At 50.1% G+C, this 57,315-nt stretch carries 55 protein-coding genes and 2 pseudogenes (2 of these 57 only partly in view); 14 read left to right on the top strand and 43 right to left on the bottom strand.

The window, feature by feature from the left end; all coding sequences use genetic code 11:
- The 8 genes in view from B5G04_RS14960 to B5G04_RS14925 are tightly spaced (at most 30 nt apart) and all read right to left on the bottom strand, a layout consistent with a single transcriptional unit that may run on beyond the window.
- Positions 1-374: the 5' portion of a hypothetical protein gene (locus B5G04_RS14960; RefSeq protein WP_072544715.1), read on the bottom strand. It extends 295 nt beyond the left edge of the window; the window shows 374 of its 669 coding nt (coding positions 1-374); the start codon lies at positions 372-374; its stop codon lies beyond the left edge, outside the window.
- Between the two features lie 15 nt (positions 375-389).
- Positions 390-1,064 (bottom strand): hypothetical protein, encoded by a 675-nt coding sequence (locus B5G04_RS14955; RefSeq protein WP_087397970.1) that lies wholly within the window; start codon positions 1,062-1,064, stop codon positions 390-392.
- Between the two features lie 28 nt (positions 1,065-1,092).
- Complete coding sequence (locus tag B5G04_RS14950) at positions 1,093-1,788, bottom strand: hypothetical protein (RefSeq protein WP_087397925.1); 696 nt, start codon at positions 1,786-1,788, stop codon at positions 1,093-1,095.
- Entirely contained in the window at positions 1,769-2,266 is a 498-nt protein-coding gene (locus tag B5G04_RS14945; protein ID WP_072544712.1) for a PH domain-containing protein, read from the bottom strand. Before B5G04_RS14945 ends, B5G04_RS14950 begins: the two co-directional genes overlap by 20 nt.
- A complete protein-coding gene (locus tag B5G04_RS14940) occupies positions 2,263-3,651 on the bottom strand; it encodes a toprim domain-containing protein (protein ID WP_072544711.1) in 1,389 nt (462 codons plus the stop codon). Before B5G04_RS14940 ends, B5G04_RS14945 begins: the two co-directional genes overlap by 4 nt.
- A 4-nt stretch (positions 3,652-3,655) precedes the next feature.
- Positions 3,656-5,221, bottom strand: coding sequence for a hypothetical protein (locus tag B5G04_RS14935; RefSeq protein ID WP_087397923.1), 1,566 nt, complete (start codon positions 5,219-5,221; stop codon positions 3,656-3,658).
- Positions 5,222-5,251: 30 nt separating this feature from the next.
- Positions 5,252-5,476: a hypothetical protein gene (locus B5G04_RS14930; RefSeq protein ID WP_072544709.1), complete on the bottom strand. Its 225-nt coding sequence runs from the start codon at positions 5,474-5,476 to the stop codon at positions 5,252-5,254.
- A 20-nt stretch (positions 5,477-5,496) separates the two neighbouring features.
- Positions 5,497-6,255 (bottom strand): DUF4099 domain-containing protein, encoded by a 759-nt coding sequence (locus B5G04_RS14925; RefSeq protein ID WP_013616478.1) that lies wholly within the window; start codon positions 6,253-6,255, stop codon positions 5,497-5,499.
- A 220-nt stretch (positions 6,256-6,475) separates the two neighbouring features.
- Here B5G04_RS14925 and B5G04_RS14920 point away from each other — a divergent pair, with 220 nt between their 5' ends.
- Positions 6,476-7,150, top strand: a complete 675-nt coding sequence (locus B5G04_RS14920) for a M23 family metallopeptidase (RefSeq protein ID WP_052306014.1) — start codon at positions 6,476-6,478, stop codon at positions 7,148-7,150.
- Between the two features lie 3 nt (positions 7,151-7,153).
- Here the strand turns inward: B5G04_RS14920 and B5G04_RS14915 are convergent, their stop codons facing one another.
- Together B5G04_RS14915 and B5G04_RS14910 are read right to left on the bottom strand one after the other, a co-directional pair.
- Positions 7,154-7,984, bottom strand: coding sequence for a phosphoribosyltransferase family protein (locus B5G04_RS14915; RefSeq protein WP_013616480.1), 831 nt, complete (start codon positions 7,982-7,984; stop codon positions 7,154-7,156).
- Complete coding sequence (locus B5G04_RS14910) at positions 7,984-9,240, bottom strand: ATP-binding protein (RefSeq protein ID WP_013616481.1); 1,257 nt, start codon at positions 9,238-9,240, stop codon at positions 7,984-7,986. The genes B5G04_RS14915 and B5G04_RS14910 overlap by 1 nt, the downstream gene beginning before the upstream one ends.
- Positions 9,241-9,666: 426 nt before the next feature.
- Here B5G04_RS14910 and B5G04_RS14905 point away from each other — a divergent pair, with 426 nt between their 5' ends.
- From B5G04_RS14905 to B5G04_RS14895, 3 genes are all read left to right on the top strand, one after another.
- Positions 9,667-9,891: a hypothetical protein gene (locus tag B5G04_RS14905; protein ID WP_087340858.1), complete on the top strand. Its 225-nt coding sequence runs from the start codon at positions 9,667-9,669 to the stop codon at positions 9,889-9,891.
- Positions 9,892-9,946: 55 nt separating this feature from the next.
- The gene (locus B5G04_RS14900; RefSeq protein WP_072544706.1) at positions 9,947-10,576 is read left to right on the top strand and encodes a hypothetical protein; all 630 of its coding nucleotides are present in this window, start codon (positions 9,947-9,949) and stop codon (positions 10,574-10,576) included.
- A gap of 392 nt (positions 10,577-10,968) precedes the next feature.
- Positions 10,969-15,942 (top strand): N-6 DNA methylase, encoded by a 4,974-nt coding sequence (locus B5G04_RS14895; protein ID WP_087397922.1) that lies wholly within the window; start codon positions 10,969-10,971, stop codon positions 15,940-15,942.
- A 964-nt stretch (positions 15,943-16,906) separates the two neighbouring features.
- Here B5G04_RS14895 and B5G04_RS14890 read toward each other — a convergent pair.
- Together B5G04_RS14890 and B5G04_RS20570 are read right to left on the bottom strand one after the other, a co-directional pair.
- Positions 16,907-17,425: a GNAT family protein gene (locus B5G04_RS14890; RefSeq protein ID WP_013616485.1), complete on the bottom strand. Its 519-nt coding sequence runs from the start codon at positions 17,423-17,425 to the stop codon at positions 16,907-16,909.
- A gap of 297 nt (positions 17,426-17,722) precedes the next feature.
- A pseudogene (locus B5G04_RS20570) lies at positions 17,723-18,000 on the bottom strand (hypothetical protein); the annotation flags it as partial.
- Positions 18,001-18,364: 364 nt separating this feature from the next.
- Between B5G04_RS20570 and B5G04_RS14880 the strand changes: the two are divergent.
- The 8 genes and pseudogenes from B5G04_RS14880 to B5G04_RS14835 all read left to right on the top strand — a co-directional run bounded on the left by B5G04_RS14880 (position 18,365) and on the right by B5G04_RS14835 (position 24,156).
- Positions 18,365-18,775, top strand: coding sequence for a DUF4313 domain-containing protein (locus tag B5G04_RS14880; protein WP_013616486.1), 411 nt, complete (start codon positions 18,365-18,367; stop codon positions 18,773-18,775).
- Positions 18,776-19,593: 818 nt separating this feature from the next.
- Complete coding sequence (locus B5G04_RS14870; RefSeq protein ID WP_087397919.1) at positions 19,594-20,007, top strand: single-stranded DNA-binding protein; 414 nt, start codon at positions 19,594-19,596, stop codon at positions 20,005-20,007.
- Between the two features lie 147 nt (positions 20,008-20,154).
- Positions 20,155-20,337, top strand: a pseudogene (locus tag B5G04_RS14865) (hypothetical protein); the annotation flags it as partial.
- A 463-nt stretch (positions 20,338-20,800) separates the two neighbouring features.
- Entirely contained in the window at positions 20,801-22,531 is a 1,731-nt protein-coding gene (locus B5G04_RS14855; protein WP_087397915.1) for a ParB/RepB/Spo0J family partition protein, read from the top strand.
- A 457-nt stretch (positions 22,532-22,988) separates the two neighbouring features.
- Complete coding sequence (locus B5G04_RS14850) at positions 22,989-23,186, top strand: hypothetical protein (protein WP_013616490.1); 198 nt, start codon at positions 22,989-22,991, stop codon at positions 23,184-23,186.
- Positions 23,187-23,197: 11 nt separating this feature from the next.
- Positions 23,198-23,476 carry a hypothetical protein gene (locus tag B5G04_RS14845; RefSeq protein WP_072544701.1) on the top strand — a complete coding sequence of 93 codons (279 nt, stop codon included), beginning with the start codon at positions 23,198-23,200 and terminating at the stop codon, positions 23,474-23,476.
- 7 nt (positions 23,477-23,483) lie between these two features.
- Positions 23,484-23,756 carry a hypothetical protein gene (locus B5G04_RS14840; RefSeq protein WP_087397913.1) on the top strand — a complete coding sequence of 91 codons (273 nt, stop codon included), beginning with the start codon at positions 23,484-23,486 and terminating at the stop codon, positions 23,754-23,756.
- Between the two features lie 31 nt (positions 23,757-23,787).
- Complete coding sequence (locus B5G04_RS14835; protein ID WP_013616493.1) at positions 23,788-24,156, top strand: hypothetical protein; 369 nt, start codon at positions 23,788-23,790, stop codon at positions 24,154-24,156.
- Positions 24,157-24,270: 114 nt separating this feature from the next.
- Here B5G04_RS14835 and B5G04_RS14830 read toward each other — a convergent pair whose 3' ends face one another.
- The 19 genes from B5G04_RS14830 to B5G04_RS14740 form a co-directional block, all read right to left on the bottom strand.
- Positions 24,271-28,422 (bottom strand): Imm5 family immunity protein, encoded by a 4,152-nt coding sequence (locus B5G04_RS14830; protein WP_087397911.1) that lies wholly within the window; start codon positions 28,420-28,422, stop codon positions 24,271-24,273.
- Complete coding sequence (locus B5G04_RS14825) at positions 28,419-29,834, bottom strand: DUF6138 family protein (protein WP_052306015.1); 1,416 nt, start codon at positions 29,832-29,834, stop codon at positions 28,419-28,421. Before B5G04_RS14825 ends, B5G04_RS14830 begins: the two co-directional genes overlap by 4 nt.
- 326 nt (positions 29,835-30,160) lie before the next feature.
- Positions 30,161-30,673 (bottom strand): transcription initiation factor IID, encoded by a 513-nt coding sequence (locus B5G04_RS14820; protein WP_087397909.1) that lies wholly within the window; start codon positions 30,671-30,673, stop codon positions 30,161-30,163.
- Positions 30,670-33,561 carry a rhomboid family intramembrane serine protease gene (locus B5G04_RS14815; protein WP_087397907.1) on the bottom strand — a complete coding sequence of 964 codons (2,892 nt, stop codon included), beginning with the start codon at positions 33,559-33,561 and terminating at the stop codon, positions 30,670-30,672. Before B5G04_RS14815 ends, B5G04_RS14820 begins: the two co-directional genes overlap by 4 nt.
- Positions 33,562-33,717: 156 nt before the next feature.
- On the bottom strand, positions 33,718-34,305 hold the full coding sequence (locus B5G04_RS14810; RefSeq protein ID WP_083535625.1) for a hypothetical protein: 588 nt from the start codon (positions 34,303-34,305) through the stop codon (positions 33,718-33,720).
- A gap of 14 nt (positions 34,306-34,319) precedes the next feature.
- A complete protein-coding gene (locus tag B5G04_RS14805; protein WP_087397906.1) occupies positions 34,320-35,363 on the bottom strand; it encodes a DUF1266 domain-containing protein in 1,044 nt (347 codons plus the stop codon).
- Positions 35,364-35,392: 29 nt separating this feature from the next.
- Positions 35,393-36,367, bottom strand: a complete 975-nt coding sequence (locus B5G04_RS14800; RefSeq protein ID WP_087397903.1) for an ankyrin repeat domain-containing protein — start codon at positions 36,365-36,367, stop codon at positions 35,393-35,395.
- 4 nt (positions 36,368-36,371) lie between these two features.
- Positions 36,372-37,946 carry an ankyrin repeat domain-containing protein gene (locus B5G04_RS14795; protein ID WP_087397901.1) on the bottom strand — a complete coding sequence of 525 codons (1,575 nt, stop codon included), beginning with the start codon at positions 37,944-37,946 and terminating at the stop codon, positions 36,372-36,374.
- The gene (locus tag B5G04_RS14790; protein WP_087397899.1) at positions 37,933-38,421 is read right to left on the bottom strand and encodes a hypothetical protein; all 489 of its coding nucleotides are present in this window, start codon (positions 38,419-38,421) and stop codon (positions 37,933-37,935) included. Before B5G04_RS14790 ends, B5G04_RS14795 begins: the two co-directional genes overlap by 14 nt.
- Positions 38,422-38,492: 71 nt before the next feature.
- A complete protein-coding gene (locus B5G04_RS14785; RefSeq protein ID WP_087397897.1) occupies positions 38,493-38,960 on the bottom strand; it encodes a hypothetical protein in 468 nt (155 codons plus the stop codon).
- A gap of 64 nt (positions 38,961-39,024) precedes the next feature.
- Positions 39,025-39,447 (bottom strand): hypothetical protein, encoded by a 423-nt coding sequence (locus tag B5G04_RS14780; RefSeq protein WP_087397895.1) that lies wholly within the window; start codon positions 39,445-39,447, stop codon positions 39,025-39,027.
- Between the two features lie 65 nt (positions 39,448-39,512).
- On the bottom strand, positions 39,513-40,943 hold the full coding sequence (locus B5G04_RS14775; protein ID WP_087397893.1) for a tetratricopeptide repeat protein: 1,431 nt from the start codon (positions 40,941-40,943) through the stop codon (positions 39,513-39,515).
- A 54-nt stretch (positions 40,944-40,997) separates the two neighbouring features.
- Positions 40,998-41,456, bottom strand: coding sequence for a DUF4375 domain-containing protein (locus B5G04_RS14770; protein ID WP_087397891.1), 459 nt, complete (start codon positions 41,454-41,456; stop codon positions 40,998-41,000).
- Positions 41,457-41,546: 90 nt separating this feature from the next.
- On the bottom strand, positions 41,547-42,044 hold the full coding sequence (locus B5G04_RS14765; RefSeq protein WP_087397889.1) for a hypothetical protein: 498 nt from the start codon (positions 42,042-42,044) through the stop codon (positions 41,547-41,549).
- Between the two features lie 72 nt (positions 42,045-42,116).
- Positions 42,117-42,686: a DUF4274 domain-containing protein gene (locus B5G04_RS14760; protein WP_087397667.1), complete on the bottom strand. Its 570-nt coding sequence runs from the start codon at positions 42,684-42,686 to the stop codon at positions 42,117-42,119.
- A gap of 77 nt (positions 42,687-42,763) precedes the next feature.
- Complete coding sequence (locus B5G04_RS14755; RefSeq protein WP_005650150.1) at positions 42,764-43,198, bottom strand: hypothetical protein; 435 nt, start codon at positions 43,196-43,198, stop codon at positions 42,764-42,766.
- A gap of 288 nt (positions 43,199-43,486) precedes the next feature.
- Positions 43,487-44,707, bottom strand: coding sequence for a transposase (locus B5G04_RS14750; RefSeq protein ID WP_087397887.1), 1,221 nt, complete (start codon positions 44,705-44,707; stop codon positions 43,487-43,489).
- Between the two features lie 162 nt (positions 44,708-44,869).
- Entirely contained in the window at positions 44,870-45,976 is a 1,107-nt protein-coding gene (locus B5G04_RS14745) for a site-specific integrase (protein WP_087397885.1), read from the bottom strand.
- A 131-nt stretch (positions 45,977-46,107) separates the two neighbouring features.
- Entirely contained in the window at positions 46,108-46,719 is a 612-nt protein-coding gene (locus tag B5G04_RS14740) for a TetR/AcrR family transcriptional regulator (RefSeq protein ID WP_087397883.1), read from the bottom strand.
- Positions 46,720-47,264: 545 nt separating this feature from the next.
- Between B5G04_RS14740 and B5G04_RS20260 the strand changes: the two genes are divergently transcribed.
- Both B5G04_RS20260 and B5G04_RS14735 read left to right on the top strand, forming a co-directional pair.
- Positions 47,265-47,432: a hypothetical protein gene (locus tag B5G04_RS20260; protein ID WP_013616539.1), complete on the top strand. Its 168-nt coding sequence runs from the start codon at positions 47,265-47,267 to the stop codon at positions 47,430-47,432.
- Between the two features lie 2 nt (positions 47,433-47,434).
- Positions 47,435-48,034 carry a GNAT family N-acetyltransferase gene (locus tag B5G04_RS14735; protein WP_087397881.1) on the top strand — a complete coding sequence of 200 codons (600 nt, stop codon included), beginning with the start codon at positions 47,435-47,437 and terminating at the stop codon, positions 48,032-48,034.
- A gap of 59 nt (positions 48,035-48,093) precedes the next feature.
- Here B5G04_RS14735 and B5G04_RS14730 read toward each other — a convergent pair whose 3' ends face one another.
- The 12 genes in view from B5G04_RS14730 to B5G04_RS14675 are tightly spaced (at most 50 nt apart) and all read right to left on the bottom strand, a layout consistent with a single transcriptional unit that may run on beyond the window.
- Positions 48,094-48,630, bottom strand: a complete 537-nt coding sequence (locus B5G04_RS14730) for a glycoside hydrolase (protein WP_072545029.1) — start codon at positions 48,628-48,630, stop codon at positions 48,094-48,096.
- A complete protein-coding gene (locus B5G04_RS14725; protein ID WP_013616542.1) occupies positions 48,627-50,813 on the bottom strand; it encodes a type IV secretory system conjugative DNA transfer family protein in 2,187 nt (728 codons plus the stop codon). Before B5G04_RS14725 ends, B5G04_RS14730 begins: the two co-directional genes overlap by 4 nt.
- Before the next feature lie 15 nt (positions 50,814-50,828).
- Complete coding sequence (locus B5G04_RS14720) at positions 50,829-51,560, bottom strand: DNA-directed RNA polymerase subunit alpha C-terminal domain-containing protein (protein ID WP_087397879.1); 732 nt, start codon at positions 51,558-51,560, stop codon at positions 50,829-50,831.
- A 13-nt stretch (positions 51,561-51,573) separates the two neighbouring features.
- Positions 51,574-52,236, bottom strand: a complete 663-nt coding sequence (locus B5G04_RS14715) for a DUF1566 domain-containing protein (protein WP_013616544.1) — start codon at positions 52,234-52,236, stop codon at positions 51,574-51,576.
- Positions 52,237-52,270: 34 nt separating this feature from the next.
- Positions 52,271-52,813: a hypothetical protein gene (locus tag B5G04_RS14710; RefSeq protein ID WP_235847305.1), complete on the bottom strand. Its 543-nt coding sequence runs from the start codon at positions 52,811-52,813 to the stop codon at positions 52,271-52,273.
- Between the two features lie 40 nt (positions 52,814-52,853).
- On the bottom strand, positions 52,854-53,705 hold the full coding sequence (traN, locus tag B5G04_RS14705; RefSeq protein ID WP_072545032.1) for a conjugative transposon protein TraN: 852 nt from the start codon (positions 53,703-53,705) through the stop codon (positions 52,854-52,856).
- Between the two features lie 12 nt (positions 53,706-53,717).
- Entirely contained in the window at positions 53,718-54,506 is a 789-nt protein-coding gene (locus tag B5G04_RS14700; RefSeq protein ID WP_072545033.1) for a site-specific DNA-methyltransferase, read from the bottom strand.
- 11 nt (positions 54,507-54,517) lie between these two features.
- Complete coding sequence (traM, locus tag B5G04_RS14695) at positions 54,518-55,663, bottom strand: conjugative transposon protein TraM (protein WP_072545035.1); 1,146 nt, start codon at positions 55,661-55,663, stop codon at positions 54,518-54,520.
- Between the two features lie 2 nt (positions 55,664-55,665).
- The gene (locus B5G04_RS14690) at positions 55,666-56,022 is read right to left on the bottom strand and encodes a hypothetical protein (RefSeq protein ID WP_072545037.1); all 357 of its coding nucleotides are present in this window, start codon (positions 56,020-56,022) and stop codon (positions 55,666-55,668) included.
- 13 nt (positions 56,023-56,035) lie between these two features.
- Positions 56,036-56,650, bottom strand: coding sequence for a conjugative transposon protein TraK (traK, locus tag B5G04_RS14685; RefSeq protein WP_013616550.1), 615 nt, complete (start codon positions 56,648-56,650; stop codon positions 56,036-56,038).
- A complete protein-coding gene (locus B5G04_RS14680; RefSeq protein WP_013616551.1) occupies positions 56,641-57,051 on the bottom strand; it encodes a hypothetical protein in 411 nt (136 codons plus the stop codon). Before B5G04_RS14680 ends, traK begins: the two co-directional genes overlap by 10 nt.
- 50 nt (positions 57,052-57,101) lie before the next feature.
- Positions 57,102-57,315: the 3' end of a hypothetical protein gene (locus B5G04_RS14675; RefSeq protein ID WP_087397877.1), read on the bottom strand. The gene runs 920 nt beyond the window's last position; 214 of the gene's 1,134 nt are visible here — the last part of the coding sequence; the start codon falls outside the window, past its right edge — the gene reads right to left on this strand; it ends in the stop codon at positions 57,102-57,104.

Below are 57,315 nucleotides of genomic sequence, written 5' to 3'. Positions count from 1 at the left end.
AAGTTCGACACTCCATTCAGGCTGGAGCTGATGCTTGCCGCCGCACCGCCCACCGCCTCGGCTGCTTCTCCGGCCTTTCCTTTCAGTTCTTGTATATCCTCCGTCGTACCGGCAAGGGCATTCGTGGCCGATTCGCCGATGACGGTATCGCCCACAATCCTCGCCACGCTTTTGTCCGTGGTCAGCTTTTCCCACGCCACATAACCGGCCGCACTGCCTATGGCGGCGGTCTTCATCGCCTGACCCGCTCCGCGCAGGGTCTGCGAGGGATGCAACACGGCTTGTCCCGCACTCCTCCCTGTGGCTGCGGCGGCCTTGCCCATGTTCTTGGCGGCCTTGCCGCCTGCTTTCAATAATGCGTCCCAGAATCCCATATCTGTTCTATATATTTAAGGTCTTACTTTCCTTCCGTTCTGCTTCCATCTGCGTCGGGCGGCTTCCACGATGTCGCGCTTGTCCGCAACGGGAAGCGAACCGCCGTCAATCTCTATCCAGATGTCGCCCATCGTGGTGTATTTCACCGCTATGGTCAGGCGTTGCAGTTTCTTGTTCATCAATTTGAGTTTCGGACGGATGCCGAACACAACTTCCATCCGTTCTTTCTCCGTCATCTTGTTGTCCGACAGGCAGGCGGTACGGATGTCGTTCACGATTTCCACGCTGCCGAGTATCAGTTCCCGGTATATTTTGTTCCGGCGTGACGAGAGGGCGACGGCAAGGGCGTTGGACGGATGTCTCGCAAGCTGCTGCGAGAAGTCGCCTAAATTGTCCGTCAGCCGGCTTATCTCATGGTAGAAGCCGTAGGTCTGGGCAGCATAGCAGACAATCGAGCGGAACGAGTCCAGATAATTGTTGAACTCCCGCTGCAGGTCGGTGGTACCCTCTATCTCCTCCTTTGTCCAAATGTGACCGGTAGTCTGCAATAGCATCACCTTTTCCTGGCTTTTCAGTTCTTTCTGCGCCTTGTCGGTATAGAGCAGGATCATGCCTGCCAGTACCGGGTCGTTCTGTGCCCGGACTTTCGGAGAAGCGGCACACAGCAGTAGAATACAGGTCAATGTCATCGTCAGCTTCTTCATCTTTTCATCCTTTTTAATGTGCGAGTGCGGCTGCCCTGCGCCATCGGGTCATGGCCAGCCGTGCCACCTCTCCATTATCACGGTCCAACATCCCGGCTGTCACATTGTTCCATACGTCGTTCAGCGTATAGTACCGTATGCTCAGGTAGAGCAGGTGCAGTTTCCGGCTGAAAGCCGACAGTTTGTCGTTCAACGCCCACAAGGTCTTGCTGCGTTCTGCGCCTGTCAGCATGTTTTCCGTGCCTCCTTTCGCCACGGCATCGTTCAGCAGCGTGAACACGGAGACCAGTTCCGTGGCCGTCTCGATATAGAGGTTGTTCATGCTTATGCTGGCGATGATGCCCTGCGGGTTGTTTTTGATGGCCTTGCCCAGTTTGCCGAGGGTGAGGAATATCCTCACGCCGTCGTTGTACAGGTGCGTGCAGGCTTTCAGTGACGAAGCGAAGCCGCTGGCCGTCTTAAGGTAGTTGTTGTATTCTTTCTCCCATTGATGTATCCGGTTGAACTCCGCAGCAATGCTGTTCTGCAGTACCGCCGTCTGGGTTTGTCCCTTTATCTGTTTGTCAATCTGGCCGTTTATCAGCTCGTTCCCTTCGGCAAGAGCCACCCATTCCAACGGGTTGGAGGCCGCTATCTGCGCCTGCGCAAGCTGCGGCAGCAGGAATGCGAGCACGGCGGCAAGGATGATGCTAATGGTTCGTGATTTCATATATTCCCTTTTTTCGTTTGTTGTATTCCACCCGTCCCCGGATGAGCGGAACGATGTCGTCCTTCCGTCTCATGCCTGTAAGGTCGAGCCGGGGCGTGTTCCGGTCCGTAGAGAAAATGCGCACCGTCTTCAGTCCGCAGAGCTGCTGCATCAGGCTCTGATGTTCCTGGAAGTCCACGATACGGTACAATTCCATATAGTCCACCTTTCGGACGAACACACCCTGTTCACAGACAAGCTGCTCGATGCCGATGTGGTAGTGTATCCTGCACAGGTAGATGAAGCGGTACAGCAGGACAAGCGACAGGAAAAAGAAGACAGCAACCCCGGCAACCGGGTATGGCACGCCTTCCATGCCGCCGTAGATGCCACCGGCACAGCACACGGCAAGGGACGGCAGCTCGTCGATGACGAACTGCATCTTGTGTGGTCTCAATACGAGACTTTCCGGCTGTGATATGGATGGTGTCGTTCTCATCGGTGGAAGCCTGTTTTTCGTTCCTGTTCCGTATCTTCTTCTCTGGGACGGTTCTCTCGGGCGGATGTTTCCTGTCTTATGCCTGCCAGCAGCTCGTCGTTCCAGTCCTTGCAGGGAGCTTTCGGCTCTTCCCGCACGAACCGGGTGTCATCCTTTTCGTCCAGACCGAGAAAATCCCGCAGCCCATTCCGGAAATCCCTGTATTGTCTGTTCATCAGGCTTTCCTGTTCCTTTATGTCATCCGGATGGCACAGCCCGCTTGAGCGCATGGACATGACCTCTTCCCATGCGGCTTCGTATTTCCCGTAACATGACCGCAGGGTGTCAGGCAACAGGTCGGCATTGCCTCCGTCAATACCGCCTCCGGCAGGTATGGTTTCGAGATAGGCTTTTCGCTCCGGCGTGGACTCGATGCCAGACTTGACTATCCGGTGAATCTCTTTCTTGAGATTGTCGGTAAATTCCCGGCCTGCCGCATCGGTGTCGAAACAGATATGCTGCCGGGCGGAACGGGTACGGGAGATTACCCCACGCATCTGCTCCACGGTAGGAGTTCCACCGGTGGAGACGAACACGGCTTTTCTCAAATCCTTGTTTTCTTTCTGGTATAGCTGGTAGTAGGACATGGCATCATAGCCGCTCTCGAACCAGTAAATGTGGGTGGCATCACCCAGGGCTGTCCCGGCAGGACTGCCAATCCACAGACCCGCACTCGAATTGCTTCCTTCGGCCTTGCCTTTGTAGCTGCCGCTGCCGTCCATCCTTGCCCGGCCCCGTTCCTCGAATCCCACGACCTTTTCCGGCTCTTTGGGCAGGCGGAGCGGGAATGCAAGGTTGGTATAGGACGACCCGTCCGGCCTTTTCCGCGTGGCCAGACAGAAATCTCTATGAAAGGCATATTGGGTGTACAGGTCTATGCCCCTATGTTTGAAGAAAAAGTAGAATTTCTTCTGTGTCTCTTTGTCCTGGGGGTTGAACTTGTGGATGTCGTAGTCGTCTATATTGAAGGGCCTGATGTCCCGTCTGGGCTGTATGATGCGTGTCTCCCTCTCGGGGATGGGCTGGTTCAGCAGGCGGTTGCAAACGAGGTTCACCAGCCTGTCGCCGGATATGCCCGCCCGGTATTCAGCAAAGAACTGCGGATGTTCCTTGATGAAGGAGATGATGTTGTACAACTTTTGCTGGGGCGGCTGGAAACAGCACTGGCCGTTGGCCGTGACGATGAATTTGTCACCGCGCACACGCCTGCCGTCGCTGTCTGTCCGGACGTATGACGGATAACGCAGGCCGTCCCGCCTGTTCAGCCGGTAGCCCGCGTCAATGAGCACGTCCTGTATGGTCAAGCGCCGCAGAAAGTCATCGTATGTCAATTCGTTTCCGTTCATAGGCCTACCTCCCCATACGCAAGTCACTTATCTCCCGGTTCATCTCGGCCTCGAAATTGCGTATCGCCACATCCCTTGGCGTGTCCACACCCGGTTTGAAATAAGGTCTGGGCGGACCGCCGAACCGTTCGCCGTAGAACTCCGGCGCATGATGACTGTGCTTTATCCCGTGTACGACACCGGTCGTGACGACGGCTCCGGCTGTCAGGGCGGCGAATATCTTCACACCGAGGTCTTTCCGGGCTTCGGGGCGCATCTTCATGTCCACTTCGCTGAATATCTTCGAAAAGAGCTTCATGCGGTGGTAGTCATCGACCGCCAGGAATTTGTCATAGTCCTTCTGGCTGATTTCGTGGCTGACGACCTGCCCGTCGATGACGGCGGTCATCCTGTACTTGCCCTCAGCCTCTGCCGGATAGACGGCTATCTCGCTTACTTCCACTTCGCGCCCATGACGTCCTTCCTTATACCAGCCCCGGTTCTCGTTGAGATAGTAGAGATCCCTGCCGTCAATCACGGCTCCTTCGGACATCTGTTCCTCGGCAAGTCCCTGTTGCGGTTGTTCTTCAAAAAGCGTTTGTTCCTGCTGTTGGTGCCGTGCCAGGTCTTCCTGCACTTCCGGATGCAGGCCGATACTGATGCGCCGGTCGCTGTCCAGGGCTTCCATCGTCACCTTGTCCCGGTAGTCCGCTGCGATGATGTTATTGAGAAGCTCGATGCGTTTCTCTACCGGATGTTCTTCAATGGAGTTGGAGGTCAGCACCGCCGTCTCTTCCGCTGTCAGGTCATAGACGAAATCGGCGGAAACCGACTCCGACTGCACGGTCAGCGTCCGCTGCTCCGCATCCACGATAAGGCCGTGCGAGGACAGGCACTCCTGCCATTTCTCGTTGGAGAAGTACACGGGCGAGCTGACCAGTTCCTTGTAGGGCTTGGCCGGCTCGCTGCTCCGTTCCCGGGTGACAAGCGGCGTGATAACGCTTTGCAGGTTCTGTAAGACATCCGCAGGTTGCGCCGCAATCTCCCTTTGGTCACCTTTATAATAGAATCCGTAACCGCCGGATTGCAGCTCTCCGGGCTTCATCCGTCCGTCCCAGCGTTCGGCGACAACGGGGCCGGGATAAAACAACTGCCCACCGACCCTGCGCAGGTGAAAGCCCCATTGCTGGCGGGGCGTCCATCCGAGGAACGGGGGTGGCAGCCCCCTCCACCCGGTGCGTCCGTATTCGCCGATACCGATGCGGTATCCGTGAAGTCCCATCGCGACACGGCCGTTGGCGTTCCGGGCATGGACGAAATCTTTGGGCATATAAAAGTCATTGCCGACAATGCTGGTAAACACATTGTAGGCTTTCTTGTTGGCCGTATTCGTACCCCAGTCGGTCAGTGCCAGCATCTGCCGCTCCGTGATGGGATAGGCAAGCAAAGGCGAGTCATGCCCCTGCACGACCAGGCTGTAGCCTGCGCCGTCAGGCACGATATGGGCCTGCATACCGTTGCGCATCAGGATGTCGCGCATCTCCGGCTGCAGATCCATCGCCCGTGGGTTGGTATTCTTTCGTATCGCCATTGTCTGATGATTTGGATTGTCTGTGATAGATTAAGCGTCTCCGTTTTCGAGGGCATATTCAAGTTCCCTGTCCTTGAAATGGACAAACTCTTCCGCCGACGGGTCTCCGACTAAGAAGTCGTTTTCCTTGCAGTAAAGAAGATACTCTTCCTGCCATTCGGCCGAGTGGTGATTGACAAAATCGAGCCAGCCGTATTCGCCGCTCTCCAGCTTCTCTATAAGGATGTCCTCCGGATAATACTGTTCTTTGTGCATGGTCGTGACGGTTATAAGGGTTATTTGTGAAGGGCTGCGGCACGGTTGCGCTCGGCGCTTTTCTTCTGTTCGTTCCACATTTCTTCAGTATAGTCGTCTTCGGAGACATAATTGAGGTTGCCGTCATCGTCCATGACCCAGCACCCGTAGCAGCCGAAGGTGTATTTATCCCATTCCCGTCTGGTCTGCTCGCGCCATTTCTCTCCATCGCCGTGGCAGAAGCGGATACCCGTCCTTGTATTGAGGTCGATGCCCACGGTGACAGGCTCGTCATCAACGACAATGGTCAGCGGTTCTCCGTGTTGCAGGCTGTTGACCTCTGCCGTGCCGAGGTGAAGTTCCTCTGCGGCCACCTGCAGATTGCGCCCGATGATGGGGGTAGGCACGGAAAGCACCTGCTTCGTCTCCGGGTCTATCTGCACGAATGCCTTGCTGTGGCGTCCGTCGGAGGTCTCCACGTCAACGATGACAGCCTTGCCGTCGAGTAGCTGTTTCTGTTGCGCCTCGCTGTATTTCTCCAGCGGGGAGGATTTCAGCACCGGATAGAATACCACGTCCGCCTGACCGTCGTCCCTGCGGATAAAGGCGATGCGTGTGCGACTTTCAAAAGTCTCACCGTTCTCACCGGTCACCCGGACAGGAAGCACAGGCGAATGCTTTCCTTGGCAAATGTCCTCAAGGACATACATGGGGAGATCCTCTATCATTTCTTGTGTAAGCCCGAATTTGGACAGTGTTCCAAACGGCAGTTCCGTCAAATCAAATCGTACTTGCTTCATATTATAAAATCAAATTCTAAATCATACTTTGCAAAGATAGATTGAATTTATTGTGACAGGCAAATATATGGAATAATAAGTAGTTGAAATATACTATTTTTATGATTAGAATATGATTTCGGCTTAAAAATCATATTCTAAACAGTTAAATAATCATATTCTGATAAGAAATGGATTAGGATATTTGCACAGGGTGGATACGCCTTGTTACCTTTGCAGCATGAAAACAAAAAAATGGATGATGCTGGCTGCCGGTGTCATTATGACCACGACACCGCTTTTTGCACAGTTCAATACGGTCATGCCCGGTAGGACGACAGGTGTATCGGAATCTGTATCGCTGAAAGACGACGATATGGGGAACCGGCAGGGAAAGGCTTTTATGGAAGGATGCCTGTCTGAGGAAAAAAGCGCACCGGCATCGTCAGGCGAAGCCGGAAAGGAGAAATGGGTGCAACGCTATCTGAGCGTGTGCTATCCGCTCCGTAAGATGAAGGTCAATTCGCCATACGGGTACCGGACGGATCCATTTACCGGAAAGAGGAAGTTCCACAACGGCATAGACCTGCACGCGCGGGGTGACAAGGTGCTGGCCATGATGGAGGGCACGGTGATCAAGGTCGGACAGGACAGGGCTTCGGGAAAATATGTGGTGTTGCGGCACGGTGAGTTCACCGTCAGCTACTGCCATCTCTCGCGGATACTGGTCGGCAAAGGGGCTGTTGTCCGTCCGAGGGATGCGGTCGGCATTACGGGAAACACGGGACGCAGCACCGGCGAGCATCTGCACATCACTTGCAGGCGCAACGGGAAGAGTGTGAATCCGGCTAAGATTTTCAATTACATCAAAACCACACGGGAGAAATGCCTGGCGGCATTGGCAGAAATGTCATAAGACCTATGGCTCGTGCGTGATGGCGCGGACGATATGTCCGCCCCATACATGGGCCTTTATCAGGAACAGCGGCGGAACCGTAACGGTCTTTCCGTAGAAGATGGCGGCCACCACTTCGCCGCCGCACCGCTCTATCTCTTCCTTGTAGTCGGTAAGGCTCTGGCCGCTCGTGAACACATCGTCCACGATGATGATTCTTTTTCCCTTGATGTCGCCTGTAATATTGTAGTTTCTTTCAAGGATGCGTTCGCTGCCCTTGCACTCGTGCAGGCTCTCGCGTTCACTGTGTACATCGACATCATACAGTCCGGAGGTGAGTTCCTTCCGGTGGGTCGTGATGTACCAGTCGAGCCGCTTGAACCGCTGGCCGTATTTTATCCAGTTGCTGCATGGCATGAACATGACATGACAGGAAGCGGTGTCCACCGGCAGGGCGGCCATACAAGCCTTGAAGAAGTCGATGCCGTGGTTCTCTCCCTCTTTGAAGGCATAGAGAGTACGGCAGAACCCACGCTGTTCTTCGTCAAGCAGCCTTTTGTAGCGTGACGGATAATAATGGCCGTAGAACGTCACGCTTATGCCACGGAAACGGAAAGGCTTGAGCGGATGCCTGTCCTCGTAAAAATCGGGATGGGCGAAGCAGAACATACGGCAGGCATCCCTGTGTCCGGCCATCACAGCCAGACGGCAGTGGCGGTCACGGTCCTCGGCTTTATCGGCGAGCAGGGCAGCGGCAAAAGCGGCTTCCCCGGCTTTCTTCCGCCAGTACCCGGCCAGACAGGACAAGCCTATCGCTATGCCGACCAGTATCAGGAAGAGCAGCCTCGGTTCCATTACAATTCAAGTGAATTGTCCTTCAGCAGGAAATCATAAATACTGATGGTTGTAATACCTACTTCATCTCTTGTTACAGGACTTTCTTCACCGATGACAATAATTTTCTTGAACGAATCGTCCACTTTCAGTAGGGATGCCCGTTCCTGTTTTATCTTCTCATCAGACTCCATTCGGTAAGCCGACTGTATGTAGTACCGCCTGCTTCCCAAGTTGCAGACGAAATCGACTTCAAGGCTGGAACGCTGCTGCCTGCCGTTTTCATCAGTCACAACAACCGGAACGGTACCTACATCCACATTGAACCCACGTATCCGTAATTCATTGTAAACCATATTCTCCATCAGATGACTCCTTTCTGATTGACGGAAATTGATGCGGGCGTTGCGCAATCCCAAATCCATGAAGTAATATTTGTAAGGGGAGTTGATATATCGCTTTCCTTTGATGTCATAGCGGGTGGACTTTTCAACCAAAAACGAATCGATCAGGTAATCGATATATTCTTTGACCGTATCATAAGAGATGCTTGACTTCTTCTCGCTCCGGAAAGTGTTCGCCAGTTTGTTCGGGTTTGTCAACGCTCCGATACCGGAAGCCATGATGTTGATAAGTTCCTCCAGGTCATCGTCCTTGCGTATCTCATAGCGGTCTTTGATGTCTTTGATATAGGTCTCGTCGAACAAGGATTTCAGGAATTTCGCTTTCTGTTCTTCCGTATTATATGACAATATCTGCGGAAGACCGCCATATAGCATATATTCATTGAAGCCGGCCTGGATACTGCCCGGATAAACAGACATGTATTCACCGAAACTCAAAGGGTACATTTTCACTTCAAAACCACGCCCCCTGAACTCTGTGGCTATATCCTTGGAGAGAAACTTTGCATTACTGCCTGTTACATACACATCTACATTCCGCATCCTTAAAAAGCCATTCAGGACATCCTCAAACTTATCGAGCATCTGTACCTCGTCAAGCAGAAGATAATACATGGCGTCATCCGCAATGCGGCTTTCCATGTATGCGTACAGATTATCGGGATTTCTCATTTCCCGATTCTTATAGTCTTCCAGATCCACTTTTATGATATGGTCTGAAGCAATGCCCTCATTTTCAAGCCATGAAGCGAATATCTCAAAAAGAAGATAGGACTTGCCGCATCTGCGCATACCCGTTATGACCTTGATCATACCGTTATGTCGCAGGGAAACAAGTTCATCCAAATATTTATTCCTTTCTATATGTGCCATGCTAATCGAATTTTATGTCAGTTTATGACCGGTTTTTCGACTACAAAAATAACTGTTTTCATTCGCACGGCAAAATCCTAATCGGAAAAACTGTCATTGATGACACATTTTTTGGTTAGAATATTTTTTTGAGAAAGCTTCTTGCCTAATTATACTCTTTTACCACGTGTTGCACCCATTCAGCCCTGCAACCTTCAGGGACTTATTTTGCTGCGAAAGTATCCGGCCGTCACAATCCTGCCAATGCCGGCATACCGCTGGGGCGTGAAAATCTTCCTCTCCGTTGTCGAGCGTATTTTCCCGTCCGGGCCTTGTCCGGTTGCTTCTTGCCGCCTTTCCGATGCAGAAAAATAACCCCGACGGTCGCACATAGGGCGAGCAGAGGGAAAGAAACAAACTGATGTTGAACATTAAAATTGAAAGATTATGACGGAAGAAATCAGGCAGAACGGCTGCACGGTGCTGGCAAGTTGCAGCGAACACGCAATCCCTATGATTTTCAACAATCTGTGCGGGAAGAACTTTTCGGGCAAGGAATACCGGGACTATATCCGGTATATAGCACTCGGTGAGATGGGCTTCAAACCCGGACGTATCGAACTTTACAGGGATGGAGAACTATTGAAGTCTGGCTACATCCCCAAATTCTGACCCATGTTTTTAATAACGAATGACCATTAAATCATAAACAAATAACTTTATAAATATGGAATTGACTAATATTCATCCGGCAGAAGCCTATCTCCGTAACGAACAGAACCCATCGTTTTTGTATATCAGGATTTACGGGGAGCGTAGGAAATTATTTATCAACCGGGGTGGTGAAAATGCCATCGGTATCATTGCCAAGGGAAAGCGCAAGCGTGGCTACATCTTTACAGACTGGGACAACATCGAAAAAATCTACGCCCCCTCACAGGATAATGAAAAGGACAGGAACAGGAAACTACTCCTTAAATACCAGCGGCTCGCACGCCTTGCCACACATACCAACAACTGGCTCCGGAAAATTGCCGCAGCCGACCCGGAAAAGTCCCTGTATGAGAACCATATTACGACAGGAACAGTAATTGACGGAATGTGCATCAGTCTGGCAAGAATTGAAAAGTATTGCGGCAGCACGAGCATGGCCCTTTTCAGAAAGGCATTGAAAGATGGCAAAACTTTCTCTACCAGTCGTTTTGATTTTTGCGGTTATGACGGTACGCTTTGGTGCGAACCGGATGGTGAGGGAGGCATGAAGGCTGGCTTCAGCAAGGAATACCGGGATTGTGGAAACGGTTATTACTATTTGCTTATCAATGACAAGTTCATGATTGGGTACGACATCGACTAATCCGTCGGAACAAAGCTAAGCCGTGTCGGGCAGAATGGCCCGGTACGGCTTTTTATCTTTCCGGTCTGCCGACAGCAATGGCCTTTATACTTTTCCATTCCCTTTTCTACCTGCCGGGCATCCTCCCTTTTCTATTCCGGCGTTTCCGCCCCATTCAGCCGTGCGACCTCCTGGGGAACTATTTTGCTGCAAAAGTAACCGACAGTCCCAGCCTTTGCCAATGCCGGCAAGCCGCCGCAGGGGTGAGCCGGGAAAATCTTCCTCTCCGCTGTCGAGCGTATTTTCCCGTCCAGCCTTGGCCGGGTGTTCCTGCCGACTTTTCGGAGCAGAAAAATAATTCCCGGCGGCCGCAAACAGGCCGAACAGAGGGAAGAAAAATAAAAGGTTAAGCTATGAGTTACAACAGATTGAAATCACTGGCGGCAAATGTGGCCGCCATAGAAACAGCGGTGACTGTCCACAAACAACGCAGGAAAGCCACACAGGAAGAGAAACAGGTATTGGCGCAGTATTCGGGCTTTGGAGGTGTCAAGGAAGTGCTGACTATCGGAACGCAAATCCCCATGCCCGAAGAACTGGCGGAGCAGACAAACCGCTTGCAGGAGGTTTTGAGAACTCTTGCAGGAGGGAGCGAGGGGGATTACGACCTGCTGATGAACAGTATAAAGGCTTCCGTGCTGACTGCGTTCTATACGCCGGATTTCCTCATTGAAGCCGTCGCAGGTCAGATACACACCACATTCAGGGAGAACGGACTGCAGATGCGCAGCTTCCTCGAACCGAGCGCAGGCATCGGAGGTTTCCTGCCTGTGGCTATGGGCGGCACACACAGCTACGCCATTGAAAAGGACATCATTACCGGGCTTGTGCTTTCTCTTTTGCATGATGAAGCAACCACCGTGACAGGAGGGTTTGAAGCAATAGACAGGCAGGAGCTGGAGCATCGGAAATTCGATGTCATTGCATCCAACATTCCGTTCGGCAATTTCCGTGTGTTCGATACGGAATTTTGGAAGAAAGGCGGTATTTACGAACAGGCCACCAAGACCATACACAACTACTTTTTCGTCAAGGCGATGGAACTGCTTAACGAGGGCGGACTGCTGGCTTTCGTCACTTCAAGGGGCGTAGCCGACACGCCGGGCAACAAATTCGTGAGAGAATACCTTGTCAGCCATGCCGACCTTATCAGTGCGGTAAGGCTTCCCGACACGCTTTTCATGCAGACGAGCGGTATCGAGGTGGGCAGCGACCTGCTCATATTCCAGAAGCACATGCACAAGGCATCCCTCTCGCTCCGGGAGAAATATTTCCTGCAAGTCACAAAGGAAAATGTAAATGCGGACGGTGCGATGACGGAATATGCCAACAAACTGTTTTCCATGCCGAAAACCGTGCTGGCAACAGACAGCCGCATCGTGAAGAACCAATACGGCAAATATGTACGCAAACATCACTGGCTCGGCTCTGATACGGCAATGGCACAATACCTTTCCGCTTTGGTTAAATATGACTTTGACAGATATTTCCACAAGAGCCTTTTCATCGGACAGGACGATGCGCCTGTACAGATGTCGCTTTTCGGTGGGGCGGTTGCCGCCGTGCCGGACAAAGGCAGGAGGGCATACACCGGGGATATGCCCGGATGGATGAAAGAGGGGGCGATAGTGCTGTTCGAGGGACAGGTAGGAACGCTCCGGTTCCGCAGGTCAAGCCACTACGAGGAAACGGCGGTGGATTTCGTGCCGTTGGACGAGGGCAAGGTCAATGTGGAGAGGACGGCGGACTACTTGCCGCTCCGTGAGGCGTATTTCGAACTTTCAACGAAAGAGAGGGAGCAAGAAAAGGAACAGGCGGCTTTGCGTGAAAAGCTGAACACCCTGTATGATGCCTTTGTCACCAAGTGGGGATATTTCCACGAGAACGACAACAGGGATTTCATCATGCAGGACAGTCTGGGCATGGAGGTCTATACCATTGAAATGCAGGTCGGCGACAACATCTTCAAGTCAGACATCATGCGTGAGCCTTTGGCTTTCAAAAAGATAGACACAGGTGTAAGACTGGCACCGTTCGAGGCATTGGCAAGCAGCCTCAATTTCTACGGCAGGGTGGATATGGGCTACATTATGCAGTCCACAGGCACGGATTGGGAAGAAGTCATGGAAGCTCTCAAAGGGGAGATTTTCTACAATCCCGTTGCCGGATGTTGGGAGCATAAAGGAAAGTTTCTTGCCGGGAATGTCGTAGCCAAGCACAAGGAAATGGCTTCATATATTCCCTCTTTATGCAACACCGAAAAGGAATGGACGGAGGCATCCGTGAGGGCGTTGGAGGAAGCCATACCCGAAACGATACCTTACGAGGAGCTTGACATCAACATGGGCGAGCGGTGGATTGACACAAAGATATACGCCGATTTTGCGGCGGAGCTGTTCGGCGTGGAAGCCGAGGTGATGTATTTCGATGTGAACGACACCTACCTTGTGAGGCTGAAAGGCTATTCTCCGGCGGCGTACAACACCTATTCCGTGCGGAATTACAACGGTGAAGACCTGTTCGTCCATGCCTTGCACGATACCGTGCCGGAGATAACGAAAGAGATTGATCGCAACGGCGACAAGGTGCGTGTGCCGGACGAGGAAGCCATACAGGAAGCCGCCACCAAGATACAGGAGATTAGGGAGCGGTTCAACGAATGGCTCGACAGGCAACCGTTGGAAGTCCGGGACGAACTGGTAAGGGTCTATAACGAGCGTTTCAACTGTTTTGTAAGGCCGCACTATGACGGTTCGGCGCAGACCTTTCCGGGGCTTTCATTCGAGCACTTCGCCTACAAGGAGCTTTATCCCTCGCAGAAAGATGCTATCTGGATGATTAAGCAGAATGGCGGCGGTATCTGCTGGCACGAGGTGGGCACGGGCAAGACGATGATAATGTGCGTGGCGGCTTACGAAATGAAGCGTCTCGGACTAATTAGGAAGCCGCTTATTGTCGGATTGAAAGCCAACGTGCACGAGATAGCCGACACGTTCCGCAAGGCTTATCCGTCTGCCAAACTACTCTATCCGGGCAAGGAGGACTTCACGCCTGCCAACCGGAAAGAGGTGTTTGCTAAAATCAAAAACAATAACTGGGACTGCATCATCCTGACACACGACCAGTTCGCAAAGATACCGCAGTCGGAAATAACCATGATGGAGATTTTCTCCGAAGAACTTGCCGATGTGGAGCGCAGCCTTGAGGTATTGGAGAACTCCACCATGCGCTACCGCAGCAGGCAGATGCAGAAAGGACTGGAGAAGCGGCAGGAGAATCTGAAAGCGAAACTCGCCGAATTGCGGATGAAAATCAATGAGCGGAAAGATGATACCGTGGATTTCCATTCAATGGGCATAGACCATATTTTTGTGGACGAATCGCACATGTTCAAGAACCTCATGTTTCAGACACGGCACACGAGGGTAGCGGGCATCGGCAACACCAAAGGCTCGCAAAGGGCGATGAATTTGCTTTTTGCCATCCGTGACATACAGCACCGTACAGGCCATGACCTCGGTGCGACATTCCTCTCCGGCACGGTGGTCGTCAATGCGCTTACCGAGCTGTATGTGATGTTCAAGTACCTGCGTCCTCATGAGTTGAGACGGCAGTCCATCAGTTGTTTTGATGCGTGGGCGGCGATATTCACGAAGAAAACCGCTGATTACGAGCTGAACGTGACAGGCTCAATCAAGCGCAAAGAGCGTTTCCGTACCTATATCAAGGTACCGGAACTGGCGATGTTCCTGCGTGAGATTACCGACTTCCGCACCGCCGACATGATTAACCTCGATGTGCCGCAAAAGAATGTGCGTTTCCTGTCATACGCCCCGACCATCGAGCAGGAGGAAATGATTGGGCGGCTGGTCTCCTTTGCGCATAGCGGACAATGGGAGGATTTGGGACTTGACATCCCCGAACCGGACAACCTCGACAAAGCGAAGATGCTCGTTGCTACCAATGTGGCACGCAAGATGGCTCTCGACATGAGACTGCTCGGAGACAAGTTCCATGACGATGCGGACAACAAGGCTTCTGTCTGTGCAAGGACGGTATATGACTATTATGTGCGTTCCAATGCCAACCGTGGTACGCAGTTCATATTCAGCGACCTTTCCACCTACAAGCCGAATGAGTGGAACATCTACACCGACATCAAGGACAAACTGGTGCGGCTCGGTATTCCGGCGGACGAGATACAGTTTATCCAGTGCGCCCAGACCGAGAGGGCGAGAAAGAAGCTCTTTGCGGACATGAACAGCGGCAGGGTGCGTGTGCTGTTCGGCTCGACTTCCATGCTCGGCACAGGTGTGAACGCCCAGCAACGGGCGGTAGCGGTGCATCATCTTGAGGTTCCCTGGAGGCCTGCTGACTTGGAACAGCGCAACGGCAGGGCGGTACGCAAGGGAAACACCGTCAAGCTCTGGGGCGGCAATGTGGTGGATATAGTCATCTACGGCACGGAGAAGACGTTGGATGCCTACAAGTTCAACCTCTTGCGTAACAAACAGATGTTCATCAATCAGATTAACAACGGCACGATTGCCGTGCGCCGCATTGACGAGGACAGCATAGACGAGGACAACGGCATGAACTTCGCAGAGTTCGTGGCCATCCTTTCCGGGAATACCGACCTGTTGAACAAGGCGAAACTCGACAACAGGATTATGCAGTTGGAAAAGGAACAGGCGATTTTCAAGAAAGAGCGCATCCGTGCCGAGCACAAGATTTCCGCCAACAGGCAGGACATCGAAAAGGCGGAACGGTTCATCGCCCAGGTCAATGCCGATAGGAAATACATCACGGCTTACACCGGAGAGCGGACGACCCTGCTGTTGAACCTGCCGCAAGCCACGGCAGAAGAAACCGGGCGTGAACTGCACCGCATGGCGAAAACATACCGCAGCGAGGCATACGCCACCATTGGCAGCTATATGGGGATGAACCTGCTGGTACGCAGCGAATACGACTTTTCCGGGACATTCGACCGCAACACGTTCTATGTCGAGGGCAGAAGCGGATTGAAATACCGTTGCGGCGTGTCGGGTGCGTTGCCGCTGGGGTTTGTCGAGTCGGCGCAATATCCCAAAACCACATTAGACAAACTGCCGGGCATCATCGACAATCAGCGCAAGAAAATCGAAAAACTGCAAAGCGAGCTTCCCACCTTGCAGGAAATCGTCAGCCGCAAGTGGAGCAAGTCGGACGAACTGGCAAGGCTCCGGCAGGAATGCAGGGACTTGCAGCGGCGGATAGACGAAGCCCTCAAGGAAGCGGAACAGAAACCGCATCCGGCACAGGAGGACATCGACAAAGCTGCCTGACCGTAATTCATATTTTAACCTTTACTCCCTGTCCGGTCGTGATGGCCGGGCAGGTTTTTCTGTAGTACGCTCGGCATGAGCATTGTCTAACGGGTGTAAGTCCCGAGTGAGCCCTAATAGCGGGAATCACATAGCCCAAGGCAAGGGTGTCCATCGCGAGGTGGAATCTGAAGGAAGCCGGCGGCAAACATCTGGTCTAACGAACAGAAACTTCATACAAGGCATTTGACCGTGGGTAAGGTTTCTACACAAACCAAAGCCCGATAGCTATTCGGAACGGTCGGTGTAAATGAAGTAGGCATAAGATGGAAAGACAATGCCCTTATCCGAGGAGGTCTCACGGACGCATGGCGAAGACGTACCCATTCGATGTGCCCTGACGGAGTAAAGCTTGCCGTGAGAAGTCAGCAGAGGTTATAGTACCTAAGACACGTGTGTCTATGGGGAAGGACCGAATCGCGCAGTGCAATAGTAAATGACTGCTACCCTTGAGACTCTTTTGTAGTCAGATGTCCGAAAGGAGCTTCCCTACTCACCACGATAGGACGGAATCCGACAATAGAGTAGGAGTGACGCTAGTCCGAGGGATGGCTGAAAACAACTTGCCACACATCGTGAGATGAGAAAGCGCGAAACCGCCGTATGCGGAACCGCTTGTACGGTGGTGTGGGAGGTCGGTAAATGTGAAAGTAGGAGGCAAATGCCTTTCTATGATTAGCATTTACCTCCTACCCGATTGGTATGCCCTGTGCGGCCCGCCCTGCCTTTATAGGCCGGCATCTGCCTTTTTTATCCTCCTTTTCCCTTTTTATCTGTAATAAGCACTGAAAATCATCAAATTGCAAGAGAATCACCCTGTTTTACATCCAAGAATGTTAAGTTGAGTGTTTTATTATTTCCACCGATTCTTAAAACCATCCTCTGCGTATGGCGGGCACATGGTAATATACTGTTTTTGAATCCATCATATGATTAACTCCATTTCTATGCAATTCCAAATCTCACCGAGGCAAGTGTAGCTTTCTGTCTCTTCTCTTTGAACTTGCTTGAGCCCTGCGGCTTCATAACAATGTATTGCAGATGGATTATTTTCAAATACACCAAGCGTTACTTTAGTTGCGCCTAATTCTTTGTGGGCATAATCAATAGCCATACCGACAAGCTTTTTGCCCAGACCGAGACCTCGCTTTTCATCATCAACTATTACGAATCCAAGTCGCCATTCTGAATTTTCAGGGGTTGGCTTTCTGAGTGTTATATAACCAATGACTTCCGCAGCATCAACCATAGTAAGAGCAATTGATGAATGTCCGTCTATGTATTTGTCATGATGTGAGTTAATATCATCTGCTGTGACAGGATAACGCGAATACCTGTCGGCACACCATTGACGCATTTGATACTCGCTTTTCAGCCATCCGGCAATAATATTTGCATCATCAGGATGGAATTTTCTTAATCGCAAAAGAATCTCGTTGCTCATATTCTATTGTTTATCTCGCTCCTCAGCCCAACAGAGCGGATTATTAAATGCAGAAGCGTGGACTGCAACGCAACACTTAGTTTGTAGGAAACCTTTGATACAAATGTGACAATAATAACCCACGCTATGTGCGTAATAGTCACTATTCTATTCTTGCATCAGTTTCTGAAATTCCTACGTTCACAAATTACAAGATGAGCATAACGCTTCTTTTTTCTTATGTCTTGGGAAGAGTTACCTCTATCCGAATACAAAATTAGTTATTATATTGATGTTTGAGTATTATATAGAACGGATTTATAACTTAAATTCTCTACTTTTGCTTGGCTCTTCTGTCGGTCTTCGTAAACTATGCCGTAATTTATCAAACTGTTCTTTGAACATGAGAAAACCATTTATGCGTTTTTTCAAATAAAGAGAGTTCAGCCAGGAAATTTCCCTGTCTTTGGCTTCAAGCTCTTGACTGTGTATTCTTAAAGATCGCGTATCTGTTTTCCGTGCTGTTTCTGCATTTGTTGCATCTTAACTTTTAATTCATCAATTTCTTTATCACGCTTGGCAACTTCCTGACGCAATTTTGCATTGACATTATCAATGATTAGAAATTTTATGATATTTCTTGAATGTATAGGTTTGAGAGCCTTTTTATCGTCTCCCTTTATATCTGTCTTTCAATCCTTTTATATCTTTGTCCTTGCAGTCCGTCCTGACCTTCCGGCTTATTGTTCCGCGAAAGTAACGGATAACAGCTGCACCTTGCAAATCCTCACGGCCTGCGGTGGCCGACGGAAATCTTCCTTCTCGGGGAGAAGCGTATTTCTGTCGCCAGATTTGTCCGGTTGCCGTTATCACTTTCGTGGTGCGGAAAAATAAATCCGGCGAAGGTCTTTAAGGACCGAACGCAGGGAAAATAAAAAAACGAAATTAAAAATTTGAAGTATGGAAAAAAACAGTGAGAAAAAAGTGGTCGTTGACGGTTTGACGTTAAAACTTCTGCGTAAGGATGAAAAATGGGTCTTCCCGTTTGTTACCTACTACCAGCACGGACTGGGCAGCCCAATCTGTCTGGAATTGCTTGAATATAAAGAAGACAGCAACGGTTTCGAGCCGGAAGCAGTCATAACCGTCAATCTTCCGGGCGTGGAGCGTAATGCCGGCTGCCAGTTCATCGACACGAACAACAACGGAGAAGCGGTGCTGGACTGGCTCGTGCTTTATGAGTTAGGTGTACCGACTGGCAGATACGCCGCTTCCGGCCATTGCATGTATCCCGAAGTGGACTTCTACCGGAGCGAGCGCTTCATGCGTCAGAAAGAATTTTGCGACAGGCATTTCAACTTCGTCGGCTGACAGGCAGGGGAGGGCAGTCATATTGGGCTGCCTTCATTGCCGGCAATTCCCTTTTTATGGCATACCGTCCCGGCATTTCATCCCTTTTCTACCCGGCTTTTCCCGCCCATGAAGCAAGGTAGGAGGTCTGTGCCACAGTCCGCTCTGCAATCCAAGGTACGGAAGGCTGTGCCGGAGCAACGGCAGTCCGCTTCATGCCGCTCCATGCCGGAGCTTCGACGGATGTCGAAACAACACGGTATTCCGCTATGCAAGGCTTCCTGCCGGATCTTGCTCTGGCACATTCCGCCTTTAATCCGTATCTTTTCTTTCCGGGCCGTCAGTGTCATGGGCAAACGGTGACACATCCCGCTTTGCGCCGGCCTCCATATATTCCGGCAGATCTCAAGGCGGAAAGAGTCCCCTTTCTGTTTGCCCGGCAGACCACTGCTCTCTACCCGCCCAAGCCGTTTCTCCCGTTATATCACCCTTTCCCTCTGCTTTTATCCCCGGCAGGGCCGTCCGTACAGTTATAATCGGTGCGACTTTATGCTTTCTCCGGATGCTTTCTGGCAGTCACCGGTCTGGTTTTACCGCTGCAAATATAGGCCGTCGCGCCTGTCCCTTACGTTTTGAAGTGCATTTCTTGCAAATTCTTCCTTGACAGCCGGGGCTGACAAGAGTAATTGGCAAAAAAAACGACGTGTGCGGCTTTGCCGACAGCCTTTGGTTGCAGCATAAAATCCCGACAGCGGTTCAGACAGAAAGGAACCGAAAAGAGGGAAAATAAAAAAAGGTAACGGCAGGACCAACCACCTTGCCACAAAACATTTTATATTATGTTACATGTACACACTATCGGACGCATCGGCAAAGACTGCCAGGTGATTGCAGGAGCCCACGGCTCATTCATGGCCATGAACATAGCCGTTGACGATTATGCAAAGGGACAGAACGTCACCACATGGGTAAAGGTAAGAAGCAACAAGGAGAACCACATCCGGTTGGCTGAATACCTCACCAAAGGACGGCTGGTGCTTGTTGAAGGCACGCTCTCATCTTCCCTGTGGACGGACAAAAACGGGGAGAGCCAGATTCAGCTTTCCATTACGGCGGAGAGCATCGCATTCATCAATACAGGCAAGAAGGACAGCTCGGCTGGCAGCCCGGACAACATGGCGGCCACAACGGACAGCACACCCGTACTCCCTGCCGATATGCCGCAGGACGACAAGGACGACCTGCCGTTCTGACAAAGGCATCACCGGTGACGGTATGGACTGGACTATGGTATATGCCGTATCCGGCAGTCAGGGGGATCGACCCGCTGCCGGTATGGTGTATGCCGGTTTCAGTTTACACCACAGACAGAAATAAGAACGACCCGAAATGATAGAGATATGAGTAATTACGATTTTATAAAGGCTGGAAGCAAGGTTTTCTGGCATGACCCGGACGGCGGTTTGTCGGACGGTGTGTATCAGGTGGTGGATGTCCCGGAGGAAATCGAAGAGGACAGTATCATTTTGATAGCCTCGGACTATTCGGAGGCGGAAGTATTCGCAGCGGAACTGTCGCCGCTGTGATTTTCTTCAGGTGGCATATCGGAGTTGCCCGATATGCTGCCTGTTCCGCCAATCCTTTTATACGATTTGTGGAAAATTTACCTTTTGTATTTGTCAAATATCACATTCTTTTATACCCATTTATAGCGTTCATCCACACCGTTTCCATCTCCGGCAAACCCGTTTCCCTTTTCTATACGGCCGGGCCTTTATCCTCTCCTGGTCATTCCTGCTGTCACCGGCCATTGGTTTTATCAGATGCAAAGGTCGGCAGTCGCGCTTGATCCGTCGGCTTGAAGTGCATTTCTTGCAAAATTCTTCCTTTCCGTGAAAGAGTAATTTGGCAAGAAAAGCCGCCGTATGAAGCTGTTCCGACGGCCGGAACCTGCATCCATAAAACCCCAAAGGCGGTTCGGCAGAAAAGAACCGACAAGAGGGAAAATAAAAAAACAAGTTATTAACAAATTAATTTTTTTGAATTATGGAAGCAACAAACATGAAGTCAGTAGAGAAGAACATCGCATCGGTAGCATTGGCAGACATTCAGCCGAGTAACTACAACCCTCGCAAGACCTTTGACGAGGCGAGCCTTGCCGAACTTGCCGAGAGCATACGGCAACAGGGTGTCTTGCAGCCCATAGGTGTACGCTCCATTGATGAAAACCGCTTCGAGGTTGTCTTTGGCGAACGCAGATACCGTGCATCGCTCATGGCAGGACTGGAAACCGTTCCGGCAGTCATATACGAAGTGTCGGACGAGGTAGCCGAGGAAATGGCGGTCACGGAGAACCTGCAGCGCAAGGACGTTACACCCATAGAGGAAGCAAACGCCTATCAGAAACTGATAGAGAGCGGACGGCACGATGTGCATTCATTGGCTGTTCAGTTCGGCAAGTCGGAAGACTATATTCGCACACGGCTCAAATTCACGACTTTGATTCCCGAAATCGCAGCCCTTTTGGAAACGGACGAAATCACAATCAGTGTGGCAAGTGAAATCTGCCGATATGGTGAGGACATACAGAGTGAGGTGTACGGCAGGCATCTGAAAGAGGGAGTCATATACGGCAGTTGGCGTGGCATGAAAGCCGTAGATGTGGCGAAACGCATAGAAAGTGATTATACGACTGACCTTGACCGCTATTCCTTTGACAAGACCCTCTGCAAGTCCTGCCCGCACAACACCAACAACATGATGTTGTTCTGTGAGGGCAGTTGCGGAAAGTGTGCCAACAGGAAATGCCTTGAGGACATGAATGCAGCCTATCTTGTGGAAAAGGCCATGCAGATGTTGGCAGACCATCCTACCGCTTCGCTTGCTTATTCTATCTTTTACACCTACAACGACACGACTGTCAAGCGGCTTGAGGAACTTGGCTACGAGGTGGAGAGATTATCATGCCGCCATGAGGACTATCCCGAACTGCCCGAAGCACCCGAAGCGGCAGATTACGAGACCACGGAAGAATACGAAGAAGCCCAAAGGGACTTCGAGCAGGAGCAGGAAGATTACAAGGCTGAATGCGAGGACATATTACGACGAAGTGAAGAGGGGGAAATATCGCTCTATGTTCTTATCGGTAACAAAGACCTCTTTCTCGGTTATGTGGAGAACTCCGCAACGAATACGGCAAACGGCACGTTATCGACAAAGGAGAAAGAACTTACTCCGCTTGAGAAACTGGAAAAGCAGGACAAGCGCAATAAGGAAATCGCCCTTGAAAAGACGGTTGCGGACACCAAGAAGCGGATATTAGAGGTGGACACCGCCGAAACCAAGTTCGGAGCTGACGAGGACAAGATGATTTATTACTTCCTCCTTTCATATCTCCGCAGGGAGCATTACGCAGCCGTAGGCATTGAGGACGAGAATGTGTACTACCTTTCCGACAAGGACAAGTTGCGCATCATTGAAAACCTGAATGGCAAGGCGAAAGCCGTTATCCGCAGGGACTTCTTGATTTCCGAGTTCCAAGACGCACCGGCCAGCGATGCCGCAGCCACCCTCTTGCTCCGATTTGCGGAGAAGCACATGCCCGAAACGCTTGCCGAAATCCGAAAGGGTTATGATGAAGTCTATGAGAAACGCCACCAGCGCATCGAGGAAAAGAAAGCAGTCCTCATGGTGCAGGACAAGGCCAGGCAGGAAGCGGAGCAGCAGGAAGAACCGCAACCCGATGAAACGCCACAAGCCGAAGATGTAGCGGCTTGACCTTTCCATAATTCAGTTCAGAAGCAGGGCGGAGAAATCCGTCCTGCATACTGTTGTGTTATGTGGTGCGTCGGTCATGCCTTTTTTAGTGAAAGCCACAAGGTGCGACGGCGGCACCATGCCGCTGCTATCCCTTTCTAACCGCCTGCCGACCTTTTCCAAAGCCTTGCCTCACAAGGCTCATTCCCTTTATACCGTTTGGGGGCTTCCCATGTTTCCGCCTCCATGCCGTCACCGCCGCAGGTTTTCTACGGTGCGAATGTAGGCTGCCGCGCCTGTCCCCTCCGTTTTGAAGTGCATTTCCTGCAAATTCTTCCTTGCCGGGGCAAGAGTAATTGGCAGGAAAAAACATCGGGAATGGCTTATCCGGCGGCCTCTCCCTGCACCGTAAAACCCGAAGCGGCTCCGGTTGCAGGATGCCGAACAGAGGGAAAAGAAAAAACTTAAATTCAAAAAGATGAAAACATTGGAAGAATTGTTACAAGAGCTTGGATGTGTCGGTGACGCATTCGACAGTACAGGAGAATTTACAGAAGCTGGAGACAAGGCATATCGCTTTCTGTTGGATTTGCTGTATGACATTGAAGGATTGACAGGAGAAAGTGTATCAAGCATAGTCAAGGAACTTGATGGGATATGTAATGAGAATTATTAAAAATCAAAACTATGGACAGAAATATTCAGGAATCGAAAGAGTACAGACTCGCAAAGGAGTGGGAGATGGCGGTGAACAGCTACAGTTTCGACCCCAGAAAATTCGCTGCGGCTATCCCGGGCATGCACCCGACAAATCAGCAGAGCCTTTACCGGCTTATCCGGGAGTGCATCAAGGTCATGGCAGACGACAGCCGCCGTTACGATGACCGCAACAGGGCATCGCATGAGGAGGCGAAGTGCATCATGGAATATCTCAATGAACACGGAAAGTATATACCATTAAAATAAATCGAATATGAGAACAAAAGAATTGGAATTTGACGGCAAGACATACATCTGCCGTATCGTCGATTCAATTGACGGAGAAGAATTGTTGATTGGTTCAACCGAACTGCTTGACGCCTTGCAGCCGGGCAGTTTCGAGGATGTGAACGAAGGTTTTGCCAGTAAGGAAGCGGAAGACCTATACGACGAGGTATTCTACTTTACAGAACCGCAGAATCTTCTTCTGCCGGACAAGGAACTGATTGAAGTCTTGAAGGAAAGCAACTCGGATTGGTTCGAATGAAAAGAGTATAAATCAATCAAAAATCAAGATGATGGACAAAAAATATGTGGTACAGGTCGCACAGACCGTTAGAGAACAACTGATAGCAACGACCCGCATGGAAATCCTCATGTCTTGGGGTATCGGACAATTCACGCCTGCCATATTCAAGGATTTGCCGGGTCTGAAATTCCATGTGAACGGAAGACTATTTCAGGGCGATGTGCTTATATGTCTGAACGGCTCGGACTATTACGAGGTGTATCTTCGGGACGGTACGGGGGTGGAGTGCATCAGTGATGAAGTCTGTTTCGATGAACTGGGAGAGCTAATTGACCGCCGCATCGAGAGCGGGACGGACAAGGAGGAATATGCCCGTTTCTGCGAACAGACGGCGATGTCGCTCAGATGGTACAAATAAAGACATAGGGGAAAAGGATAACCCCGGAGGTCAGGCAAAGACCTTCGGGGCTTATTCATGTTACAGGTTCAGAGCCGTTTTTGCCTGATTTCCGGCATTCTCCTTTACGGATTATTAATTTTGGATGCTTTTCATTATCGCATCTAAAATCAGGACATTTCCGGATATGCTGGATAATTCTTTTAATGCAGTCACTGCTTCCGGCGCGATTGTGTTTCCATGCCGGGAAACAATCCACTCCTTTATTTTCGGAAACACCGTGTCTTCCGTGAGGTCCCATTCGGGGACGAGACACCGTGTGAGGGTATCGAACACGAAATCACGGATACCGTTTTTAACCAGCTTTTCGCAAAACCGCTTCATATTTACCTTTTCATAGCCGAGAAGCACGCATCCGGAATATACGGACAGCAGATCTGAAAACCTGACGGAACCGTATTCGCTGCACTTTTCCGCTGCCTCTGTCAAAAGCGGGAGCAGGTTGGTTTTCAGATAACGCACGCTTCTGCCCATAGAATAACCGGCATGGAGGGCATTGACTGAATGGGTAAGGAATGATTCGCAGGATTGAGCCAGTGAAGTGGCATTATCCGGTTGGTCGTCCGAGGGCTTGCCCGCAGGATGGTTTCTTGCCATCAGCCTTACACGGTCTCTTTCCACGAGTGCGGCCTGCATATTTTCAGCCATGATGTCACGGTAGTGCTGCCATGTGTCTCTCCTGTCACGGCTGCCAGCGAATGTGATTTCCATATAGCCGCCGGATGCAGATGACGCTATTTCCAATTCTCCGCTGCATACAGTCATGTCGGATGCCCTGTCCCACTTGATGCCATCCACTATGAATTCACCGCCGTATATTCCGGTTGGTGCGGGAATGGCTGATACCGGCTCCTTGTTTTCTTTTACCTGTAAATAAATGGCCGAAATATTATAGGCATTCTCTTCGTTCCGGACAGCAGTCACTCCGGCATCGTCCCACACGAGGAAACTCCGTCTGTCGTATTGTATGGTCCTGCCTCTGTCATCCTGCATAGTCTTATGGGTGATCACAATTCTCTCCTTGCCAAAAATCTGCACCATAACCGTGTAGGATAAAGGCATGGACATCTGCCGGCCGTTTATTTTCAACCGGCCCTCTGTAATTTCTACTCCGTCTGTGGCTTGTGTCTCGGAGGCTTCTGCAGGTCCTGTTTTGACGCTTCTTGTCGGTTGCGGCTTTGCAACAGGAGAAATGGTTGGCTGAGATTCAACGAACGGAGGTGCAAACATCAGGGTCACGTCTTCCGACAAGGGAGGCAGCTCGTATTCCCTGTCCGGGTAAGGCTTCGGATAGTTGAGCCAGTATCCCAGTTTCTTCGCTCGGCTTGACGTGCGCAGGAAATTCCAGAAATCTTCCGCCCGGTACAATGCATCTCCTTTATTAAGGGTATTCACGATGACAGTTCCGTCAGGCATCGCATGGATGGATTTGAAGGATTCGTTGCCCAACACGCCGGGACGGAGGCGTAGCACTTCGTCCGTCTTCCGGTTCCAGAGACGGGCATAGTCGGTTCGGTTGCCGTTCGATTGGCTCTCCACCAGCACCCACTCCTTGTAGAACACACGCAAACGGAAAGAGCCGTCCCCTATGCGGAGCGGGGCGATGCGGCAATTCTGTGTCGCCATGTCCAGGTCGAGCAGACCCGGTTCTATCCATATCCCGCTGCAGTTTCTTGCCGTGTAGCTTCCCAACAGAAGGAGGCGGGATGTGTCCGGCACAGGAATACAGCCTTCATCGAATCTGTCATGTCCGGACATTTTGAACGGCATTCCGTAATATTTCCCGTTGCCGTCATAACGGATAACCGGAGAATTGCAAAACTCTCCCGGAATGATATACAGCGTTCCTTTGCCGTCTGTACCGAAACTGGGGGCATACATCAGGTTATCAGGCAGTATGAGCCGGCTTACATGTTTCACACCCCGTGGTGTCATGGTGTGTATGATGGCGCTATGGACATCGCCCAGACACAGATAACGCCCGCACCACCGGAACTCATACTTTTCGTCAACGGCCATATTGCACATGCGCGGCCATTTTTCCGCCTCCAACGGATTCTTGCCTCCTATGACCATTTCTCCCAAAGAGATCGGGTACAATGCCGCATAGAAATCCAGTTCTTCCGAGTATATGAAATGGTGGATTTTTTTCGTCTTCATCTTCACCGGCTGAAGCGGTGTGACACGTAGATCCGCAACGAATGTACCCTGCCATTTCTCAACATCCGCCTGTCGCCATTCCCCATAAGCGAAATAACCCGCAAAACCTCTTGTGATATATCTGTTCCCGTCATCAGGCCATGCCATCCTTTCACGGGGCATCTGCTTGCGCAGCTTTATGGTTTTTGCCTTCATTCCGAAATCATAACGGGGTTGTTTCAGCAGTTTGCAATACTGCCCGTACTTGCAACATTTCTCCTCAAAGGCCTGCATTTTCGCCTGCGGAACCAATGCCAGAAGATATATGTCATCCCCGTTCAGGTCATATAGTGCGTACCCGTATGAGGTAAGCTCCTGTCCCAGGGCAGTAATGCCCATTTCGTGCGAGAAGCAGGAATACTGCATCTCGATTTCATCGAAACGGTCCTCTTTCAATACCGGTATCTCTTCTCCCCATTTTTTCCTTATCTCGTTGAGTGTGTCGCCAACATCCCCCTCGTCCTTGCGTATGTCGAGGTCCTGATCCCGTACCTCCTCCATGCAGTCATGCTCGTATGCCTCCATCATCTCCCTTATCCATTCCTTCACGGCTTTGCCGGATATTCCCCTGGAAGCATACACGTCGGCAGGGACCTTTGAGAAACGGATACCTACCCCCGAAAGTTTGTGCATCAGTATGACAAGCTGTCTGGGAGTGTAGTGTTCATCTTTTATCAGGTATTCGTTATCACGCAGGAGATAGCCGTCCTTTTCATTCCAATGCCCGTGAACGGAGTTGTCCCCGTTGCGTACATGGATGTGGTAGCTCGTGAACCTCGTGTAGTCGCCGTATAAAGCCTGAGGGCCGAACAGTTCGACACTCAGCGTGAACCACGCTTTCCTTTCCGTTTCGTTCCCCGACAGGAGGACCGTTTCCCCGTTGGAAGTGAAACGGAACGATACGGACCACTCGAAAGTGTCTGGGTACGGGATGCCTGCCTCTGCAAGCCATTTCGCCGCTTCAAGATCCGGGATGATTTTCTGGTAATAGCCGGCCAGTTCCTCGGTCAGTCCCTGCAGGTATTCCCGCTCCGGCAGCAGAAGCAGGATGCGGTACAATATGCCAAGTTCTCCCGGTCCCTGCTCCATGAGGGTACGGGCAAGTCCCGACAGGCAGGCAACCGCACATTCGTCCGGGGACTGGGCGAGCAGGGCTACGCAGTACCAGAACCGGATGACATCATAGTTGTAGATTCCGGTTATGCGGTAATCCTCCTTTTCCTGCGGTGTGGAGGGTATGCAGGAATACCCCCGGATGACATCGGCCACGATACGGACAAGGGAGCTGTCCTCCGCATAAGGTTTCATCCGCTCCGTCTCTTTCCTGTTCGTGGGAGCATGGATGTATGAATCGAGGGCGGAGTTCAGCCGCTCTATCTTTCCGGACAATGCCGGGTCGCACCCGGGCGGCACAGGTATGTGGAGTGTGTTACGGTCGTTGACTGCATGGAAGGGTATGACCTCCTGCTGCGGGTTTTCATACATGGCGAGAGTCATGTCCAGGTACCAGTTCCAATACTCCCTACGTTTTTCCACGTCACCTTTCCAGTTATCGGAAAAGGGACTTCCACCGGAGCAGACCAGCGACACTATGAAATCGATGTCCATGCTCTCAGGGTCAAAACTGTCATCATCCTCTCCTTCGTAATCTTCCGGGTTCAGCATGGAGGCCGCATCACCGCAGACAAAATACCCGAGGCTGGCGATGGCCCAGCTCACGGTTGTGGTCGCCTCGTCAGGATTGTTCTGCACATGAAGCCACAGTTCGCCCGACTCCTTCTCGATGTCTTCCACCGAGTCCGGCTTTCTGTAAAGATGCTCGTTTATGCGGGAAAGCAGATGTACATTGTCCATAATCTGTCGCCCCGTGACAGAACAGGCTTTCTTGCAGCATTCGCACATGATTTTCTGCACGGTGAGTACATCGCCGACCTGTTTCATCAGTTCGATACGGCAGGACAGCGGCAGATGCCCCGTGTCACTTTGGGCGATAATGCCTTTCAGTTTCTCTATGGTTTCTTTTATCATTTTCTCTGTATTCTCTCTTTTTTTATGTTAATGAAAACTTGTCGATACATCTCTTTCAGTTCCTCCGGAGCTGCGTCCACCACTTTCTGACCACCCTTGGCGCTGTTTTTGCCCCATATTACATAGCAAACTGTTTCCCATGCGTATTGCAGCACTTCTTCCGGGCTGGCTTCTGTTTCCTGACTGGGGGTATCATCCTCGTCATCATCCTCGTCGGAGGAAAAACCGCTTGGGACGATTTCAGACAGACGGGATTTTGTCTCCAGCAGAGCACCCAGGCTTTCGGCGTTTGCCATCCATGCGGCATAGTCCTTGGAATATTTCATGTCCTGCATGGACAGCACCCCCCGGACAAAAACGGGGACTGTATCGGCGGTAAAGCCGAACTGTTTCACATACTCCCGGAGGAATTTTTCCTGTAAGCGGGAGTGCTCATCATCGCAGAGGTCAAGATAATCCCACACCAACTGCCGCCACTCTTGCCCCAGCATTCCCAAGGCAAACACGGCAAAACTGCCGGGAAGGGCACACAGCTCATCGCTGAGATTGGTGTATTGTTCATATTGCCGCATGGCAAGCCGGGCGTACCGTTCCATCAAGTGGTGGAGGCTGGGGTATTGCACGGCACAGGCAAAAAGTTGGTTTACTCCCTTTTGGGGCAGTCCTGTAATGGGCAGATACTTCTTTTCCGGTCCTTTGAACTCCACAGCATAGCTGCGGGGAAAATCATCCTGCTCCAGAAGCTCACACAGGTAGTTCAGCACTTCATGACAGCATTCCTCCGTATTATCCCTGGCAGTAATACGGATGACGGCAAAGGCATCGTTGGCCGATGCGGTGAAGTGCACTGTTTTTCTCTTTTGCAGGTTGAACGGCAACCTGCCGGTTCCGTTTTCCTTCAGCTTTTCCACTATATCCGGTCGGACTTTCCCGACCAATCCCAACAGGTAATTGGTGTCCAAATACTGGAAGCTCATGCCATATACCTTATAGTTTACCGCCACATAGCAGGCAAAGCGCAGCAGCGGCTCCGGAACTTGCTCTGCATGGATACCTGGTTTCAGGGAATACTCCCGATTCCAGAAGCGATCATCTTCATTGTCTGTTGCAACAAAATACTTTTCCTGCAGCTCCCGTTTGAGCATATCAAGTAGATGGTGGTCAATTTCACCCCACCGGCTCTGGCGGCGCAGGTTTTCGCTGAAGGCGATGGCCTGTTCCGCATCCAGGGTCTCGGCCCGCTGTATTTCGGTCCACGCCCTAAGCAGTTGCCACACCTCAAAGGGCGCACCTTGACTGCTGACCACTACCGGCGGCCAGAGAGAATCAAGCCGCGTGATTCTCCCGTCAATAGCATCCTGGATGCACTGGTCAAAGAGCGGCTGCAATTCCTCCTGTACCTCGGGCTTCATCCAGTAACAGCGCCCGTCCTGGCTATTAAACTTGGGTAAATTCGTTGTTTTTTTCATTGCTATATAAAATCAACTTGTATGTTAATGATTTCACAGAAACCAGCAGGCCTTTATCCCGCATTTCCGGATATTCATTTGCCGTGCAATGCTTCCAGTCCGCAGGGTACTGGCAAACAGAGCCTGTTTCCTTGGGAATATATGCCCTTGTTGGGGCGTGCAATGCCGGCAGGAACAGGATAGCCGACAGGTACAGGATAATTTTTTGAATGTTGCCTTCATAGATGCAATTATGTATGTTTCCAAAAATATATCGTACTTCATTCCCGTTAGAAACAGAATCTCAAAAAGTTATACCAGCATACCGATAGATAAAACAGATCTCCGGCAATCAAGACAGTAAGCCGCTGTTTGAATTTCAGGTCACACTTTTCCTCCTTCAGCCTTCGCAGTTCCCTGAACATATAACTGAAGTCAACGGGAGTCCGGCTTAGCAGGTGGACAGGCAGCAAAATGATAGAGCCTACAAAAGACCTCATTTCTCCGAACATGTAAAATGGGGCGAACAGGAACATCGGTATCAGTTCCCACCACCGGTAACTCACGTTCCTGTTCTTCTCTCTCTCCTTGTCAAGGCGTTCCTGCTCAGCACGGGCTGCGGCATCCAATCTTCTCATGAAGGTTTCCTCCTTTTCTTCCATGATGTCGGCTGTCAACTTGTAGTTTACACCGCGTCTGTACAGTTCCAGCTTGGCCTGTCTCACTTCCTTGTCCGTATATTCTCCGGTTACATTGTTGGCCATCATCAAAAGCTCATCGGTAGCGTATTCTTTTATTTTCATTGTGAGTTGGATGGTAATATTCTGACAGAACCGATTATATCACGGGCTTCGGATTCATGGGTCTCGGTCGCTGTCATTGAAACGATAATGAAACCGTCCAACGCCTTTTTATTCAGATAAAAAATTATACTCTGATTAAAGTTCATGCTGCCACCTCTTTCCAATGGATATTCCCTTCTGCCCGAAATCCATTCAAACGGTATTCCGTTAATATTTACACTTTCGGGAGCGGTCCCGCTCATAGACTTCAACAACAGATTGCGTGCATTGTCGATTTCCTCGGTCGAAGAGAACTTTTTGTAGTTGAAGACAATGGTATTGCCGGCATTGCCCATAAGCTGTAAAACACAGTTGTCATCTGATTTTACTACAGCATTCCATCCTGTGGGATATGTACACCTCAGTCCGCATGCTTTATTCACATACTCTCTCCTGCCGTCTCCTATGCTTTCATCGCTGCCGCTAAATGTTGCAGGATTATTCCCTTGGTTGGGTATATAATTGGTATGATCTGTTTCACTTTCCTGTATTCTGCCTTCAGATTCACTTTCCTGTGCGTATTTCTCTAATGTACCGTATTCCCACATGTTCCTTATTTCCCTAAAATCCGAAGGTACGGATTTTGTCTGTCCCGTAAAAAGGAATGCGAACATTATCAGAAATGTCATTTCAGCAATATATGCGATATATCGTGAGGCCCTTTTAGAGCTATACATGTCTGCCAAAAGATAAGTTATACCCAATATGACTCCTGAGACAAGGCCTCCTATATGTGCCGCATTATCTATTCCTTCTTCCTTAGTTCCAAGCAAAAGATTGTAGATTACAAAGAAACCTATGCTAAACAAAAGAGATTTTCGCTGGTGTTTTTCTATCTTGTGATTGAAGATCAGGTAAGAAAGGAAGATGCCGTAAAGTCCGAAAATAGAACCGGAAGCCCCTGCGCTTATCGTTTCGGGATGAGCAGTAAGGCTTGCCAATGCCGAGAATAATCCGGTCAGGAGATAGGCGGTCATCAACTTTCTGCTTCCGATAATCTGTTCCAAGAATATCCCGATGTATAATAGAGCATACATATTCATCAGCAAATGGATTATCCCGATATGGATAAAATTGCAGGTCACGGTTCTCCACCAATCACCGGTAAGTGTGAGCGGGCCAAAATCTGCACCCCATTTCATCAAAGAAATGCCTGTCGGTTCTATAAGGCTTACCCCACATATAGACATCACTATAAACAATGCCACATTTATATAAATAAGTAAGGGGGTTGCGATATTTCCTTTTCTTGGAGTTATTAGTGACCAGAATGACAGATCTTTGTTATCCTTTCCATTTGTCTCCTTATCGACAGGAAAGTTATATTCCTCAGAGCCTGCAGGGTTATTCTTTCTCTCTGTATCATCTGCATCAACAGTATGGACAGTTGATATGGTTTTTTCCTGATTATACCTGACCTTACCCCAATTAGCAGATTGCCCGGATGTGCATTCACACCCGGCAAAAAGATGCCCTTCTTGCCCGGCAGCACCGGCAAGTGCCTCCCTTATTCTTCGAATATTCCGTTTGTTATGTCCGAAAGAACATATCGAGGTACGCTTGTTCAGGTCGTTTACGCTATTGACCCATACCTGACCTTTGTCGAACACGACAAAAATCTGTTCTCCCCATGTCATACCCCAAAGGGAAGGATTGGTATGAGCCACGATGCAGTCCTCGCCGTAATGGTCCACGTCCCAGTCATAAGTTACCGACAACTTGTATATCTGGTCATAAATCGCCTGTTTGTCCAATGAGGTCGGTATGCTCTGGAAATCCAGCTTGCGCCGTTGGTGCCGGTAAAGTATAAAGGCAAGCAGTCCGGGAATGATACCGAGCCATAAAAGACCCTCTATATCAATATTGCTCGAATAATGCATCACTCCGCTTATGGAAATAAACATTGCGGCATAAAGCATCAACATATGCGATGCGCCGTAGTGGGTGTACGCCCAGCTGATAATCAGGGGAAGCGTCTTCTTTTCCAATACAAAGGCGGCAAGGGGAGCATTCTTTTCCTCACGGTAGCGAATCCGGTAGGCAAGCCACCATATCAGTTCGAACAATGCACCTATAATCAGGATTGCAACAATATAATCCGCTTCGTCCAGCTTGCTCTCCCTGGGTTTGATGAAATAAGGAACCCCGCCAAAGGTCAGTTCCTCGCAGGACACATCATAACCCTCGCTGGTAAAGTAATAAGTGTAAGTGTATTCCTCCTTGTTTTTGGAACTCGAATATGAGTTGCTGTTTGGCGGTACCGTTTTCCCGTTAATGGTCAACAAGGGGGGATTCTGGTCGGGACGGGCGTTGCAGGTCAGGATTGCACGGTACTTGACGTAATCGCTCTTCAGTTGCTCCACCTCCAGATGACATTCCAACTTGCTCATGTCCACTTCGGCAGGATGTACGGACACCCGGTATTCCGGCGTGGTATATGTCTTGCCATCGGCCGTCACGGATGCGACAGGGATTCTGGCTTCCCCACTGTTTTTGAACTGTACAAGATAATAGAAACCTGTTTCATAGCTATTGCTTTTCACACCGTTTATAATGGAACAGCTCTCTCTCTTATGCGGCTTCGGACCGTTCAACACTTTAATGCTGTCATTGAACACTGGGTAGGAAGCCGTGTCGAATCGGGAATTAACCAGTGCATACGTCAGCCGCAGTACCCGCCCGACACGGAGACCGCCAACCGTATCAAGCTCCGCATGAAAATATACGGAGTCTGCAGTCTCCGAAGCATGCGTATGGGCTACCGGCAAAAATGCAGATAGCAATAACAGGCAGACGAACATTCGGCTTCTGATGAAGCAGTATTTTGTTTTACTTGTTCTTTTTGTCATATATCGTTGTTGAATACCATATTAGCACTCCATTTTATAATATATTCCAGGTTATGTTTGGTGGATATGAGTTTGTACTGAACAGGTTGGGACACAGTGAATCCGTTTCCTGTGTCCCAACATCAAAGATTATCGGTCCTTGAACCTTGCCGGTTGTCAGTCGGCGTCGTTATCGCACATGTGCCGGATAAATGCCTCGTTCTTCTCGTATTCCACCCCGGTGAGGATGACAGGGTCTGCAAGCCCTACAATCTTGTACCCCTTGGTATATGTAACCAGGATGCAATAAAGCTCACGCCCTTTTTCATCCTTTTCCACTTGCAACTGCACCGGTTGGTCGTTGCCGCTGGGTAAATCGCACAGGTACTCGAAATCATGGCGGTTGAAGGCTGCTACTATGTCATCCTTGTCTGTCATGCTGCTGATGAACTTCTTGGTCTTGTAACGCTTCACCTCGCCGCCACTTGTACGGTTATAGATTTTAAGGCCTGCGGCCAACGCGGTAAGGACACAGAAAACCGCCCCGATAACACCGGCTGTCCGTACCAGCCATGAGGGGATGAATGGCAGCCACCCGGGAAAAATGACAAGCAGCACACATACTGCCGTCAGTCCCCAGTAAATCATCGGTTTTACTTTGTCTTTCCGTTTCTCGAATTTCTCCGGCATGGCATCATAGACCTCTCCGAAATGGCTGGGAAAATGTTTTCCCTCATCCATAATTTTTTCTTCTTCCAGTTTCATTTTTCTCTGTTTTTTTATCCTATATTGAAATTTGATTTTTTCCAGGGTGATTCGTCATCCTCCAGCAGCAGGCTTACTATCTCGTATGCCGTTTCACTGTCATCCGGGTCACCGTGCCATACGCCCCTGCCCATGACGAAACTCATTCCGTATTCCTCCCATGAAGAGAAATGCTCAAGTGCCGTATCTGCCGCCGCCTGCATGATTTGCCACATTTCACTCTCGCTCACATAACCGCAAAGGTATGCCCAGCGTCCGAGGTTTACCAGACGCACCAGATCCCATGCGATGACGCTGCCCGGCATCTTCCCTCCGGGACACCATCCGTTTTCTTCCATGCTCTCCGCTATCAGGCAGACATCTCCTATCTTGCTTTCCTCGTCGTCTCGCTCTTCCTGTGATATGTTTTCGATTCCCCGTTTCCGGACTTTTTCAAGGGCTTCGTCGGCCTCGGCATGATGCCCTTCTTCAAGCAGCCACTTCACAATCTCCAGTGTACTCTCGCGGTCAGTCACATTCCACCAGCTCTCAATCGTGCTCCTGATGCTTTCGACATCTTCCTCAGGACAGTCAATCGAATCCACATTCTCGTCATTATACACTAACATGGGCGCACCGAAAGCCAGCAGCCGGAGCTGTGCCGTATCCAGTTTGCCGTCGTCGGCTTTGTTAATGGTCCACCCATCACTACCGAAGGCGTCCATCATCTGTGCCATTGCATCGGATGAGGACAGTTCCTCTCCGAGTGTGCCGTCCATCATTCCCTGCATCATCTGCTGGGCGTATGCCATGTTCTGACGGCCTGCCTGCGCCACCGTCTCCGGGTCTATGCCCGCCGCTTTCAACATGGCTTCCTGCTGTGCCTGTGCTGCTGCCATGTCGGGCATTCCCGCGCCCATCTGTGCCATGAGTTGTTCCTCCATGCCGCCGGGCATCTGGAATCCCGGGATATTCCCGAACATGGACTGTGCCTGTTCCATTGCCGCCTTTACTGCGGCTTCCTGTGCCGCCTTTGCCATTTCCTCCGGACTTTGAGGATTTGCTTTTTCTTTTGTCATATCATCTTGATTATTAAAAATGTGATACTCTATCCTTCGGCTCCTGCCGTCAGCAGGATTTCCGTTATTTCGTTGTAACCCCGCTCACTGGCATAATACAATGCCGTATGCTGGAGATTGTCCGCAAGGTTCACGTTCGCCCCATGCTCCACAAGGAGTGAGACAAATTCGTTGTTCCCTTCTCTGGCGGCAAGGATTAGGGGCGTTTCCCCGTTCCCGTTCTGCGCATCTGCCTGTGCGTGGGCTGCTATCAGGTCGTTGCCGATAAACTTGTTCCCGGACCATGCGGCAAAATGTAGCGGGCTGTTTCCGTCCAATTGGGCCATGTTTACATCAGCTCCGGCACCGATCAGAAGCCTGGCGACAGTAAGGTTCCCTTTCATGCAGGCGATGATTAACGGGGTTTCCCCTACGTCGTTCGCCGTATCTATCATGTCGGGGTATGCAGAAAGTAGCGAGCGGACGATTTCCGACTGGCCGTTGAAAGCCGCCTGATGAAGCGGTGTGTTGCCATGTGTATCGGTCGTGCTTTCTACGGACAGACGTTCCACCACTGTACGCAATCCTTGTGCAGTGGCGTAGTCTATCGCCTTGTGCCCCGTGTTGTCGGCTATTTCCGTGTCCGCTCCCTGTTCTATCAAGAACAGGGCGGCGTCTGTACGCCTGTTGTCAAGCAGACGGATCAACGGGGTACGGCCATCGCTGTCCGTTGCATCAATGTCCGCTCCGTATTGTACCAGTTTCCCGATTATCTCCTTGTTCCCGCTCCGGGAAGCGGCGTGCAAGGGTGTTTCCGACAGGTTGTTGGCGATGGTCGCATCCGCCTCGCTGTCAAGCAGCAGGTTCACGATGTCCCTGTAACCTTTCAGACAAGCGTAATGCAGCGGCGTATTGCCCTCGGCGTCCCGCTTGTTCACGTCGATGCCGCCTTTCTTCAGGAATATCTGCACGATGCCTTTCTGTCCGTTCCGGCAGGCATTCAAAAAAGTCATATTGTTGTCCATACGGTTAGCTGTATTTTAGTAAAAACTTGACGAGTGCCTCGTCGTTCTTTTCCGTTGCAATGTCGAGAACCGTCTTTCCCTCGTTGTTCACGGCGTTCACGTTCGGGGTGCCGAAGTCCATCACGAGGGCGGCGGCTTCCTTCGAGCCTCTCATCGAGCTGGCTGCGATATAATGCAGCAGGGTATTGCCCCATTTGTCTCTGGCGTTGATGTCCGTTCCGGCTTCAAGCAGGATCTCAAGTGTCTCGGCATCCTGTTCCGTGCAGGAACGCCCGTCGTATGGATATGACCTCGGCAGGGCAGCAAAACGCGGGATGTTGCCGTTCCAGTACCGTCCACCGTAAAGATTCATCGCAGGGGTCTGACCTTGCATGTTGGCGGCGTTCACATCCGCCCCGTTTTCCACAAGATAACGTACAGCCCAGATACCCGTATCATATCCTGCCCCGCGGCAGGCGACGGACAGGGCCGTGTTCCCCTCTTTGTCGGCAGGGCTTTCCGGGTCCCATCCACATTCCGTCAGGCATTGAAGGAAATGCAGACATTCTTCCTTGTCCTCGTGCTCATGTCCTCTGTTGCACATCCATACGGCAAAGGCCGTCCGTTCTTCAGCATCCCCGAAATTCGGGTCGGCACCACCTCTGAGCAGCATTTCCGCTGCGGTGAAGTTCTCCCATGCAAGGGCGCAACCCAACGGGGATTTGCCCTTGAAGTCGGTCATGTTTTTATCCTCGCAGATGCTTTGGGTATCTACTCCGGAACGCAACAGGGCATCCAGGGCTGTCATGTCATTGTGCCATAATGCCTGGAAGATGTCCAGCCCTCCGGCGAGGGCGGCCAGACCGTCCGTTTCGGGGTCCTGTCCCGACAGCAATGCCCCGATTTTACGCGCACCGCTTTCCACGGCTATGTCAAAGGCGGTTTTCCCGATGCTGTCCTTTTCTTCAGGGTCTATCTGTCCGCTTTCCAGAATGAGCTTTGCGGTGTGGCAGCACTGGCTGTCCGATTCCCGCAGGTTTTCCAGTTCGGCATACGCTTCCTGCTTGGATTTGTCCGAGTACCACCGCTGGGAAAAATCTGCTATCCGTCCTTCCGTGCGCCTGATATCGTCCGCAATAAGTCCGGCAGACAAGCAGATGATGTGCAGCACGTTTCTGCCGCTCCTGTCTGTAGAATCAATGCGGTTCCCCGTCGTCAGAAGGGCATCGGCCATCTGGAAATTGCGGTTGCGCACGGCTTCGATGAGGGCGGTCGTGTCTTTGCCGGAACGGGGCACTCTCGCCCCTTTGGACAGGAACAGGCCGGCAATGTCGGCATCGTCCGGTCGGGGACCGCGCCGCGCCATGACGCACAGCGGCGTGTCGCCGTCGTCGTTTTTCACATTGGGGTCCGCGCCTCTTTCCAGCAAAATCCCCACGGCTGTCATGTCTCCGAAGTAGCAGGCCGTATGCAAAGGGGTATTGTTCTTTCGGCTTTCGTCCAGGCTGTCAAGCGGGACATCCCGGTAGGCTTCGTATAATTCGGAAGGTTCCGAATCGACGGAAGTGTGCAGCCCGTAGATTTCTTTATTGGTTATCATTGTCATTTTGAGTGTTGATTAATGTTTCAATATGCTTGTATTTCCTGCCCAGCCGGTTGGAAATGGCCTTGACTTCACTGTATAAGTGCAGTTTGAAAGCGGCTTCCGCCTTCAGGCGCAGGAGCCGGGTGTATGCCAGCGGTTCGGGAGTGCCTTGCGATATGGGGCAGAACGGTGATTCCTCGTCATGGAGGTAATGGATAAACGCTTCAGGAAGTCTTTCCGTGCCGTGGCCGGCATTCATGGGGACAAGGCGTTCGGCTTCACAAAGCAGCCTGTGGCACTCATCGTACCATTCCACCATGAAACAGCAGAGGGCTTTGTTGTACAGTAGCTTAAAATCCTTGGCCGGAATACGGTCAAAGCACACATAGGCGGAAGAAAAAGCCTTGTTGCTTAGGGATGAAACTCCAGCAGCGAACAGCTTGTCCGCATCTTCTTTAGGTATGCCTGGGGTATTTGCAAACTGTGTCATATCAGAAAGTTTATTGGAATTTATAAATGACTTTTATTAAGTAGCCATGCTGCCTGCCACATTTTGTTGATTTAATGATCTAAGATTAAATACTGTATTGTATTATTTTTCCATATAAAGCTGAAGCTATAATCCAAATCATATGTGGTGAAGGTGATTTCCCAGCTATTGTTGTATTTCTCGGATAATTTGATTTCTTCAGGATAGAATCTGTTTTGCCACGAGGCATATATTTCTTCCTTATGTGCCAACCGGCTTTCATCAGGCAAGCGGCTTCCCACTCGCTCATTCACTGATTTCCAGTTTTCCAGCAACACCTGTAAATCCAATATCTGCCTGGGTAATGGAGCCGAAGTGTCTCCATCCAGCCAAATCACTGTTTCAGCCGAATATGATGGCAACTGTAATGTACACCACCAGCCGCATCGCTCGTTCGGCCACCAATCGCAAACTTTGGAATGAAAAACTCCCAAGCCTTTTATCGCATATTCTCTTTTTCTTCCCAATAAAGCAATTGCCAGCTTCTTGATATGATTCATTGTTCTTGTTTTAAGTGTTATTTGAGAATGAGTTTTATGGTTTGAAAAAGAACACCGGTTGGGGCTACCTTTCCTTGCAGCCGATGAACTTGCTTTTGTATATGGCATACTCTACCGTATAAACAGCCAGTTTCACGCCTAAGAACATGCCTACAAGCAATATATATGCTACAAAACAAAAATGATTATACATGAGGTCTGTTAAGAATACAGGTATCAATAGGGCTATGATTGTAGCGTTCTGAAACCATTTTTGTACTTTCAATAACAGGTCAATGTATAAGTGATTTTCTATGTAACTGAAACCCCATTTATAATTATGACGTTTCAGATAAGACAACGAGAACCATAGCCCTACAAGTGAAGCGATAAGGGCAACTTGCCACCATGCCCCCATGTATGGGAACATACTTTTTAAGAATGTCAGCAGGACAATGGCTATTATGCTGCATTCATATACTATTCTTACTTTTGTTGTATTATTCATATATGTACGCTATTTGTTGGTAATGGGTTAGTGAGGAACAGCGTTTAGCAGTTATCTCGAACTTGTTAGCAATCTTTTCTTTCTGAATCAGACAATCTTGTTAGCCTACAATTCTGGTGGAAATCAGAAAGGTAGAACGAATATTGCGGATATTCGCGTAATACAGGCACGACCTTTTCTAAAAAGGCATTAACGTCATACAACAGAAAGTCCATATAGCAACAACAAGTTCCCATTGCGCCTCCCAGCAGAAGCCCCAGCCCTTCTGGATTCAGAATTTCTTTCGTAATTCTATCCTCCAATGCATACCGGAAGTCTAAAACTAATTTTCTTTGTTCAGCACTTATATTGTCATAAGGAAATGCAAGAAATACAGCTTGCGCTCCAAACCGATTGATTTTATCAAAGATAGTCGTGTCGTTTTCGTAATATTGGGAAATCAAATGGGAAAAACAGGTGCTGCCGATAGCCACATCATACCGTAACTCTTCATTTTCTTCCGGCTCCAATTGATAAGTAACAAAAACATCCTTGGGATTTTCAAACACTTCCTTGCCATGCTCTTTTAATGTTTGCGTGATATGCTTACGGAGTGTTGTAAGAGGAAACATGTCGCCTCTCAATTCATCAGCACGTTCAACATCTGAAATATATCTAAAAGCAAGACCTTCGCCTAACATTATTTCCATCATAATACAAAAAGTGCCATATCCTTGTTCTTCAGGCAAAGAGCATAAACCTTTTTCATAAAACGAAACAGCAAAATCATTTTGCTTGTCATCATAATTGGCATATACATAGACTTCCTCCATATTCACTTTAATCCCATGCATTCGGAACTCGAAAGAAGCATCCATTCCTGGATTATAAGGGAAGAAATGCCATTTGCCTTCCAGCGATTCCGGCATTCGGGATATTAAATAAGGATAGAGATAAAATAGGTGTTCATTATCTTCTATGGAAAAAGTAAATTCGTAATCGCCACCTATATTGAAATGAACGTCTTTTGCTATTAGGTCAGTACCTTGTTCTATAAATCCAACAACCACATCACTATCATATTCGTTACGTTTTTCGACCATTCTCGAAAGCTCTGCTTCATTCTGCAAAAACCATGACCAAAAAGCGTCAACTCTACTCTTAAATGGTATTTCTATATTGCATTGACGAATAAAATCAATCGTATCTTCATCTCCTGGTGTCAATTCATCGGCTTTTGTAAAATAAGACAATGCTTCCCTACTCCTGCCAAGATAATAGTGAGCATAACCCATTCGATAATTCCAGTTGGTATCCAACTCACCTGCTTCTCGAATTGATTCAAGCAATACTAATGCCTTTTCATACTCACCATTATAGTTGTAAGCTCGTGCCAATAATCCGATTTCTTCAAAATTCCTGTTTGCTGGAGAAATTCCTTCTAAGAAATCAATTACATTCTGGTGTTTATTGGCTTCTGTCCAACTATCAATTTGTTGTTTTAGTTCTATATCCATGATTATATCCTTTATTTGATTACTAATGGTTTGGAAAGGAACACCATTCAGGGGTTAACTTTCCTTGTTATCTATATTCTTTATTGAATCAGGATGAAACTTCAGAAGCATAAGCCTTGAAATTTGTTCCTTATCTTGCCAATACTCTTCATCTATTTTCGATAACTCATCATCATCTGATTGGGTAAGATATTCAGGTAAGTCCCATAATTCTTCAAGACGTTCATCATCTTCAAACTTTTCAATGATAGAATAAGCTTTCAATAATAGTTCCTTGGTATTAATAGCTCCTATTTGTTCTAAACCTTCAACTGCAAGTAAATAAGCATCATAACCCCAATTACAGAAAAATTGAACAAAACCACCATTATACATCTCCAATTCCAACCAATATAGAGATGCTATCATCCTATCATCATGTTCCATTTCTTGATAGTTGGGCTTAACTAAATCCAACTTATACCCGAGCTGAGAAAAACTCTGTTCCCAAATTTCTTCTAAATCGTTCATCATTTTTGCCTCCTATTTATTATAGATAATGGTTTGGTGCGGGACAGCGTTTAGCTGTTAGCTCGACCTTGTTATCACTGGATTTTACATTTTCTATTCCATTAAGTATCCCAAATCTTCCACTTGAAACTTATGCCATAATACTATTCCGAAATTCCGGACGCTCTCCGGCAATGTCCTGTAATTATCATCCATTTGGAATTTGCCCAATTCAGAAGATATGCCATAAGATTGTGGAAACAGCATATCTCTTTCTCCACGAATGGCATACTTCTTATTGCCACTGTGCATAATGATTTTCATAGTGAGGAGAGGCCCCGAAAAATCGGAGCGACACCCTAATTGATATACAAGCCATGTTTCACAGATTCCGTCACGGTCAAAATCATTAACATACGGTTTACACAAATAATCAACCGTGAACATTCCGCAATAACCATCTTTCAGGAAATCATAAAGTTGCCACAAAACAGAAAAGTGCTTTTCTTCTTTTATGTAATGCCGTGCATACAGTTCTTTGGATGATATGGGTGTACCTTCCGGCAATTCCTCTTGGTGTACGGGAGATTGACTGGTTATTATTTTCCTCATATCTTTTCTTTATTATATTGGTGATAATGGTTTGCAGCTAATCGCCGTTTAAGGCGATTGAGGTGCGTGTTATCAATCTTTGCCTGCGAATAAGGAATCTGGTATCCTACCCGTATATTCATTCGAGCTTGGCACTTCTTCGTCTTCATATTCAGATGTTAAACTATGTACGAACCCTTTTGATAGGGCTTTTTCTTCAATGAATTTCAGCACTTTGGGAGTTCCTTTATTTATGTCAGAATCGGGAACGTGTTCAAGGTCTGTATAACTATCATAGTAGTAATCTGGACTTAAAAGCCAATATACCATTCGTGCAGTATGTATATCACAGCATGAATGGCTTATACACTGCATAATAGTCCAATTGCCATCATCGTAGTTATAGCTCTCCAGTAAATAATGTAATTCTTCTGAATTGTGAATTGATGTTATTTGCCTTGATATTTCATTGGCAAATTCTTCCATTCCAATTTTTCGCTGACGTGAGTATGCCTTAAAAAATTCTTCATTTTCGCAACCTTTCATACTCTTTTCAAAGTCGGATTGAGCCATTGAAAAATAGTAATCATCTCCAGCGCAAACTGCCCATTCTCTCAATGTATCCAACTCTTGTTTCCGTTTCTCACTTAAATTTTCGTACATAGTATTATAATTTATTTTGATTGATAATGGTTTGGTGAGGGACAGCGTTAAGCTGTTATCTCGACCTTGTTATAAACTTATCTTATTCCTTTCAACTCCTCTTTCATTTTCTCTTTTAGGTAAAAGAACAACAAAACGTGCCAACACAAGTCAAAGGAGAATACAGCTTCTTCCTTTCTCCCTAATGCCTGATAGAACTTACATACATTCCGATATGCCATAAAAACAAATACAAGATAGATAGGTACCAGCATACAAAGACTTAATACCAAGACACAGACAGCTATCAGTGAATTTCTACAATAAGCTTTGTATTGTATCAATGCTTCTTCGTAATCGGAATTTTCCCAATAACCGAATGTTTTCAAATCCTCAACGCTCCAGCCTCTTTCTTTCAATAAATTAATAGCATAATCACGAATTTCATCATCATAGCCGTAACGCTTATAATTTTTTACAACATCTATTAGCTTATCATTGTCAAATCTCTTTAGAATATCAGAATCTTCCATAAAAAATTGTTTTATTGTTTATAATGGTTCGGAAATAAGCACCGTTTAGGTGCTTCATTTCTTTGTTCAAGGCAGTTTTACCCACCATGCACTATTACATATTTATATAGAACTTCAATTTTTGACTGCTGTTTCCGGCAGAAAGGGGTGTGAAGTTCATTCCTGCACCTGGTTCGTTTTATTACAGCTCTTATCCGTATTTCATTCATTTTTTTGTTCTCCTTTCTTCTATTTTATGGGATTTTACTGTTTCTGTTCACGGCAGGGCATAGCTATCCCATATTGCTGTCATGCCGATTTTTCCCGGTGTATGTCGCAATGTTCCAATACAACCGTATATGTGATGCCGCCACTCGTTACCGTAGTGTGGCTGTAAACTCTCATCCGTCCGCAATGCTCGCAGAAATAAGGATTCTCGTATTCACTTTCTGCCTGTTGCACTCCGGCTTCCTCTATCTCGCTTTCATCCCGTCCGAAGTATTCTTCCGGCAGGTTGCCTTTGTTAGAGTAGAAGCCGTAATACCTCACGATGCGGAAATAGCGCAGGGGAACGTGTTGCAGCAGCCGGGGAAAGAACTCACGGTAATGCAGCGTCAGTTCCTTTTCCACCGGGTTTCTCCTGTCGGGTGAGTTCTTATAATCACGGTATCGGAATGAAATGTTCTCGCCGTCTATTGCCGTAATCTTGTACTCGCTCAAACATGCCCGCTTGGAATATCTGCCCACATACTGTATCACCTGCTCCGGCATCTGTATGGGCGGTTCCAGATGCACAATCCAGTCCTTTCTGTTCGCTACCTTTTTGATGAAGCCCATAAACTCCATGCGGTCGTGAAAGTCATGCTCCAGCCTGCCCGCATCGAACAGTCCTATCAGCGCATTCTCAAACTTGTAGCGGAACACCCTGCGGATAGAGGGGATATGCACGTAATCATGTTCGGGAACGGCTATTTTACCTTCGCTGTCGATGCCGCCCCACGACATAATCATGTGGGTGTGTACATGAAGCTGCTTTGTTTCCCCATAGGTGTGCAGCACGGCAATCACCCCGGTTTTCAAGCCGAACTTGTGCATCATCCAGTCTTTCAGCGTGTCTGCCGAAGTCCGCATCAGAATGTTCAGTATTTCTTTCTTATTGCGCTTCACCAAGTCCAGCAGGATATGCGGCAAGGTCATCACAACATGGCGGTGCGGCACTCGCAGCAACTTTTCCTTCATGCGTGCCGCCCATTTCAGCGTATCACGCCAGCCACATGACGGGCAAAAACGGTTCTTGCAGCTATGACTGATTTCCCGCACCTCCCCGCAATCGGGGCAGACGTATGTGTCTATTCCCAAAGCGGCTGTACGGCACACACGGATAGCGTTCACCGCCTTGTACTGTTCGGGGGTGATGTACTCCGCAGGGTGCTGTGCGTACTCGTCCCACCAGCGGTTGAAAAAGTCCGCCAAGCGATATGTGCTTTTCCGGGAACTACACCTTCCTATGTAATCTATCAAATCAATCATTCACTACCGTTATTTTTTTACATTTGTTTATTTGTTTGTAAGTTGCTGTATATTAGTTGTTTTAATTTGCCTTGAATTTGTTTATAAATACACCTGTAGGTATAGGATATTTCGATAACCGACACCTGGCAGGTGTGTTTCCTAATCTCTAATAGCCGCACCCTACGAATCATCCAGCGAATCAAGCGGATTTGGGATTTTAGCTTTGTGTGCATTCGATGTATGAAGATATATGGCAGTGGTCTTTATATCGTTGTGCCCGAGCAGTTCTTGTATCGTATGCAAGTCTGTCCCTTGCTCCAAAAGGTGGGTGGCAAAGGAGTGGCGCAGCATGTGTACATGTACCCGGTGCTTGATGCCCGCACGCATGGCGGCTTCTTTCAGCACTTTCACCAATGCGCTTGCCGAGTACGGCTGTCCGGGCGTTTCGCCCTCAAACAGCCATTTCTTCGGTCGGTATTCACGGAAGTACCGCCGCAGCTCTTCCAGCAGCTTGGGCGAAAGCAGCGAGTAGCGGCATTTCTTGCCCTTGCCCATGACGCGCACGGACATCGTTTCACTGTTGATGTCTTTTGGTGTGAGGTTCAGCAGTTCGCTCCGCCGCAATCCGGCAGAGTAAACCAGAGAAATCATGCAGCGGTGCTTGATGTTGGACAGTTGGTCGAGGATGCGTTTTATCTCGTTCCGGCTCAACACTTCCGGCAGTGTCTTGTACTCCTTGGCCCGTGTAATGCCGCCGTAGTATTGCCGTTTCCCGCCTTTCACCTGCTCATAGTAGAACTTGATGGCGTTGATGCGCATGTTCTGTTGCGAAACGGAAATTTTCTTTTCGTTTACAAGATAAAGAATGTACCTGTTGATGTCCGCCACTTTCAGGCGGTCGATGTTGCGCCCTTTGTGGTACTCCATGAAGTCGCTGAAATAAGCCCGGTAGGTCTTTATGGTGGATGGGCTGTAGCGTTTCTGTTCCAGCAGTTCCAGATAGCCTTCCGGCAGCGTGTATTCCCTCTTGGGTCTGGGATGCCGCACATATACCCGGCTGTAATCAATGTAGGCATGGGGAGAGTAGCGGTCGTAGAAATCCGACAGCTTGAAAACGGCAGCCGCCATGCAAGCGGAATCCTTGCCGGTCATTTCCACGCCTGTATCCTGAGCGAGCAGCAGGGGGATTGCCCCGTTTCCTGCATACTCTATCCGGACATAATCCACACCATCCTTTTCTTCCTTGTGCAGGATGATGCTCCCTCTTTGCCTCTGAGCCTTGTCCATGTCGTCGAAAGATTAATCATAAGCGCAAATATAGGAAAAGGATTGCAAAAACAAACCAGTTGGTCTGTTTTATTGTGTTAAAACACCTAATTTTAGATGATATGCGGGTGTGAGCGGGCGGAAAATCGGTTTCAGGCTTTCAACAAGGAGTAAATAAAATGCAGTTTCTTCCTCAGTTGCTTGATATTCAGACCTTGAAAAAATGATTGTTCAAAAGAGGTGCCGAAAAAGACTTGCCAGAACATTGAGGCCGTTTCTTCCACATCCAGGTCCTGACGCATTTCCCCGTTTTCTTTTGCCTTTTGGATGGCGGTTTCCCACAGCTGGAGATTCTGCTCGAATATGTTGGCCAGCTTTTTCTCTACATTCGGATAATATAATCGCACTTGCATCAGCAGATGGTAGTAGTAGAAATTGAAGCAGCACCCGTTGGGATTGTTGCCGTCGTTAAGCATGTGCACAAGGCGGTTCATGGTATTTTCCACACCCTCTACATATTGGTCGATAAACTCCGAAAACGAACCTCCCGTGAATTTGAACTTGTTTTCCAACTGCTGGGTGTTGAATACGTATTTGTCCACTACTGCAACAAACAGGTCAAGTTTGAGAGGGAAATAATAAATCAGTCCGGCTTTTGACAACCCACAGGCTTTGGCTATTTCCATTTGGCTTGCTTTTTCGTAATTCATTTTGGCGAATACCCGTAATGCATTTTCCAATACTTCTTCCTTGTTGGTAAACATACTTCTTCTGTTATTTTGCTTTCTGTAACAAAGATATGTATTTGAAACCATCTCACAATGGTTTTAATCTTTTTTTTGTATGGCTGATTATCGTTTTTTTTGGAGTATGATTAAAAAAAAGTCTCGGCACACATCTTTCTATTTGCAAAACTCGAATCTGCCTTTCGATATGCGGAGTAATGATAGTTGGCCCGCTCATGACAGTTTTCCCATGATTCTGGAAAATAGAAACAAACTGGATGTGGACGGATATTGTTTCCCCCGATTTCCTTCCGGTTCAAAGATATGGAGGCTGCGGGTATGATAAGAAAAGAGGGAACAGAATATTTGCACCTCCACAGGAAGAAAAAGATGGTAATCCCATCATGCTGTCCATCCATTGATGGATAGGCAAACATATTCTTCATGTTCACATTCTTTTGTATAGTAATGAATTAAACAGATATGGCGCATTTTGTATTGAATCAAACGTTTAAACGGTTAAAGTCAGCATACTTTTTTGTGGAATAATAATAAAGTAGTACCTTTGCATAAAATATACGATTATGGCCATAACGATTAAGAACATCCCGGTTTTGGAAGGTGCTACGGCAGAGGATTTTGTGCGTAGTGCTGACAAGAATGCTGTAAAGGCAACGCCCCGTTTGTCGGCTACAGCCAAGAAACGGTTACAGAAAGTATTAGAGAAATCCCGTTCATTCCGTTTCAATTAAGCATGGACGAGATTTCCTTGTATGATGATTGCGTCATGCTTGCCTGCAATAAAGAGGTGCGTGATAATTGTCTCCCTTTCAGTTGTGGCGTGGACGACCTTGATGATTTTTTTTTCAATGATGCCGATTTGTATGCGGAAGAATTGTTGGGGAAGACTTATTGTTGGGTGACGACGGAAGCCCCGCACCGTATTGTGGCGTTGTTCACATTGTCGAATGACAGTATCAAGACCAAGCTGATGCCCTCCAATGACAAAAACCGCTTCCAACGCAACATCGTCAATCCCAAGAGAGGACGCAGCTACCCGGCCGTGTTGATTGGCAGATTGGGGGTTAATCGTGATTTTCAAAACTCACCGAGCCATGTCGGTCGACAGTTGATGTCTTTTATCAAGGACTGGTTCCGACATGAGGACAACAAGACCGGATGCCGCTTTATCGTGGTGGATGCCTACAATGAGGACAAGGTGCTTCGCTATTATGAAAAAAATGGCTTTGTCCCCCTGTACAAGACAGAGGAAATAGAAAAGCAATACTATGATATTCTGCAGGACGAGCATCTGAAAACCCGCTTGCTGTATTTTGATTTGAAAAAGAAATAGAGCACCTTGGCGGATATGGTTTCCGATGTCCTTACTGGAAAAAGGTTTCAGCGACACGCCTATTTCTCAAAAAGCAGCATATATTCCACCTTCCTTCTTTTCTCTATGCTCGGAATTACCCGGCCTTTGTAACACCGGAAAGAAATGTACTCCTTGTAAATGTCCCTGTTCCCAGCCTCCAGCTTTTGTATGAGCCTGCTTTTGGGCAGGTCTTTGCTGCCTAACAGACGGTAGGCTCCCACTTGGTAGGCGAGGCAGGAAAGCAGGGTCGAATCACGCCCGAACCGGCGGAACAGGCGGCACAGCTTCATCAGGTCGGCCCGCAGGATGGAATCGCCCTGCGCCCGGGTGATGTTGTTGGTAAGCCGCTCGCCGGGGAGCACATGGTGTCCCCAGCCCACATAGGGCCAGTGCTTCTTCTCGCCATGCCAGCCTTCATGGTATTTCGTGCATAGGATGGCCCTCTCCAGCGGAGGAAGCCGGTACAGGGACAGAGCGGCGGATGGTGTTCCTCCTCCGTGCTTTCCCTGCCCGTACAGGGCCGCCGCTGCGCACAGGAGCAGCACGACGGCCGTTGTCGTTCTTGCATGTCTCATTTCGCCCCCCGTTTGTTCAACACGTCCTTTATCATCTCCTTTACGTCCTGGCCTACCTGCACGAAGTTCTTGTACAGGATGCGCTCCCGTTCCTCCCTCGACGGGAAGGTGTAGAACTTCGGCAGGGGCACATACCCGGCTTCCTCTTTCTTTATCTCCCTCATGTCGAAGTCGGTCTTGCAGAAGAATTTCGTGGTCTTGAACTCCTCCGCTTCCTGTATGTTCATCGAGCCGCCTGCACCGGTCTTGGTCTTGGTGAAGTCCCTCGCCGTCTGGCCGCAGATCCAGCCGGTTGCCATGTCGGAGATTTTCGAGGCGGGCACCAGGCTGTCCATGTTCTCGTTGAGATTGATGGAGGTCTTGTCGCGGTCTATGGTTACGCCCTTCTTTATCTGTACCACCTTGCCGAAGATGTCGTTGCTCAGCCATTCCAGGGTCTCCTTGCTTCGGGCAGAACCGCTCACCACGTTGCCTACGGTGGTGATGATTTTCTCCATGCCCACCTTGCCGTAGTCGGCTTCCAGCTGCGGCAGTTCCTGAAAGCCCAATGCCACGCTCACCTTGTTGCTTCGGGCCGTTCCTATCAGGCGGTCTATCTTGTGGAAGTACAGGGTCGGAAGCTCGTCCACGATGATGCTCACGGGGATGTTCTTGCCTTGTCCGGTGTTCACACGGGTTACAAGGCGGTTCAGGATAAGGGCGTTCAGGGCGCCGATGATGCTCTCCATTTCCGGGTCGTTGGCGATGAGCAGGTAGCTCGGATTCTTCGGGTCGCTCACTTTCAGGTCGAAGTCGTCACCGTCCTTGTGGAATATCCAGTACGATTCCTTGGTCGCCAGGCGCGAGGTATAGACACGCAACGTTCCAATCATACCTTCCAACTGTTCCATCGCTTTGTTCTTGAAGGCGGTCTGGAACGGACCGAGCAGCGGTGCCACCTCGTTGTCGGTCTCCAATACTTCGAAGATGGTCTGGTAGCTCTCATTCAGGAACGACAGGATGTGCGGCATGTCGCTGTACTTGCCCAACCAGTAGGCGGGTTCCACAATGTTCCCGTCCTTGCGGTCGCGCACTACGCCCGTCGGCTTCCAGAACTTCGTCTCCGGGTCCTGCCGCTTCTCCGCATACAGCTTGTTTCCGTCCTTGTCGTAAGGCTCTTTCTCGTAGTTCACGAAGAAGTAGATACACGCGGCGAGGAAGTTCACCGCCGAAGTCTGGAAGAACTGGTCGCTGCCGCCGCCTCCCTCTTTCTTGCCTTTCTGCAGGGATTCCAGCAGGGTTTCCGCCGTCTCGCTCGCCGCTGCAAGGTTGTTGATGTACTTCGACTGGATGGGGTTCACCCTCCGGCTGTATTCCACATCCACGAAGTTGATGATGTTGAACTTGCAGCCTTGTGGCAGCTTGCCCAGCTTCTGGTTCTTCCTGTAATGATAGTACAGCTTGGTCGCCAAAGTGGGGAACTTATAGTCATACACGACCATCACGAAGCCCTTGGCGGAATGTTGCCTGATGAACGGCTCGATGATGGAGAAGGTCTTTCCGCTTCCCGGCGTGCCGACCACCCATGTACCTCTGAAAGGGTTGCTGATGTTCACCCAACCCTTACGGAACTTGCCCTTGTAGTAATAGCGCATCGGAATGTTCACGCTGTAGTTGTTCTCCACTTTTTCCTCACATTGTTCGAAGCTCTCGTTCTCGAAGTTGAAGCGGTCTTTCATCAGCCCGTCCTTGATGTATTTCGAGATATTGTCAAGTGCCACATGAACCAGTATCACGCCTGCAAGGGAGGCTGCCATATAGAGGATGATGTGTACGGGCAGCGTGTACAGCTGCATCCCCATCGGGTGGCCGAACAGCCATACGGAGAGGACGAGCAGCGCAAGGCCCGCCGTCAGGGGCAGGACGACCTGACGCTTGGCGTTGAACTCCAGATGTTTCTTGTTCCGCGTGCCGATACAGGTGATGCAGATCAGCAGGACGGTCGCCAGCTTGCTGTACACGAGATGCCCGTCGCTGTATATCGCCCACCGCTTGATACGTCCGTGCAGGTCGGCGAGGATGCCGCCCCAGTCCCCGAATACGGAGGGGTCGAAGGCATACTCGAAAAACTCCAGCAGCACGGACACATAGACCGCCGCGCGGAATATCCGGTAAAATCCCTGTAACTCCTTGCTTTCTTCCATAAGCCTGTCTGTCTTTTAGTCCGTTTTTCTGCGATACCAGCGGTTATCCACCCGGATAACGTCCATGTCAAGATATGCGCCGTTCTCGTTCAGTTTGGTCTTTATCCGCTCGACGGTTGCCGGGCCGATTCCCCATATTTCCATGAGGTACTGCTCGTCACGACGCACCAGGTCGCCTACATATCTTAACCCGTATGCGGCGAGGTGGTTCTGCGCCGATGGCTGGATGCCCAAGCTGAATAGCGGCTGCGAGAGGTAAGGTATTTCTTCCGCCGGTTTGTTCTCCACGGCAATCTCCAAGCCTTCCTTGATTCTTCTCAGGGTGTCGATGCGCTGCTCCAGCTCGACGACGGCCTGTCCGTCCTGCACTATGGCATTCCGCAGGCGGGCTGCCTTCTCCGTCAGGTCGGCATTGCTCCGCATCAGTTCGTCGTGGGTTCTCGCCAGGGACAGGTTCTCCCGGTCAAGCTCGTCCCGTCTGTATTCCAGCGAATCGACGGTATCCTGCAGTTGCCCTGCACGGTATTGCAGGGCGGAACATTTTTCATTGTCGGAGGCTATTTCACCCGACAGGGTTTCCAATCTCCTGACCTGAAGCTCAAGGCTGTCGTGGATAGAAAGAAGTGTATCCGCAAGTTCGTTCATCCGCTGGCGGCGGGATTTTCCCCGTGCGCATCGGTAAAGGATGACCAGTGCCGATACCATCAGCACCAGTCCGATAAGCATAGTAATATCCAATGTTTCCATATTGTTGTTATTTTTAGTTGTTCAAGGTAATGATGGGCCTTATCCGGTGTGCCTGTGTCTTCGGGGTCTCCTGCATGGCTCCGCTGCCTATCGAGTAGAGCCACGCTTTGGCGGTCTGTTGCCCCTCTACTTCCGTCGAGGTCCAGTACCAGCAGTCGCCTGTGCTGTCTGTGGGCAAGATGTCTCCGCCGCATTTTTCCAGTACGGGATTGACGACCTCCCGTGCCGCATACAGCAGGCGCATCTCCGCCACCGAGGGGATGTATGCGCTCTGTCCGTAGCACCACAGGTCGAATACCGCTTCCGCCATCGGCGAGGCGGTCTCCCGGGTGTCATATAGGGCAAAGGTGTTCGTGTTCCCGTCGAACGCTTCCGTGTCGGCGGATGTTCCTTGCTCCACGCCCAGAGTGTCCGCAAAGGCTTTGGGAGCGATGTCCCACAGATAGACGGCACGACCGTTCTCTTCTGTGTCGCCGTGCTTGCCGGTGTCGAATACGATGGCCACGGCCCGCTTGCCGGAAGTTTGGTACAACTCGTAGGAAAGGACCGTGCCGTCGTCGCAGAGGACATGTCCGGGCCGTACCGTCATGTCCGGAGTCTCGATGTGTGCGTCGCAGGCGGCCAGAGTTAAGACTGCCGCCACCGCAATGATGATATGTATCTTGTTTATTGTCATCTGTTCATATTTTTATTTTCCCTCATTTCATCAGTTATTTTACCGGCAGTTTCACGCCGAGCACGACACCTGCCCGCAGCAGGTCGGCTCCCTTTATCATCACGTCGCCCTTCGCCTGCCAGAAGAACACCCATCCCGACCGCAGCACATAGTTGTGTTCGTAGCCGAGGTGGATGCCGCCGAGGAATCTCTTCGTGTCACTGCCGCCCGATGCCCCGATGCGCAGGTTGCCGTAGTGGTTCCTGCCGCGTACCACGCAGGGCTTGTAGGCCACGCCGAAGCCGTAGGTGCGGTAGTTCCGCCAGAACGATTCCGGGCAGATATGCCCGCACGTCTCACAGTCTTTCCATTGCAGGTAGCCGTTAGCGAAGAACTCCCAGGCATTGTTGTAGTTCGTCTCATGTTCGTAGGCAAGGGTCAGATCCATGCCGTTCCGGTACAGCAGCCCGGCTCCGAGCGAGAGCCGTCCGGTGTTCCGCTGTGCCGAAGCTGTTACAGACAAGGTGAACACGGCCACCGCCAAGGCAAGCAGTCTGTTTCTTGTCCTTCCCTTATTTTTCAATGCTTCACTCATCATTTCCAATTCTTAATTCGTCACTCTTAATTCTTCATTGACATCATTCCTCCTCCAATAGCGATTGGTCAAACGAATCGGCGGCAAGCACGTCCTCGTAGTCGATGTGCAGGCTGATGTTGCGCCCGCTGATCTGTTTCTCCGTCATCTCGATGGTCAGCACCTTGTCGTTGGGGAAGGTCATCTTCTTGACGACTATCACATTGCGGTAGCCCCGCTTGAATGATTTTCCCGGTTCCAGCACCATTGCCGGAGTCAGCTCAATGACCTGCGAATTGGTTGCTTTCGACACCTTCTTGTCAGCGAGCTTCACACGGATTTCATCGATGTCAAACCGGATATGGGTCTTGTTCTCTATCGAGAAGTCGATGAAGAAGTAGTCGCCGGCCGCATAGATGTTGTTCAGCCGCATGGTCAGGCGGTGTGCCTTGCTCGCCACGTTCCGTATCTTGGCCGGGGAGTTCCAGATGCGTCTGGCCAGTCCGGTCATCTCCGCTGTGGACATGGAGACGGTGGGATTGTGGTAGGCTTCCCGTTCCGCAGGCAGTATCTCCTTGTCGGTCACGGCTTCCTTCAGCCGGGTAGTATAGAGTAGCGCGTACTGCGTGCGGTAGCGTTCCGTCACGATGGTGACGATGGCGAGCACTTCGCCGTCCTCGTGTCCGGCCTCCTTGGGCTTCAGGCGGATAATGTTGTCCAATGGCTGGTCACCCGCCACCTTGTCGGTGGAGATGTCCACCAGTCGGACGGGTTCCGATGCCGTGATGACGGTCGTCACCTGCTCGTTCACGGTGAGCAGCTCCATTTCCTCGTAGGTTTTCTGGGCTTTTGCCTCGTATGCGGCGCACAGTCCGGCCGCAAGGAGAAACAGGCCCGTCATTCGATGTCTGTTCATGTCTATGCTTTTTTATTGTTTATTCCCGTTGTTCATTCTTTCCCTCTGTTCGCCTTCCTCCCGTATTCGCTGCTCGGCAATTTCGCAATAACTCTTGTCGATTTCGAAGCCGATGTAGTGCCGGCCTGTCCGCAGGGCGGCGATGGCGGTCGTCCCGGAGCCGATGCAGTTGTCCAACACGAGGTCGCCCTCGTCTGTGTAGGTCCGTATCAGGTATTCTATCAGGGCTACTGGCTTCTGTGTGGGGTGGTAGAAGGCTCCCTTGCAGTGTTCCTTGGGTACGGATACTACCGATGTCGGGTATTTGTCATCGGCTATGCGCACTGGGGCGAGCTTCATGCCACCGTAGCAGCGGTTGGTGAAACCTTCCGTCTTGCGGCGGTCATGGTTCCGTTTTTCGGGCGGGCACGGGGTCATCTGTGGGTGGTACACCGGCAGTTTCCGGTAGAACACCACGATGTCCTCATGCTGGCGCATGGGCATCCGGTTGGCGTTCAGGTGGCCGCTCACCCTGTCCTTGTGCCAGACGAGGTTGTATCTCCACAGCTTGGGCTGTGACAATACCAGTTCCGCCGTGAACATGCCTTGTGCGAACAGGATGATGGGGCTGTCCGGCTTGGTGATTCTCAGGTACTGCTCCCATAAGGGTGCAAGCGGGATTTTTTGGTCCCACCGGGCAGCCCCGTTCTGCCGGTTCAGCACGCCGTAAGGCAGATCCGCAATCACGGCATCGACGCTTCGGTCGGCTATCTGCTTCATCCCTTCCAGGCAGTCCATGTGGTATATCTTGTCTTGCTCCATTTTCGTCTTGTCTATTGTTTCTGGTTTCCGTTTACTAAATACACGAAGGTGCCGTACTTCAGTTTGACCTTGTTCTTCTTGATGGCCTTGCTGATGGCGTTGCTCGTTTTCTGGTAGGCGTTCTGCACGGCCTGCATTCCCCATTGGGCGAGGTTGTTGCCATAGCCGCCGGTGTTCATGCTCAGGTTGCCCGACATGGCGCTGCTGGCCACGTCCTTGCTCGTCTCCCGGAACTGGCTTTCCGGCACATACAGTCCTTCCAGCCCGTCGGTGTCGTACAGCGAGAGGCTGACCTTGACCAGCTTGTCACCCACGAGGATGCTGCTGATGCTGCCTTTCACCCTTCCGGAGGAAAAGCCGCTGACCGTGGCATACAGGTAGGTGCCCTTTCGGAGGGTGCTTCCGTCTATCTCCACATCGTCCAGCAGGCGCAGCCGCACACGCGAGCCGTCCACGGCCTTGATGTCCTCGTCGATGATGGCCTGGATGAGCTTCGGCTCATCGCTGCTGCGGTCGAGCGTGTGGAAGTAGTCCGAGGATGCCTTGGCTTTCTTCACCACCTCGCTGGCCTTGTCATTCTCACCGGGAGTTTTCACGGCACGGCTGTCCTCGTCGATGCGGCCCTCTGCCTGCGGTTCCACTGGTGGTACCTCTGTTTGGGCCGTGTCCTCTTTTGCCGGCGGGGTCACTTCCTGCTGTCCGCGCAGCCTGGCTTCGGCAAGGGCTTTCTCCAGTTCCGCGAGGGCTTCTTCTTCCCGTTTCTTGGCGTCGGCAGCTTCCGCCGCCATACTCTTTTCCTGTTCGACTTCTCCGAGCAGGGCGATGTCGTCATCGGTGTATTTCGATTCATATTCTTCCTTGTTTTCATCGGGTTCGTCCCTTTCAATGTTGTCCACGGCGGTATAGTCCTGTATCCGGCCCCATGATTTTGTCATGTTCTCGTACTTGCTGCCTATGCCGTCCCCGTTCTTAAGGGTGGCTTCCGGAAGTTCCGGGTTCAGGAACTCGGTGGTCTGCAGCGTGGTGTCCTGCACTTCGGCCTTTTCGGTGCGGAACAGGTCGAAGATGAAGTACGACGCGCCGAGCAGCGGCAGGTAGAGGATGGCCGGAAGCATGTACTTCGGTTGCCTGAAATTGATTTTCTCCAATATGCTCATCGTCATTGTTCTTTTGGTGGTTGTACATACAGCTCGGATGACCGGTGCCTTTCCCGCAGGATGCTGTCCTGCATCTCGGTGGCTGTCCGCTTTACGGGTTGACGGTGGTACACGACGGTCAGCCGGTAGATGTTCCATGCCAGCCCTGCGGCGACGAAGGCAAATACGATGACAAGGAACAGGGTGCGGTGCACGTTGGCAAAGCCCTGCACCTTGGCGGCCGCCTTGTCTATCCGGGTCGCCTTGGCGAACCTGCGCCCGGCATTCACCTCCCGCTCGTAGCGTTCCTTGTATTTCGGGTCGTTCCTGTCCGGCATCTTCTCGCCGAGCAGCATGCGTCTGAATCCTTTGATGTTCATGGTCGTTCCTCCTTTAATAGTTGTTCTTTGTCTTCTGCTCGATGTCCTTGTTCAGCAGCGTGCGCCAGTTCACGATGAGCAGCCCGTGCGGGTTGTTCTCCGTGCGCGGCACCCGTTTGAGCTGTCCGGCTGTGACCAGTTCGCGCATCAGGATGTTGCTCCGGCGTTCGATGCGCTGCCGTCCGTAGTAGGTGAACTCCATTTTGGCTGCATCGAATCGGATGCTGTCGCAGAAGATGGAGAACACCGCGCTCGTTCCGAGAATGTTGCTGTAGAAACCTTTCTCTTTGAGCGTATTATATTGTGCCAGTCCGGTCTCGTCCACCAGGTACATGGCCTTCTCCATCGTGTAACGGATGTACTTGTCATCCGGCGCAAGGGTGAAAAAGTAATGGTGGAACATTTCGACATGGCTCTTGGCCTCGACATCGAGCGTTTCGTCCATCGTGGTCTGGCTGACTAATATCGGCACGTTGCCGTCCAGCACATAGACTTTCTTGTGCGCGTCCGCGACCATTGTCCGGGCAGTCCAGATGCTCGACACGCTGATGATGACGCATCCCACAAGGAAAGCCGTGCAGACGATGCCTGTCAGCCTGATTTTGTTCTCCAGATTCTTTATGACCATTGCCTGCCTCTTTTTTCGCTGTTCAACCTACGTACATATTCGTCATGCAGCATGGGGATGATGCAGTCCTGCAGCTCGTCCAGCAGAGGGTCGAAATGTTCGGAGAAGACATGGGTGTAATGCCCCTGCATGAACACATGCACGAACACCCACCAGATGCCGCGTCTGCGCTTGTGCGGGTTCCTGCAAAGCCTTGCCAGATGCAGGCGGTAGGCGAGGTATTCCACAAGGGGCGAGATGTACCGGTCGTCACACTCGAAACCTTCGTCGAGTTCCTCGTACTTCCGGTCAAGCGTATGGTTCTCCGGCACTTCCGTAATCTCTTCCTGCATCCGTTTCTCGGCATACCGGCGGAAATTCTCGTCCGCCAGCCATTTCTCGATTCTTTTCTTGGTTTTCATATCCTTTTTGTTTTATGATTGATGATAGTTCTTAATGGGTCAGAGTTTCCTTATCGCGTCATGGTTCCGATGGCGCCCGTGGCTGTCATCTTCGCCTGTTGTGCCACGCCCTCACCGAAGTTACGGGTCGAGAAGGCGGTGTCTCCCTCCGGTATCATCCATGCGGCCAAATCCGGCACAAGGTTCAGGCATTTCAATGCCACGATGCTCGCCGCCATCAGGTAGCCGGCGGAGAAGAACGAGTTCTGCAGGTAGGCGGCCATC

Origin of the sequence: Bacteroides sp. An51A, assembly GCF_002161565.1 — a bacterium.
Classification (GTDB): Bacteria; Bacteroidota; Bacteroidia; order Bacteroidales; family Bacteroidaceae; genus Phocaeicola; species Phocaeicola intestinalis.
Note: the sequence above shows the minus strand (reverse complement) of the source record. Positions and strands in the feature narration are given on the sequence as shown.

What these genes read in the sequence shown, in the direction of transcription:
- B5G04_RS14955 (WP_087397970.1), bottom strand. Translation starts at nt 1,064, where the DNA reads ATGACATTGACCTGTATTCTACTGCTGTGTGCCGCTTCTCCGAAAGTC.
- B5G04_RS14950 (WP_087397925.1), bottom strand. Translation starts at nt 1,788, where the DNA reads ATGAAATCACGAACCATTAGCATCATCCTTGCCGCCGTGCTCGCATTC.
- B5G04_RS14945 (WP_072544712.1), bottom strand. Translation starts at nt 2,266, where the DNA reads ATGAGAACGACACCATCCATATCACAGCCGGAAAGTCTCGTATTGAGA.
- B5G04_RS14940 (WP_072544711.1), bottom strand. Translation starts at nt 3,651, where the DNA reads ATGAACGGAAACGAATTGACATACGATGACTTTCTGCGGCGCTTGACC.
- B5G04_RS14935 (WP_087397923.1), bottom strand. Translation starts at nt 5,221, where the DNA reads ATGGCGATACGAAAGAATACCAACCCACGGGCGATGGATCTGCAGCCG.
- B5G04_RS14930 (WP_072544709.1), bottom strand. Translation starts at nt 5,476, where the DNA reads ATGCACAAAGAACAGTATTATCCGGAGGACATCCTTATAGAGAAGCTG.
- B5G04_RS14925 (WP_013616478.1), bottom strand. Translation starts at nt 6,255, where the DNA reads ATGAAGCAAGTACGATTTGATTTGACGGAACTGCCGTTTGGAACACTG.
- B5G04_RS14920 (WP_052306014.1), top strand. Translation starts at nt 6,476, where the DNA reads ATGAAAACAAAAAAATGGATGATGCTGGCTGCCGGTGTCATTATGACC.
- B5G04_RS14915 (WP_013616480.1), bottom strand. Translation starts at nt 7,984, where the DNA reads ATGGAACCGAGGCTGCTCTTCCTGATACTGGTCGGCATAGCGATAGGC.
- B5G04_RS14910 (WP_013616481.1), bottom strand. Translation starts at nt 9,240, where the DNA reads ATGGCACATATAGAAAGGAATAAATATTTGGATGAACTTGTTTCCCTG.
- B5G04_RS14905 (WP_087340858.1), top strand. Translation starts at nt 9,667, where the DNA reads ATGACGGAAGAAATCAGGCAGAACGGCTGCACGGTGCTGGCAAGTTGC.
- B5G04_RS14900 (WP_072544706.1), top strand. Translation starts at nt 9,947, where the DNA reads ATGGAATTGACTAATATTCATCCGGCAGAAGCCTATCTCCGTAACGAA.
- B5G04_RS14895 (WP_087397922.1), top strand. Translation starts at nt 10,969, where the DNA reads ATGAGTTACAACAGATTGAAATCACTGGCGGCAAATGTGGCCGCCATA.
- B5G04_RS14890 (WP_013616485.1), bottom strand. Translation starts at nt 17,425, where the DNA reads ATGAGCAACGAGATTCTTTTGCGATTAAGAAAATTCCATCCTGATGAT.
- B5G04_RS14880 (WP_013616486.1), top strand. Translation starts at nt 18,365, where the DNA reads ATGGAAAAAAACAGTGAGAAAAAAGTGGTCGTTGACGGTTTGACGTTA.
- B5G04_RS14870 (WP_087397919.1), top strand. Translation starts at nt 19,594, where the DNA reads ATGTTACATGTACACACTATCGGACGCATCGGCAAAGACTGCCAGGTG.
- B5G04_RS14855 (WP_087397915.1), top strand. Translation starts at nt 20,801, where the DNA reads ATGGAAGCAACAAACATGAAGTCAGTAGAGAAGAACATCGCATCGGTA.
- B5G04_RS14850 (WP_013616490.1), top strand. Translation starts at nt 22,989, where the DNA reads ATGAAAACATTGGAAGAATTGTTACAAGAGCTTGGATGTGTCGGTGAC.
- B5G04_RS14845 (WP_072544701.1), top strand. Translation starts at nt 23,198, where the DNA reads ATGGACAGAAATATTCAGGAATCGAAAGAGTACAGACTCGCAAAGGAG.
- B5G04_RS14840 (WP_087397913.1), top strand. Translation starts at nt 23,484, where the DNA reads ATGAGAACAAAAGAATTGGAATTTGACGGCAAGACATACATCTGCCGT.
- B5G04_RS14835 (WP_013616493.1), top strand. Translation starts at nt 23,788, where the DNA reads ATGGACAAAAAATATGTGGTACAGGTCGCACAGACCGTTAGAGAACAA.
- B5G04_RS14830 (WP_087397911.1), bottom strand. Translation starts at nt 28,422, where the DNA reads ATGATAAAAGAAACCATAGAGAAACTGAAAGGCATTATCGCCCAAAGT.
- B5G04_RS14825 (WP_052306015.1), bottom strand. Translation starts at nt 29,834, where the DNA reads ATGAAGCCCGAGGTACAGGAGGAATTGCAGCCGCTCTTTGACCAGTGC.
- B5G04_RS14820 (WP_087397909.1), bottom strand. Translation starts at nt 30,673, where the DNA reads ATGAAAATAAAAGAATACGCTACCGATGAGCTTTTGATGATGGCCAAC.
- B5G04_RS14815 (WP_087397907.1), bottom strand. Translation starts at nt 33,561, where the DNA reads ATGACAAAAAGAACAAGTAAAACAAAATACTGCTTCATCAGAAGCCGA.
- B5G04_RS14810 (WP_083535625.1), bottom strand. Translation starts at nt 34,305, where the DNA reads ATGAAACTGGAAGAAGAAAAAATTATGGATGAGGGAAAACATTTTCCC.
- B5G04_RS14805 (WP_087397906.1), bottom strand. Translation starts at nt 35,363, where the DNA reads ATGACAAAAGAAAAAGCAAATCCTCAAAGTCCGGAGGAAATGGCAAAG.
- B5G04_RS14800 (WP_087397903.1), bottom strand. Translation starts at nt 36,367, where the DNA reads ATGGACAACAATATGACTTTTTTGAATGCCTGCCGGAACGGACAGAAA.
- B5G04_RS14795 (WP_087397901.1), bottom strand. Translation starts at nt 37,946, where the DNA reads ATGATAACCAATAAAGAAATCTACGGGCTGCACACTTCCGTCGATTCG.
- B5G04_RS14790 (WP_087397899.1), bottom strand. Translation starts at nt 38,421, where the DNA reads ATGACACAGTTTGCAAATACCCCAGGCATACCTAAAGAAGATGCGGAC.
- B5G04_RS14785 (WP_087397897.1), bottom strand. Translation starts at nt 38,960, where the DNA reads ATGAATCATATCAAGAAGCTGGCAATTGCTTTATTGGGAAGAAAAAGA.
- B5G04_RS14780 (WP_087397895.1), bottom strand. Translation starts at nt 39,447, where the DNA reads ATGAATAATACAACAAAAGTAAGAATAGTATATGAATGCAGCATAATA.
- B5G04_RS14775 (WP_087397893.1), bottom strand. Translation starts at nt 40,943, where the DNA reads ATGGATATAGAACTAAAACAACAAATTGATAGTTGGACAGAAGCCAAT.
- B5G04_RS14770 (WP_087397891.1), bottom strand. Translation starts at nt 41,456, where the DNA reads ATGATGAACGATTTAGAAGAAATTTGGGAACAGAGTTTTTCTCAGCTC.
- B5G04_RS14765 (WP_087397889.1), bottom strand. Translation starts at nt 42,044, where the DNA reads ATGAGGAAAATAATAACCAGTCAATCTCCCGTACACCAAGAGGAATTG.
- B5G04_RS14760 (WP_087397667.1), bottom strand. Translation starts at nt 42,686, where the DNA reads ATGTACGAAAATTTAAGTGAGAAACGGAAACAAGAGTTGGATACATTG.
- B5G04_RS14755 (WP_005650150.1), bottom strand. Translation starts at nt 43,198, where the DNA reads ATGGAAGATTCTGATATTCTAAAGAGATTTGACAATGATAAGCTAATA.
- B5G04_RS14750 (WP_087397887.1), bottom strand. Translation starts at nt 44,707, where the DNA reads ATGATTGATTTGATAGATTACATAGGAAGGTGTAGTTCCCGGAAAAGC.
- B5G04_RS14745 (WP_087397885.1), bottom strand. Translation starts at nt 45,976, where the DNA reads ATGGACAAGGCTCAGAGGCAAAGAGGGAGCATCATCCTGCACAAGGAA.
- B5G04_RS14740 (WP_087397883.1), bottom strand. Translation starts at nt 46,719, where the DNA reads ATGTTTACCAACAAGGAAGAAGTATTGGAAAATGCATTACGGGTATTC.
- B5G04_RS20260 (WP_013616539.1), top strand. Translation starts at nt 47,265, where the DNA reads ATGGCCATAACGATTAAGAACATCCCGGTTTTGGAAGGTGCTACGGCA.
- B5G04_RS14735 (WP_087397881.1), top strand. Translation starts at nt 47,435, where the DNA reads ATGGACGAGATTTCCTTGTATGATGATTGCGTCATGCTTGCCTGCAAT.
- B5G04_RS14730 (WP_072545029.1), bottom strand. Translation starts at nt 48,630, where the DNA reads ATGAGACATGCAAGAACGACAACGGCCGTCGTGCTGCTCCTGTGCGCA.
- B5G04_RS14725 (WP_013616542.1), bottom strand. Translation starts at nt 50,813, where the DNA reads ATGGAAGAAAGCAAGGAGTTACAGGGATTTTACCGGATATTCCGCGCG.
- B5G04_RS14720 (WP_087397879.1), bottom strand. Translation starts at nt 51,560, where the DNA reads ATGGAAACATTGGATATTACTATGCTTATCGGACTGGTGCTGATGGTA.
- B5G04_RS14715 (WP_013616544.1), bottom strand. Translation starts at nt 52,236, where the DNA reads ATGACAATAAACAAGATACATATCATCATTGCGGTGGCGGCAGTCTTA.
- B5G04_RS14710 (WP_235847305.1), bottom strand. Translation starts at nt 52,813, where the DNA reads ATGATGAGTGAAGCATTGAAAAATAAGGGAAGGACAAGAAACAGACTG.
- traN (WP_072545032.1), bottom strand. Translation starts at nt 53,705, where the DNA reads ATGAACAGACATCGAATGACGGGCCTGTTTCTCCTTGCGGCCGGACTG.
- B5G04_RS14700 (WP_072545033.1), bottom strand. Translation starts at nt 54,506, where the DNA reads ATGGAGCAAGACAAGATATACCACATGGACTGCCTGGAAGGGATGAAG.
- traM (WP_072545035.1), bottom strand. Translation starts at nt 55,663, where the DNA reads ATGAGCATATTGGAGAAAATCAATTTCAGGCAACCGAAGTACATGCTT.
- B5G04_RS14690 (WP_072545037.1), bottom strand. Translation starts at nt 56,022, where the DNA reads ATGAACATCAAAGGATTCAGACGCATGCTGCTCGGCGAGAAGATGCCG.
- traK (WP_013616550.1), bottom strand. Translation starts at nt 56,650, where the DNA reads ATGGTCATAAAGAATCTGGAGAACAAAATCAGGCTGACAGGCATCGTC.
- B5G04_RS14680 (WP_013616551.1), bottom strand. Translation starts at nt 57,051, where the DNA reads ATGAAAACCAAGAAAAGAATCGAGAAATGGCTGGCGGACGAGAATTTC.